Raw genomic sequence first — 53,625 nt, forward strand, 5'->3', positions numbered from 1 at the left:
GAGCTCTAACAAAAGAAGATGGAAGTTGGACGTATTTTGCTGGTGATATAGCGTATCATTTTGATAAGATATCCCGTGGATTTTGCCGCATGATATTAGAATTAGGATCTGATCATGCAGGGTATGTTACAAGATTAAAATCTGCAGTCAAAGCTTTAAGTGATGATAAAGCTATACTAGATGTAAAGTTGCATAATATAGTTAACTTTCTTGAGAATGGAGAACCAGTTAAAATGTCAAAAAGGAAAGGCGAATTTTTAACTGTTAAAGATGTAGTAAAAAAAGTAGGCAAAGATATTACAAGATTTATTATGCTGACGCGAAGAAATGATATGGTATTAGATTTTGATTTTGCAAAGGTAATAGAAAAATCAAGGGAAAATCCTATATTTTATGTACAATATGCTTATGCAAGAGTGTGTTCATTGATGCGTCATTGTTCTGATTTATTAACACTAAATGATGTTGATTTTACTATTCTTTCGTCTGATGAAGAATTGTTGTTAATTAAACTACTTGCAAAATGGCCAGAAATTGTGGAGTTATCTGCAAAAACTTTTGAGCCGCACCGTATTGCTTTTTATTTAATAGAAGTTGCAGAAGCATTTCATGTACTTTGGGGTTATGGTAATAATAACGCTAATATGAGATTTATTATTGATGATGATATTAATATTACTTCTGTAAGAATGTATTTAGCTAAAGCCGTATCTTATGTTATAGCTTCAGGATTAGCAATATTTTCTATTTCTCCATTAGAGGAAATGTCATAAATTGTAATTATAGTTTTAAAATTCTTCAAATATATTGGAGTAATAAATATGGTTGATAAAAACAAAGTATATATGAAAGTAGTATTGATTTCATTTATATGAAATATGCAATTTTACAAAATTGCTCTATGGACATGTTGTCTGGACGTAAATCTCCATTGATATTAGCTAATTTTAGAATTGTTTCCACGTTATTAGTAATATGTTTTAAGCTTGTATGGATCATCTTGCGTCTATAGTTAAATGTAGCATTTACTACTTTAGTAACTTTATGATAATCAACTTTAAATTTAGGGGTTTTGAATGGTATTATATGAAGAATTGAAGAATGTACTTTTGGTGATGGATAAAATGCGTCAGGCATTAGATCTTCCATTTTCTCAACTTTACATAATAGCTGTACTAATATTGATAAAGTGCCATAAGATTTACTATTAGGTTGTGCTAATATACGATCTGCAACTTCTTTTTGAAACATTAATGTTAAGCTATCGAAATGGTTTATATCATTTAATAATTTTAGTAGTAAAGTAGTAGATATATTATATGGTAAATTTGCTATAATTTTAATTGGTGGATTGGCTAGTGTTTTATAGTTTATGTTAAGAGCATCAGCAATTTTAAACTCATATTTACCATGATAATCCTTTGCTAATTTAGTATATATATCGGTAAAACGATGATCTTTTTCTATAGAAATAAGTTTTTTTGGATTATTCTTTAATATAGATTTTGTTAAAATTCCCAATCCTGGACCAATTTCAATAATGGAATCACTTGTAATATTTTGTGAATATGATACGATTTTATCAGTAATTTCATCTGAAATAATAAAATTTTGGCCAAGTGACTTATTTGCTTTTATTTTGTAAAATTGTTTGTTTTGCATAAAATATTGCTAAATATTATATTTTATGCTTAGTATAATAAAAGCAATTTGCAATAATAATCAATAAAAGTATTTACTTAATTAAATAATTAAAAGTTGACTTTTATATTATGATATATTACATGTTAGTTAACATCTAGGGTTATATGTTTATTTTATTCAGTGAGCCGACTTAGCTCAATTTGGTAGAGCAATTGACTTGTAATCAGTAGGTTGTCAGTTCGATTCTGACAGTCGGCACGTGCAATTTTGAGTGTTATTAATAATGTCATTTATTGTTATTGCTAATTGGAAGATGAATGGATTTCCGTTGGCATTTATGGAATTTTGTAAAAGCTTAAATTCCTTTTTAATAGCTGATTATTTGAATAAGAAAGATTTAACAATAGTTTTATGTCCTCCATTTATTTCTATGTCTGGCTTTATTGAATTTAGTTCTATGGTGAAGCTTGGAGCACAAAATTGTTATTATAAAGAAAGTGGGCAGTATACAGGTGAGATTAGTGCAAGTATGTTAAAAAAATGTAATTGCAAATATGTTATTGTAGGACATTCTGAAAGACGTCAGCTTTTTTATGAATCTGATAATGAAGTTAAACTTAAAGCTCAAAGTGTAATAGATGCAGGGTTAATTCCTATTGTTTGTATAGGAGAAACTTTAGCTGACAGAAATAATGGTATAACTCGTGATGTACTGTTAAGTCAATGTGAAAAATGCTTGCCTAATAATGGTGAGTTTATAATAGCTTATGAGCCAATATGGGCTATAGGTAATAGTACTTTGCCATCTATTGAGTTAATAAATAAATCTTTTGATATTATTAAATCATATATTAACTCTTGTAAGTTAATATATGGTGGGTCTGTTAATTATCATAATATACACGATATACAAAAAATTCAGAGATTAGATGGTGTTATAGTTGGTAATGCAAGCTTGAATGTAGATAGTTTTTATAAAATAATATGTAATATTGATTGTTAAGGATATCTTTATGAAAAAATTTATTATAATATTTACTATTTTTTTATTTTTTAATGCTAATGCTGCAGATTTAAAAAAAGAATTTGTTTCAATTGGAACTGGATCCATGACAGGTGTATACTATCCTGTTGGTAGTAATATTTGTAAGTTTGCATCATATAATAATAAAAAATCTTTAACAAAGATAATTTGTTCAATTTCTTCAACTACTGGTAGTATTTATAACTTAAACTCTATGCGTATGGGTAATATGGATATTGGTATTGCACAATCAGATTTAGAATATTATGCATACAATGGGTTAAATATTTATAATAAAATGCTTCCTATGTATAATTTAAGGTTATTGGCGTCTTTACATAAAGAATATTTTACTTTGATAACTCGTAGAGATTTAGGTATACGTTCATTTGATGATATAAAAGGGAAAAGGGTGAATATTGGTGCCCCTGGTAGTGGAGTTAAGGTTATGATGTTAAAGTTGTTTAAAGAAAAAGGGTGGTCAAATAAAGATTTTGCTGTAATTTCAGAATTAAAAGCATCAGAACAAATACAAGCATTATGTGATGGAAAGGTTGATGTAGTTGCAGATTTAGTTGGACATCCTAATGCTGCGATGCAAGAAGCAGTTGTCACTTGTGATGCTGTTTTTATTCATTTAAATGATGAGATAATATCTGCGCTTCGTGCTAAGTATCCTTATTATCAAAAAAGTATTATATCTGGTGAAATATATAAAAATAATCAACAAGATGTTAAAACACTAGCAGTTAAAGCTTCTTTATTGGCAACAACAAATTTGAGTAATGATATAGCATATTCAATTGTAAAGTATATAGCTTTACATTTATCTGATTTTCACAGAATAAGTGGAGCATTAAAAAATTTAACAGCTAGTGATTTATCGCAAGAAAGTACTGCACCTATGCATGAAGGTGCAAGACAATATTATAAGGAAATAGGTATTATTAAGTAGCTTGACGATGCATTTTTTACATAAATCAGAAGCGATAGTACTAGGGATAGAATCAAGTTGTGATGAAAGTGCTGTTGCAGTTGTAAGTAGTCATGGAAAAGTGTTATCACATAAAATAATATCTCAAAAAGAACATCAGGATTATGGAGGTGTAGTTCCTGAAATTGCATCACGTGCTCATCTAAAATTTTTAAGTAATTTAATTTATCAAGCTGTATCTAATGTAGTAAATTTTGAAGATATTGATGCTATTGCTGTCACTTCAGGTCCTGGGTTGATTGGTGGATTGATAGTGGGAGTTATGATGGCAAAAGCAATTGCAAGTGTAATGCAAAAGCCTATTATTGCTATTAATCACTTAGAAGCACATGCTTTAGTTATTAGGATGTTTCATAAAATTAGTTTTCCTTTTTTATTATTAATAATTTCAGGAGGTCATTGTCAATTTTTAATAGCTTATAATGTGGGAAAATATAAGAAATTAGGCTCTTCTATTGATGATTCATTGGGGGAGGCATTTGATAAGATAGCTAAGATGTTAAATTTAGGATATCCAGGAGGATTATTGATTGAAGAAAAATCTATTAATGGTAATGATAGGTTTTTTTTACCTAGAGCATTATTACATCGTGCAGGATGTGATTTTTCATTTTCTGGTATTAAGACAGCTGTCAAGAATATTATAAATAAGGAAAAGATCATTGATAATCAAATGGTATGTGATATATCAGCATCTTTTCAAAAGTGTGTTAGTGATATTTTAGTTAATCGTATTTGTAATGCCATTAAAATGACTCGTGTTATTGATTCAAATATAAAACAAATGGTAGTTACTGGGGGTGTAGCTGCAAATAATTTTTTACGTAATAATATTTTGGTATGTGCAAAAGATTATAAATTTGAAGTGTTATTTCCTCCTAAAAATTTATGTACAGATAATGCGGTTATGGTAGGATGGGCTGGTGTTGAAAATTTATTTAATGGAAATGTAAGTGACTTGAGTTTTACACCAAAATCTCAATGGAGATTAGAAGATATGTAAATATATATTTATAATTTTGTATGTTATTTGGGAATTCAATATTTATTTTTAAAATATGATATTTAAATTTTTTTTTATTTATGTAGTACTTTTATTAAGTGGATGTTACCTTAATCCCTATCATAAGTTTTATTTTGCTGGTAAGTCTCAAATTGGGCATTATAAGATAGGTAATAGTTATATGATTGATGGGATTTCTTATAAGCCACAATATTATGATTATTACGAAGAAGTAGGTATTGCTTCTTGGTATGGCGCTGAATCTCATAATAAAACTACTGCAAATGGTGATAAGTTTAATAGATTTTTATTAACTGCAGCACATAAAACTTTGCCATTACCTAGTTTTGTAGAGGTTACTAATTTAGAAAATGGGAAAAAGGTTATTGTAAAAGTTAACGATCGAGGACCATTTGTCAGTAATAGAATTATTGACCTTTCGGAAAAAGCTGCTATAGTATTGGGTTTTCGTGATAAAGGTATAGCTAAAGTTAAAATTACTTATTTAAAAAAAATGTCACAAGAATTAGTTCACAATGTTCCATCTTATAGAAAATATTATGAAAAAATTATAGAAAATTATAGAAAAAATAAATCTAATACTAATGCTGGATATCTTTCTAAAATTAAAGACGTAAATTATGCTAAGTATATAATTTCAAAATTGAGAAGTCAAGGACTACGTAATGTTAGATTACTTTTTAAAAATGATACATATTATGTATATGTGAATTAATAGTTATTAGATTTTTTAATAAATTTTATTAAAATAGTGTTTCTTAATTTTTTATAATACTTAGGAAAAGTAATATCCTTTTTAATTATTTTATTATAAATTGAATCTATGTTAAAAAACAATATAATATACATTGCTAGTAATATTATTTATGTTAAGAGAATATATTTCTATGAAAATAATCAAAATTATGTGTTTTTAATAGTTATTATCTTAGCATAATCTACAAAGTTAAATTTTTTATAAAATTTTATAGAAAATTACATTTGTATTTGCAATGATTATTATCATATGTTATTAAATTATACTGTCATGGCTAGATAGCTCAGTTGGTCAGAGTCGAAGAATCATAATCTTTTGGTCGTGGGTTCGAATCCCTCTCTAGCCACTTTTTTAAATTAATAATGAAGTTTAATACAAAATAGAAATATTAGGTTGTGGTTGTCGAATAGCTTGTTGGATTATAAGCTGTTGTTGTTTTTTTTGTGTTGCTATATTCTTTTCTGTAACATAAGTCATTGAAACTATAGCTATACTGGCAATTATGCAGATTATTCTAATAATTGGACCGAAAGGAAAAATATTAGAGCTATTATTTGTAGGACTTGGTAATTTAAATAAGTAAAAATGTTCAGTTTGTTCCAATACGTTGATTACTTTACCAACAATTCCCATTATACTTACAATAAACATTGCTATACGTAATTGCAATAGCATTTTAAATTGGTTGTTTTGTGTATTATTTAAGCGGTTATTTTGTACTTGAGAATAAGAATCATAAATTAATAAAGGTAAAATAATTGTTACTTTTGTTAATAAGCATATTAAATCTACAGTCCCTTTTAAATGTATTGCTACAGCATTATCATTTACTATTTTAAAATTATTATTTATTATTTGAACGATAGCTAATATTTGTATTGCTATTGCTGTAGTAGTAACTATTACATCCATAGTATATGCTACTTTTTTCGATTTAATTGATTTACTATTTTTTTTTGATTCATTATCAGCAAGTTTATTATATAAAAACAGCTGAATATATGAATGTAGTGCAATTACAGCACGTGCACACAATACAGTACAAACATTTAATAATAGCAAAGATTTTATATTAGGAAATAAGCTTATTGTAGAACATTGTACTAGTATTGTTAAAAGAAAAGATATAGCATATATGAGATAAGAAATTAAGGAAAAAGCAAACAAGAGATCATAATACTTAATACTAGAGAATCGTGAATGTAAAGCTATATTCAATCTTTGAAGCATATAAAGCATGATTTTATACATTAATAAAGCAAATTTATTAGTTATTTATATCATTAAGTCATGCCTCCATTAACATGAATTGTTTGACCTGTAATATATTGACTTGCATCACTTGCCAGAAATAATGCTACTGAAGCTACTTCTTTAGGAGTACCCATCCTTTTCATTGGAATTTTTTCAAGAATATAGTTTTTTTGCTTTTCTGATAATACTTTTGTCATAGGTGTATCAATAAAACCTGGTGCAATACAATTGACAGTAATATTACGACCTGCAAGTTCTAATGCTATAGACTTACTCATTCCGATAATTCCTGCTTTAGAAGCAGCATAATTTACTTGACCAACATTACCAGTTATTCCAACAACTGATGAAATATTAATAATTCTACCACTATTTTTTTTTAGCATTGCCTTGCATGCATTGCGATTTAACTTAAATGTTGTGGTTAGATTAAAATTAATTACTTTATTCCAATCCTCATTAGACATACGTATAGTTAATTTATCTAATGCAATACCCGCATTGCATACAACACCATCTAATCCATCCATTACACATAAAGCATTATCAACTAAGTTTTCAATTTCTTCATTAACTGATAAATCACATGCTATGATGTGTGTTTTATTTTTGCATTCTTTAGCTAAGTCTTGTAAAATACCTACTTTTGTTCCCGATAGGCAAATTTCTGCACCTGAATCAGAAAATAATGTTGCAATAGCTTTTCCAATTCCACCGGAAGCTCCAGTAATTAAAAATTTTTTTCCTAATAAATTAAACATTAAATTAGACTAAATTGAATTAATTTAATACTCTGCTATGCTATATTAATTTATATTTAATTACAATAATTTTTTTAATTACAGTGTAAATGTAGAAATCTTGATATAAGAATATTGTGTGGTATGTTAATGAGTATAAATATAATATTTAAATTATTGATATAGTGAATTCATATTTTTTAGTGTTAATAGCTATGTTATAATGAAATATTCGAGGATAAATTTATATGATAAGTTCTTTACAAGAGCCTGATGAACTACGTAAGCGTTTGCAGGGGTTATATCGCATTGATGAAAAAAGTTATGCTAGGTTTCTTACAGAGAAAACAGAAATTTTACAGGATTCTAAAATACGTATTTATAATACTGCTAAACAAATTATTGAGAAAATAAAATTAAATAAAAATTCAAGTGTAGTAGATGCATTTATACAAGAATATGGATTATCTAATGATGAAGGTATTGCTTTGATGTGTTTAGCAGAATCTTTATTAAGAATTCCTGACAATTGTACTATTAATGATTTGATAAAAGATACATTAGTCAATAGTGCTTGGAGCAAACATATAGGGAGATCTTCTTCTGTATTTATTAATGCATCAACATGGGGATTGTTGATAAGTGGACGTGTTTTAAAAGATAAGGGAGATAACTCTAAATGGTATAATACTATTAGTAACTTAATTAAAAATATGGGAGAACCTATAATTAGAAAGGCAGTTATTCAAGCAATGTATACTTTGGGTAAAAATTTTATTATGGGTACAAACATAGAAGAAGCTTTAGATAATAAAGGTATTAATGAGCTTTATTCATTTAATGTGCTTGGTGAGTCTGTTATAACTATGGAAAGTGCTGAAAAATATTTTCAATCTTATATGCATGTTATTAAGGCAATAGGTTCTTGTAAAAACTCTCAAAATTTATTAGATTCGCATGGAATATCAGTAAAACTTTCTACATTACATCCAAGGTATGAGTTTTCTCAAATAAGCCTTATTATAGATGATTTAATGTTTAGATTATTAGAAATATGTAAATTAGCAAAGCATTATAATATTAGTGTATATATAGCTGCGGAAGAAGCAAGTAGATTGGAAATATCATTAATTGTTTTTGAAAAATTATGTCTTAATAAATCACTAGAGGGATGGGATGGATTAGGATTTACAGTTCAAGCGTATCAAAAAAGAGCTTTAGCTGTTATAGATTTTTTAGAGGACATAGCTATAAGATCAAATCGTAAAATATTACTACAACTTGTTAAGGGAGCTTATTGGGATTATGAAATAAAAAATACTCAAGAACTTGGATTGATTGATTATCCTGTATTTACAAGGAAAGTATATACAGATGTTTCTTATTTAGCATGTGCTCAAAGAATTTTAAATAAGCCAAATAATTTTTACCCATGCTTTGCAACTCATAATGCTTATACATTGGCTACTATTTTGGAAATAGCAAATAAAGATCATCCAGGATTTGAATTTCAACGATTATATGGTGTTGCTCAAAATCTACATGATTATATTACTCAAGAATTAGCTGATAACATAAAATGCAGAATTTTTGCTCCAATAGGAGATTATCAAGATTTATTATCATATTTTGTGAGAATGTTATTAGAGCAGGGAGCTAATAATTCATTTATTAATAGAGTTAATGATAGTAATATTTCAATTGATAAGTTACTGGAGGATCCACTAGAAAAAGCAAAATTTTTAGAATATTTACCTCATCCTAGTATTCCTTTGCCAAGGGATTTGTTTGGCTCTGATAGAATTAATTCTGCTGGTACTGATATTACTGATTCAGTGGTAGTTTCATCTATAAAATCAAAAATAGAAAATTATAAAGATACATTGTGGAAATCATGTCCTATTATTAATGGTCAAGAAATTTCTAATGATTTTCAGCAAGTATTTTCACCTTCAAATTTGGATATTATAGGAGAAGTATCTTTTACAACTTCTGAGCAAGCGATACAAGCTCTTGATATAGCTCATCAATCTGTTGCGATGTGGAAAAGTATTCCTGTTATAGAACGTGCTGCAATGTTAGATAAAGCAGCTGATGAATTAGAAAATGATAAATTAAAATTTATTAATTTGTTAATTAAAGAAGGTGGTAAAGTTTTATATGATGCGATTTTAGAAGTTAGAGAAGCCATAGATTTTTTGCGTTATTATGCAATGCAAGCTAGAAAAGAACTAAGAGAATGGCAAAAATTACCTAGTCCTGTAGGGGAAGAAAATTATATTTATTTTGATGGGAGAGGTGTGTTTTTATGTATATCTCCATTTAATTTTCCATTGTCAATATTTTTAGGTCCTATTGCAGCTGCTCTTGTTGCTGGTAATACTGTATTAGCTAAACCTGCTGAACAAACTTCTATAATAGCTTATGAAGTAGTAAAATTATTATATAATTCTGGAATACCAAAAAATGTATTACATTTTATTCCTGGAAAGGGTAAAATTTTGGGAGAAGTTTTGTTAAGTAATAGTAAAATATCAGGAGTTGCATTTACTGGGTCTATTGAAACAGCTAATATTATTAATAAAAATATTGCTAAAAGAAGTAGTGGAATAATACCCTTTATTGCAGAAACTGGTGGATTAAATACAATGATAGTTGATAGTTCAGCATTAATTGAGCAAGTGACTAATGATGTAATTGTATCTGCATTTAAAAGTACTGGACAAAGGTGCTCTGCGTTAAGAATTTTGTTTATTCAAGAAGAAATTGCTGATAAACAAATTAAAATGATATGTGGAGCAATGAAAGAATTACGAATAGGCGATCCTATGCTTTTGGAGACAGATTTAGGTCCAGTTATTGATAAATCGTTATATGAAGCATTAATTGATCATACACAAAAAATGTCATCAACTGTTAAATTACTTTACAAATGTGAAATTGGTAATAATAAAGGGTATTTTTTTCCACCGCACATTTATGAAATAGAGTCACTTTCACAGCTAGAAAAAGAGGTATTTGGACCTGTATTACATGTTATTAGATATAAAAAATCAGATTTGCCTAAAATCTTAAATGATATTAATGATACTAAATATGGATTAACTTTTGCTGTTCAAAGTAGGATACAAAGTAATATTGATGATATTACTGATAAAATTAATGCTGGTAATATTTATGTTAATAGACGTCAAATAGGAGCAGTAGTAGGAGTACAACCTTTTGGTGGACAAGGGTTATCTGGTACTGGACCTAAAGCAGGTGGTCCATATTATTTACATAGATTTTTAACGGAAAAAGTTGTAACTATTAATACTACTATCTTAGGAGGTAACATCCCTCTTATGTGTTTAGATGATGATGTATAATCTAGTCCTTCAGAAGCTGCTGTGTTAATAGATATATCTGCAGTTTTATCAATATTGGGTATTTTTTTTAGTAAATTTTTTTATGATTGATTACTTAATTTTAACAATGTGATGTTTATGTATAATTATTAATAAATAAAGAAAATATATATTTATTCTAATTAATTATCAATTTCTAAATTATGAATAGTATGGTTGTAAAGAGAATTCTTGTTATATTTTTTATAAAATCAAATATAATTATAACTTATATTTGATAAGTTAATATACTATAAAATTATAAAATGCTTCCCATAAATAAATCTATCTTTTAATATAATAATATTGATATTGTATTATTGTTATGTTTAATGATTTGAAGAATAACACGTTCACTTATGATAATAAATCTGAAGATTTTATAAATAGTATTGATGAATTAATTAATATTAAAAAATTGGAATTTGAAAATTTTCTTGAAAATTCTATATCTCATTTTTCTAATTATTTTCAACATGTTCTCATAAAAGAACTAGCAATGTTGTTACAAATGGAGTTACTGAAGTTTCAGAATACTGTTTCTAGTAGTAATGTGAAAATATTTGATAATATAAATCAAGAAATTATTAATAAAATATTATTTGCAGTTTCACGCAGAGCTTTTGATAATTCATAATATTTGTATATTATTATAAATGTTATAATGGACGCATATCTAATTCTATTTTAGTTTTTCATGTTTTTATTGCAGATATAGATATATTAAATTTAATATAAAATATATTTTATTATTAATAATTGGGAATTATATGTTACAAAATTCAATATTTCATATAATAAGAAAAACTTTACCAAAAATTTTTCCTGTAACATTATTAGAAGCAAAATCTTTTTTGCGTGTTAAACATAATATGGATGATGATTTAATCATGTGTTTAATTGCTATGTCTTCTGAATATGCGCAATGGTATATGGAAAAATCATTAATGAAGCAGCAATGGCAAATATCTTGTTATGACAATATTCCTAGAAAAATACAATTACCTTTTAGTCCTATTGTGCATATAGTATCGGTGAAAATTATCAGTTATAATAAAGATGAATTTATAGTTCCTATAGAAAATTATTATGCAGATCTTTTTCAGTCTTCTATTACATTTTACAATATAATGTGTATTAATAGAATGGATATTATTTATGAAGCAGGTTATTATGATGCTAATATAATACCAATGCAAATTAAACATGGAATATTACATCATGTTGCCATATCGTATAAAAATAGAGAAGCAGAAGCTGTTGATAATTTGAATTTTGTTAAAGATATGTATTCTCCATTTCGAGAGTTAAAATTAGTACTGTGATTGTAATAAGTGAAGCATATAAATTAATTTTAAGTTTATTAAAATCTGATAAAGCTATAAGTAGTATTGTAACTGAAATTTATAGTCAATTACCAAAAAAAGCTTCTTTTCCTTGTATGTGTTTATATATAAATTCTTGTAAAGTTATTAACACTTTTAGTAATACATTTTTAGAAGTTTATTTAACTTGTAATATTTATAGTTATTCTGTGTATGATACGTTGGAAATCATAGATTGTGTAAAGAAATTGCTTGATGGGTATGTCTTTAGTAAATTTTCTATTATATATCGACTAATTTTTAAGCGTTATCATAATATATATCATAATGATACTTTATACTCTTCTATAGAATTTTTACTTTTAATTCAATAATTATATGACAGTTTTTTTTAAATTTAAAGATTTGGAAGGGAATTTTATTTTACTAAAAAATATAAAAAGTGTGAGATTGACATTACGAAATAAAGGCGATGATATAAAAAATATATATTCTATAGGGTGGAAAAATATTTTGGAAAATTCAGGTGACAAATATATTGTTATAAAAATAAGTGGTATACTAGATTATTCATTTGCAGATCAACTTTTAAGACAATATTCTTTTGCTAATAGTATAGTAGAATCTGAATTAATATTTTATGATAAGGAAAAAATATTAATAAAATGTATTATTGAATTATATGAAAGATATTACGAAGTAAATAAATTTGATAATTTTAATGTAACTCTTATCAGTACTAGTAAAGTAATTTATATATAGATAATATTAGTTTATAATTTTATATTTTTTAATTTTTCTATAATAGAATTTAAGTTCTTTAATATATTATTCAAATAAATATGCTATTTTCTAGTAAATTGGCTGCAAAGTTAATTTTTAAATGTATTAATAGATGTTATAATATTAATGCATTAAGAGATATTCAAAAGGCGGTCAATCAAGCTGTTAAGTGTGTTAATAGTATTTTATATAAAAAGAATCATTTTTTATTTCCTATTAAGAAAGATTATGTATTACAAGCAAAACACTGTGAACGTAAGAATAAAATTTTAAAAAAAGTACATTTATATCATATAGTAAAGCAATTACCTTATAATAAGGGTTATACAAAAAAAGTTATACAAAGTATTAAAAAAAATAAAGCAATAAATTTACAACATAATATTAAAGAATTAATGTTTAGATTTATAAAAGTTAGTATTGCTCATGCTATGGATCCAATACAAAGATCAGGAGAAACTGTATCATCAAATATAGTTTCAGCAAAAAAATATAATAGAGATAATAGATTGGGAAAAAAATCTCATTCAAAAAAGTCTGCATCATTTTTTAAAGTATTAATGAATATGATTTTTTTTTCAATGCTACCTATTATGCTTAAGCATAATATTGATGTTATAGGTATGCTAAGCGATAAAAAACCTAGAAAAGAAGAGGATATAAAGAAATCTCATCAAAGATTATTTTAATCTCATTCAAAAAAATCTGCATCATTTTTTAAAGTATTAATGAATATGATTTTTTTTCAATGCTACCTATTATGCTTAAGCATAATATTGATGTTATAGGTATGCTAAGCGATAAAAAACCTAGAAAAGAAGAGGATATAAAGAAATCTCATCAAAGATTATTTTTATGTAATAAGGCATTGTTTTTTACATTATAATGTAAATTATTATATTAAATTGTGACAGTAATATCTTATTAGACCTAAAAAATATTGTTATATAATTAATGTATTTTTTCAGAGATAGGTACATTACTAATATTATATTTTATAGAAGAATTTATTATTTTTGATATTTAAAAAAATTTTAAATACCTTGTATAATTGAGAATATTTTCTATATCGATTGTTATTTCTAGAAATAGTAAAGTCCTTTATTAAGTTATTGCGAATATTTTATAGTATGAAATTTTTAGAATTTTTAAAGTTGTGTTTTAATACGATATCTCCTGATAATAAATTTATGAATAATTGGCATATTAAGGTACTTGCTGATAGGTTAGATGCAACACTTCAAGGAAAGATTAATTATTTATTAATTAATATGCCACCAAGATCAATGAAATCAATTTGTATTAGTGTTGCATGGCCGGCTTGGATATTAGGACTTAATCCTTCATCAAAGATTATAGTTGCAAGTTATTCACAGATTTTAAGCGAAAAATTATCTTTAGATACGCGATATATATTACAATCTAAGTGGTATCAACAGTTATTTCCAAATGTTATTTTATCAAAAGATCAAAATACTAAATCAAAATTTCAAACAACGCAACATGGATATAGGTTTGCAACGTCAATAGGTGGATCAATTACAGGAGAAGGGGGTAATATTTTAATATTAGATGATCCTATGAATTTAATACAATCAGCCAGCAAAGTATATAGGCAAAAAGTATGTTATTGGTTTGATCAAAGTTTTATTACAAGAATGAATAATCGAAAGAATGGTATTGTTATTATTGTTATGCATAGATTACATAGCGAAGATTTAAGTTATCATGTTTTATCAAAGCCAAATTATGGAAAGTGGCATCATTTATCTATACCAATGTTATCAGAAAAAAAAACTGTAATTTATTCTTTAGTGCTGCCATATATAATAAAAGCTAATAAAAAAAAGAGAAATATTTTATATATTAGGGAAGAAGGGGAATTTCTTTATAAAAAGAAAAGTCAAAAATACATTAAGGATCTTAAGTTTGATTTGGGAACGTATGCTTTTTCTGCGCAATATCAACAATCTCCAGTTAATATATCAAATGGAGTAATAAAACGTAAATGGATAAAGAGATATAAATACGATTGTAAATGTGAATCCTTTATTACTCAAAGCTGGGATACTGCAAATTCATCGAATAAAGGTAGTAATTTTAGTGTTTGTACAACATGGTCACAAGTTAAAGGATCTTTTTTTTTATTAGAAGTATATAGAGCAAGAATTGAATATCCTTTATTAAAAAAACAAGTTATTACATTAGCTCAATATTGGCATCCTAATGCAATTCTTATAGAAGTAAAAGCAAGTGGAATACAGTTAATACAAGAATTAAGTGATGCAGCATTATCAATTATAAAAATTAACCCTGTTAATAGTAAAATGGCAAGATTATATCAGGTTATTCCTATTATAGAATCTGGACGTGTTTTTTTACCATATAATTCAGTATGGTTAGATGATTTTGAACAGGAAATTTTATCATTCCCAAATACACAATATGACGATCAATTAGATAGCATGACTCAATATTTATATTGGGCCTCTAATGTTATAAATAATACACATCCTTATTTACAGATGAGACAATTGTAGGAATATTTCTTAATATTTATTAATTAAAAAATACTATAAATTTTAATATTATAAATTGCATTTTTGTAAACATACATTACCTCATAGATTTATCATAAAATATCATTTTTTAAAATTTACCATAATTTTATTCCTAATTATATAAATCACTTACCTTTATTATTATTTTTAATATAGTATATTATTATATATAATAATCGTTATTTATTAAAAAAATAACATGCATATAGTATTTAGCTAAAATAAATATTATTTATTGAGTATAACAAAATGATTTATTAATCTAATTATATAGATTATATATCTGATTATCTGTAATTAATTGTATAAAAATTATACATACTCTAAGTAATTCATGTATAGAATTACAAGGATAATAATCGTTATTTATTAAAAAATAACATGCATATAGTATTTAGCTAAAATAAATATTATTTATTGAGTATAACAAAATGATTTATTAATCTAATTATATAGATTATATATCTGATTATCTGTAATTAATTGTATAAAAATTATACATACTCTAAGTAATTCATGTATAGAATTACAAGGATAATAATCGTTATTTATTAAAAAATAACATGCATATAGTATTTAGCTAAAATAAGTATTATTTATTGAAAATAGAAATATGTAATATATTTAATTATTTTTTGCAATATAAAATGTGTTAATAAAAAACTACTTGTTAGTATATATTACTTTAACTAATATTATTATAAAATGAGTTAAAGTATCAATGAATAGTAAATTACAATGGTTTGCCGAAGGAGAGCCTAATATATGGCTGCCATATACTAAAAATTTTATGCAACTACCAGTAAAATCTGCTAATGGTTGTTATATTTTCTTAGAAAATGGTCATCTATTATTAGATGGTATATCAAGTTGGTGGAGTGTGTGTCATGGGTACTCTCATCCATATATTGTTCATAAAATACAAGAACAGGTTGAGACATTATCTCACATTATGTTATCTGGATTTGCTCATGAGCAGGGATATAGGCTAGCTTCACAACTTGTGAAGATTGCACCTGTTGGATTGGAAAAAGTATTTTTTTCAGATTCTGGTTCAACTGCTATAGAAGTAGCAATAAAAATGGCAGTGCAGTATTTTTGCAACATAGGTAAATGCAACAAGTATAAATTGATATCTTTTTATAATGGATACCATGGTGATACTATGGGTTGTATGTCAGTTTCTGATCCAAAAGTATTACACGGATCTGTATTGAATAAATACTATCCTAATCAGTATATATTAAAATTACCTCACACTGAAGAAGACATGTATGATTTTACTGCGCAATTAGAATTGTTGCATAATGATGTTGCTGCAGTTATTATAGAGCCAATTTTACAGGCTGCAGGGGGAATGAAAATTTATTCTCCTGTAATACTACAACAGATTTATAATATTACTCGTGAATATGATATATTATTTATTGCAGATGAAGTTGCAACTGGTTTTGGCCGTACTGGCATGATGTTTGCATGTAATCATGCAAATATTACTCCTGATATTATGGTAGTGGGTAAAGCTTTAACAGGGGGTTTTTGTACATTAGCAGCAACTTTAACAACTCAAAATATTTATGATACTTTTACATTAAATACAGACACAGCTTTTAGGCATGGTCCGACATTTATGGCAAATCCTTTAGCATGTGCTGCTGCTAATGCATCTATTGATCTTTTTATAAACCAGAAGATTATGGAAAATATTAAGAATATTGAATTGCAACTCACAAAAGAATTAAAAATATTTGAGAAACTGCATTTTGTTAGTTCTGTGAGGGTTATTGGGGCTGTAGGTGTCATCGAACTTAATAGTGGCTATATAAATATAATTAATCAAGACTTAACTCAAAAATTACTTCAGCTAAAAATATGGATAAAACCTATAGGAGATGTTATCTACATAATGCCCCCATTTATTATTACTTCTAAAGAATTAACTACACTTATTGAATCAATTAATGAGTTACTCAAAACTATTGATTAATTATAATCAGATGTTTATCTTAAATATAATGTAACTGAAAAAAGCAGTAAACATTATTATATACTGCTTTTTATTTATTAAATTAAACCTATATTTTGTTAATTTAATATGTTAACAATACTGATTATTGATTTAAAAATTTATTAGGATATGTTGGATAGAATGGAGATTCAATTGACATATGTTCAATTAATGTACAAGCTTCTTTCACAGAAAGATTATTAGATTCATCTATTGTAATCATAGTAGCAGCATCAGCAGCCTGTTTTGAAATTATATGGAAGCATGATTTATAAAGCTGCTGATGAGCAAATGTTAATAACGTATTATAAACATGTTTAACGTCTTTATCAGAAATACGACAATTATCATAAATACAATCTATGTGACCGGCTATACCTAATGATAACATAGTAGCATACTTTTTACATTGAGAAAGTATTTGTTTAGCATCATGAATAATTGCAGTGTGTATTAAAAATAATTCTATATCAAGCTTTATAATTTGACGCATGTAAGCAATAAAAGTAGTATTTATCATGTTATTAGTGAATTTTTGAACATGTAAATTCTTAGCAATAGTATTCATGAAATGATTGGTATGACTTTTGCTATAAAAGCTTCTTAAAGTTTCTTCTACTTTGTTAAATTGGGAAGGAGTAATAGCAAGAGAAGGATTTTTTAAATACAAAGCAGCTAAAATTGAGTGTTTAATATAGTTAAATGTTGTTTGCTGTAAAGTTAATATCATATGTAAAACATTAGTTAATTAAATTGTAATTATAGTATAAATTAAAATTATTTTCCATACCTTAATATATAATTTAATATATATTATTACTTAATAAATAGAAGAAACGTGATAATTGTCATCATAATTTTATTGTTTTAGTAGAGTTATATAGGTATTACAAATCTTTCTAATTAGTTTATCAGATCCAATATCATCAATATTAGAGTAAAAAAAATTATATCATGTCTTAAATATAATGTAACTGAAAAAAGCAGTAAACATTATTACATACTGCTTTTTATTTATTAAATTAAACCTATATTTTGTTAATTTAATATGTTAACAATACTGATTATTGATTTAAAAATTTATCAGGATATGTTGGATAGAATGGAGATTCAATTGACATATGTTCAATTAATGTACAAGCTTCTTTCACAGAAAGATTATTAGATTTATCTATTGTAATCATAGTAGCAGCATCAGCAGCCTGTTTTGAAATTATATGGAAGCATGATTTATAAAGCTGTTGATGAGCAAATGTTAATAACGTATTAGAAATATGTTTAATTTCTTTATCAGAAAGACAACAATCAACAAGAACATCACTTGTTTTATTGGCTATGTATAAGGGTAACATAGTAGCATACTTTTTACATTGAGAAAGTATTTGTTTAGCATCATTAATAGTTGAAATGTTTGTTAAAAATATATAAATATCAAGCTTTATAACTTTACGCATTACAGCAATAAAATTAGTATTTATCATGTTATTAGTGAATTTTTTAACATGTAAATTCTTGGCAATAGTATTCATGAAATGATTGGTATGACTTTTGCTATAAAAGCTTCTTAAAGTTTCTTCTACTTTGTTAAATTGGTAAGGAGTAATAGCAAGAGAAGGATTTTTTAAATACAAAGCAGCTAAAATTGATTGTATAATATAGTTAAATGTTATTTGCTGTAAAGTTAATATCATATGTAAAACATTAGTTAATTAAATTATAATTATAATATAAATTGAAATTATTTTCCATACCTTAATATATAATTTAATATATATTATTACTTAATAAATAGAAGAAACGTGATAATTGTCATCATAATTTTATTGTTTTAGTAGAGTTATATAGGTATTACAAATCTTTCTAATTAGTTTATCAGATCCAATATCATCAATATTAGAGTAAAAAAAATTATATCATGAATATTTATTCTACTATTTTATAGATTGTTGTATAATTGATATTATTTAATGTATACAATATTTTTAATATCATTTTATATTAATGTTATATTTAAAGTAATTTTTTAGTTTTCTGTTTTTTTTAAATTATTTTTGATTACTTAATGATCGTTTAACATATTAACTTATATAGTTAATTTGGTTGTTTTTTGATAAAAAATTAAAATAAGTTATATTTTTTATAATTCGTCATAGTAGCAATAAAGAAACTGAGTATAAAAAAATTTTTTATCTATATTATATTATCTTCATTTTAAATAGGGCTTTATTACCGTATATACCAATAATTAATATCTTTTTTAGTCTGTTGTATAAATTATAGTAAAAATTCTATTGTTAGGATATTTTATTAAATTATCATTTGATTTTTTTTATTAAAATAACTAATATATCTTCAAATTTTGATTTCATTAATATTATATAATTCTTAGCATCAAAAATTTTTATGAAACCTTTTATGGGTAATATTTAAAAAAAGTTTAAGCAATGAAAAGGTATGTAATGTTGAGATTTATATTGAAGTTTTATATAGAATAGAACATACTTTAAAGTATTACTGTTCTTATAATTGGTATACAGAAATGGAGAGGTGGCCGAGAGGCTGAAGGCGGCGGTTTGCTAAACCGTTATACGAATAAAATCGTATCGAGGGTTCGAATCCCTCTCTCTCCGCCAAAAATAAGCATCTTTTTTGATAATGATGGTTATTTTACTTGACGATATAAATCAAATATATAAACATATAAGTGCAACATACGAGGAAAAAAATGAAAGTTATAGGCTCTTTAAAATCTGCTAAAATGCGTGATAAGGATTGTAAGATAGTACGCAGAAAAGGACGTATATACGTGATAAACAAAAAAAAACCTAGGTTTAAAGCACGTCAAGGGTATTGATTGTTATAGTTGTGTTAAGTTTATATTAATTAAAAAATATTAATAATTATATATTGAAATGACGGCAGGGGTGCTTTATTAGAAATTTTTCTTTTATTACTATAAGAAATAGCAAAAATAATAAGCTTACTTATTATACTGCTTTATTACTTATATTAGTTTTAATTTTTTATTTTAATATTCATATGCTAATTGGTAATAGAGGTGTTATTACTTTAATTAAATTATATAAAGATGTTGATTATCATTATTCTGTTTTAAAAAAAGCAGTGGATCTAAAAAAACAGTTAGAGCATAAAAATAAACTTTTACAGGAGAAGTCGTTAAATTTAGATTTATTAGATGAACAAACACGTAATGTATTAGGTTATGTTGATAAAAATGAAATTGTTATAATATTAAACCCTCAATAATTACAAATTTGTTGCATTTTTTTATATGATTTTTTAAAACCTAATAAAGAATAGGAGTTTTCTATTTTTTTATTAGATGTAGATACTCCTTTGACAACTAATAACAATCCTTTTTGCATGGCATCTATAATTTTTGCATCGGTATTAATACTTTCTGTCCAAGCTATGTCATTCTCAATTATTGATAAATAGTATGTTTTTTTATGATCTATTATTAATCTTAAAGGTTTTTGCTTATACTTCACACCTGAAGATACGCTAACTTCATTAAATACTTTACTAATATAAGTTACCATAAACAGAGCATTGCTTTTGTTATTATTAGTAGGAGAGGAAAGTAAGTAACATAGTTTTTGTTCGCCTTGTGTAGCTGTATAAACATTCCAACTTTTATTTTTTTCAATTAGCTTTATATCACTAATACCTTGTAATACAGAGGCAAAGCAATGCACATTAAAAACAAGTAATAATAATATTATTATTATAAATTTATTAACTAACACATTAGTTCTTCTTTGTTAGCTTGAATAAAGGATTTTACTTTATTAAATGAATGTAGCTCAATTTGTCTAATTCTTTCTTTTGATACATTATATTTTATACTTAGTGATTCTAAAGTTTCTGGTTGATCAATTAATCTTCTTTTAATAAAAATATCACGATGTCTATCTTTTAATGATAATAAAGCTTTCTGTATTAATGATTCTTTAATATAATTTTCTTCATTAGTGTGATACATCACTTCTTGATTTGGTGTATTAGATGGTATTATGTCTTGGAGTTCAACTTTATTATCATCATTATTATTAGTAAAAACTAATCCGTTTAAAGATACATCTCTATTATTGAAGAATTTATTCATGTACTCAACTTCTTGTTCTGAAGTAGAGCATTCGTTAGCTATAGCTTTGACTTCATCTAAAGTTATATTATTACAGCATAATAATTTTTTCTTTATTTTTCTTAAGCTAAAAAATAACTTTCTTTGTGCTTGAGTAGTTCCTATTTTAACATGCGACCATGATTTCAAAATATAATCTTTTATAGAAGCTTTGATCCACCACATTGCATAAGTTGATAATCTAAATCCAAGATTAGGATTAAATTTTTTTACAGCTTGCATTAAACCTATATTACCTTCCATAATTAACTCTATTAATGGTAGTCCATAATTTTTAAATCCCATTGCAATTTTTATAACTAACCTTAGATGACTGGTAACTAATTTATGCGCATCAGCTATGATCCCGTTATCATACCAGCTTTTTGCTAATTTTTCTTCTTCTTCAGCAGAAAGAACAGGAAAGGACTGAACTTGACGAATATATGATAGAACATTATCAGAATTAAGAGAAGAGAATACAGATGATGTTAGCATAAATTTACCATTTTAAACTTTATCATTAATATTAGCATATCCCAGCCATTATAACACTATAATAAGTATATAAAAGATTTTCAAGAGGTGAAAAGAATAAAATCAGGAAAATTAATTATGCTATAGATTGAAATATAGGGTTAAAATACACTAAGAGATTTTAAGTAATTAATAAATTTTAAAAATTATAGGTATATTATTAAATCCTGTCAACTAATCAGTGTTAGGTAATAAATTATGAATATTACAATCACGTGTAGAGGGTTTAATATTACTGATAGTATAAAAGCGTATGTGGAAAAGGCTATTAAAGATCACATTATAAAATATTTTCAAGATGAAGTTATAATTAAGGTTATTTTATCAAAAGAAGCTTATTTTTTTAGTGCTAGTATAAGCATTTATGATAACATTAATGAATTTATAAAATTATTAAAAAATGCAGAAACGGCTTATAAGGCTATTGATAATGCTGTTACGCACTTAAATAGTAAATTAACTAAGTATAAGAGTGAAAAAATAAATAAATATCGTAAAAATAGACAATTGATCCGTAATCAACAGAAATATAAAAGCTATTTATTTGATAATATTCAAGATGTTACGAGTGAAAATATAGAGGATTCTCCTTTAATTATTGAAGAAGATACAAATTTGAAAATTATGTCTGTAAGTGAAGCAGTAATGGAAATGGAGATGACATCTATTCCAGCATTGTTATTTATTAATGCGAGAACTAATATGGTAAATATGATTTATATGAGGAATGATGGTAATATAACTTGGGTCAATACGTTAAAAATGCATTAGATTTCAAAATGCAATAATTGCTTATATTTAATAAGTGTGTATAATATGTTCATTATTTAATTATTTTTTGACTTTTTAATATTAGTTAATATTGTGGGATATTTTTTTAATAAAATATTAATATATTAAATATTATAACTATCTTAATAAAGAAAATAAATTTTTATGGATATTTAAAATGACAAATCAATTTTTGAACGAGTTACATGAAGCAATTAGAAAGAATGATGCTGAAGGAGTAGATAATTTTTTTAAGAATGCAAGCAACGAAGAAAAAAGTATAGCTCTTTTTTCTCCTATAGATAATGTAAGCTTATTAAATTATGTGATTTTTCACAACTATGATGTAAAAATATTTAGTACTCTTGTTCAACTTTATGATAATTTAGACATTGCTCATTATGAAGGTGAATTTCCAATACTTTTTTCAGTACTATTTTGTGATATTAAATACTTAAAAATATTGGATCACCCAGAAATATCACAAAAACTGACTTGGGATATTATATATGAAGATAAAAAAAATTATGAAAATGTATTAAATAGAAGCAATTTACTGTCCATGACAAGTAATATAGTTACCGATAACGATGCTGATGAAGTTATTAATGCTCTTGATATATTATATAAGCATAACCCATCAATTATAACTTATGTTAATAGTGAACAAAATAGTTTGTTTGCTAATGTGTTTGCATGTAAAAATAAGAAAGTTATGCAATGGTATCTCAATAAGATAAATACATGTGTAAATTCACAATATGAGTTTAATCTTCTTCTATCAGGTATCGGCATTCTTATACAGGATGCAATAATAGCTAATGAACTTGTTCTAAATTTAGAAGAGATCTTAGGGATTATTGATAAGAAATATCATGAGGATATTTTATTAGCAAAATCTGATGATAGGAGAGATATTTCTGTTCTAAGTGTAGCAATAGCCAAAAATGATTTTTCTTTTTTAAAGGCTATTGATGTTTGTGATAGTAAGGAAATTCAAAATGAAATTATTGTATCTTTAATTAAATATAATGCTATTGATAAATTTAAATGCTATGATCATCCTTTTGCAAAATCTATTGATAAAAATATTCAAGATTTTTTTAAGGAGAATTGTTCAGATTGTGTTGATGATAGATACAGGGTATTATTTACAGATGATACTCTAAACAAAAATAATTATTTATTTGAAAAAAACTTTACTGAAGAGAATATATCAAGAGAAGCTTTATTATATTATTTATCTTTGAATAAAGATTACAAGAAAATTAGAGAACTTCTGGATCATAGCTCTATATGGCATGATGATTATTTAAAAGATTTAATAATACAAGGAGATGTGGCATTTTTTCAAGAAGTAATTGGACAAGATTATTCTTTTAGTGAAGAAGATCTATCACTTTTTGTGAAATCATATCCTGAATTTTTATTACATATTATGTGTAATATTGCTAGAAAAAAAGCACAAGATTGTCTCTCTCCACAAGAAGAAGTTTATCTCCCTATGATTAAAAAATTACTTAATGTATGTGATGATATACCAGTTCTTGAAAATATGATGACTTGTAATTCAAAAGATGTTAAAGAATTTATATCATACGGTAGTAATGTTTTTAAAGATATATTTGATAGTAGATTAAATGAAATTGACAATGTTGCATGTCAAATAGTGTCACAAGGTGATGAAAATATATTTAAAGCTTTAATAGATTATAATATTAACTTGATTTATGCAGATAATTTAGTAAATCTTGCATTAGATGCGGGACATATAAAGTTAGCTCAGTATATCATATCTTTACATAAGGATAATATTAATAATATTTTGAAAGACCTGCCTTTAGATTCTAGTGTTTCTTATGAAAATTGTCTTTCTTCTCAGCAATATCATTGTTTAATGAAATCTCTTTTTGTTTTAGCTTCTTGTGAAGGTAATGAAGCACTAAAAAAGTTAACTAAAGACTTTTCTCTTAATAAAGTTTTATCAAGTAAAGATATAAATAAATTATCACAATATGCAAAGAGTAATTCAAAAACAATGAAACAAAAATTAAAGATGCTCAATGCTAAAATTGATAATGTTGTTCATTCTTTAGATGAAATTCAAGATAATCAGTCTGTAGAAACATTAGATGAAATTCAAGATAATCAGTCTGTAGAAACATTAGATGAAGTTCAAGATAATCAGTCTGTAGAAACATTAGATGAAGTTCAAGGTAATAATCAGTCTGTAAAAGCATTTCAAGAGCTTATGAAAAAATTTCATGCATCTAATAATCAATATAAAGAATTCTCTAATCTTTGTGATATGTCTGTACAAGAATTTAAAGATATATGTAAAAAAAAGTTTCGCAATGTAAATGAATATTTAAAATGTAATGAGGATGGATGGAATATATTTACTCATATTGCTGCTAATGGAAGTGGAATACATTTACAAGCTTTACAAAAATTATATAAATCTAGTAATAGTCATAACTTACTATTAAATAATCAATCTCGTTTAGGAAGTACTTTTCAATGTGCAATTATGGCTAACAACAATTCTGTTATGAAATATATGTTATCAATGCATGATCATAAGTTTACTAAAGATGGAGAGATGAAAAATAATATTCTTCATACAACTCTTTTATCTCAAAAATATAATCTTTTTATTGAGATAGTGAAAATATATGATGAATTATCAAGTAAAAATTCACAACACAGATTAAATATTTTTAGTGCATCTTCAAAACAAAAAAATATTAATAATTTTATCGATGCTTTATTAGCGAATAATATTTATAATGATAGCCCATTAACTCTATTAATAGATAGTAAAGAATATGCTTTATCTAGTTATTTATTTTCTTATTTCAAAAAATTGGATACAAAGAATTTAATGAAAATTCTACTAAATGATCATTTTGTGGATAAGGTGATAAATTCAAAAGATCGATATTTTATTAATCAATTATTTGCTTTACAGGAATTACATAATAAATCTTCAGAAAACAAGAAAATAGATTTACTAGGAAAATTAGAGTTATTTATAAAATTATTTAAAGAAGATGATAAAACCTTTCATTCTATTATTTCTCAAATTGAGCGTTATGAAGGAAAAGATAGTGAAAAGTATCAAAATTTATTATTGAAATTTTCAATAGAATTAGCAAAGGAAAATTCTCATGATAGTTTTTTTCAACGATATATTAGCAAATTAGATGACCAACACTTGCTTAAACTTGCACAAGAATGCATAAAAACTGATAACATAAGAATATTGAAAAGTATACACATAGTTAGTAAGAAAAAGTTTAATTTTATGTGTCAGAACATAAGATTAAGAACATTAATTGAGAATAATAGTATCAATTGTATTAATTTTTTGGCAGAATATGACTTTTCTGAAGTAGCAAAAAGACTAAATGCAGAAATTATTAATGATACTATTAATGCTTGTCAAATAGATATTATTGAGAGTGATACAATAGATGTTGATGCATTAATTAAAAATAAACAATCAAGAGTATTAGAGTTTTTGATACGCAAAGGATTATCAATAAGTGATTTGCAGCTTATAAGGATGGCTGAAGCAAAAATGGATAGTGCATGTATCGCTGCATTAAAAAATAAAAATCTTTCTAAAGATACTTTATTATATGATTTAGCATTATCAAATAATTTTAAATTTATAAAAAATGCCATTAATTATAATAATGATCTTCTTACTAAACATGATTATTCTAACATTTCGCGTAAAGAATTATTAAAGAAATTAAAGAAAATTAATCCTAAAGTTGTTTTGAAACAAGGTAATACTTTATCCCAATTTGCAATGTATAACAAACTTGATACTTCTATATTAAAGTTACTACATGACTGCGAGAACGAACATGAGTTTCTGAATTCACAAGACGAACATAATTCTGTTGATGCTAACAAAGCGGGTGGTAGACCTGAAACATCTGCTGTTGATGCTAAATCTAAAGAAGGTGAAGCATCTGCTGTTGATGCTAACAAAGCGGGTGGTAGACCTGAAACATTTGCTGTATATAGTACAATAAATAAACATACAACATCTAAAAAAAATAATTCATATGATAAATTTGATGGTAATATACCTATAAATTTAAATGCAGTTATGGAAAGTGGTGGTACACCACAGAAAGATATGTCATCTAATGATGATTTTAATGTGTACGATATTATACATTATAATCCTTTTGCTATATTAAAAAAATCTGATAATTCATTTAATACATCTAATGTAGCATATGAATTTACTAGACAGGAAGGATCTGCACAAAGAGAAGATAATCCTGTAACAGATTCTACTAGACAGGGATCCGCGCAAATAGAAGATAATCCTGCAACAGGTTCTACTAAACAGGGATCTGCGCAAATAGAAGATAATCCTGCATCTATGAAACATCCTGTAATAAAATATTCAGAGTTATTATATAATCGTTTAGGCTCATATGCTGCGGAGTTATCTTCCGAGCAATTTAATAATGCGATGGACATATCAGAACGATTTATGCGTTTAAGGAGAGCAGAAACTTATAATAAAGAAAAGTTTAATTTGATATTCTCAGAAATTCATCAAAAGATGATTTTTCTTAATAAGAGTCTTAAGATTTTGAAGAGTCCTGAGATTTTGAGAATATTAAATAATTTTATCGTAGAGTGTTTGATTAGTGATAAATTTAAATCCCCAACCATTATGGATATGATTTTAGAAGCCAAAGATTATGATTTATACAACAGTAATTGTCGGTTTATGTATTCTAGTAAACAGGAAGTACCTGCGCAAGACAAAGATAATCCTGCAACAGATTCTACTAAACAGGGATCTGCGCAAATAGAAGATAATCATGCAACAGGTTCTACTAAACAGGGATTTGCGCAAAGAGAAGATAATCCTGCAGTAGATTTATTACGTAATAATTTTATGCGATATGTTGAGAAGTTATCTTACGAGCAATTTAATAATGCGATGGACATATTAGAAATAGTTATGAGTTTAAGGGAAGTAGAAACTTATAATAAAGAAAAGTTTAATTTGATATTCTCAAAAATTGATCAAAAGATGATTTCTTTTAATAAGGATCCTGAGGTTTCTAGAATATTAAATAATTTTATCGTAGAGTGTTTGATTAGTCATGAATTTAAATCCCCAACCATTAGGGATATGATTTTAAAAGCCAAAGATTATGATTTATACAATCGGTACAAAGATGATCCTGCAACAGGTTCTACTAAACAGGGATCTGCGCGAATTTTATTATTAGATCGTTTTAATAATAAATTACGCCCATATGTTGCGGAGTTATCTCGCGAGAAATTGAATAATGTGGTGGACATATTAAAACTAGTTATGAGTTTAAGGGAAGTAGAAACTTATAATAAAGAAAAGTTTAATTTGATATTCTCAGAAATCGATCAAAAGATGATTTCTTTTAATAAGAGTCCTGAGATTTTGAGAGTATTCAATAATTTTATCGCAGAGTGTTTGATTAGTGATGAATTTAAATCTCCAACCATTATTGAGATGATTGTCAAAGCCAAAGATTATGATTTATACAGTAATTGTGTCAAATATGGAGTATTTGACAAAGATTTAAAGTACATGGCAAATTTATGTTCTTCTCATTTGTTAAGAGATAATGAAGGTAATTATGAATGTATAAAATTGCTTGCAGGATTACAAAAAAATCCAGTTTCTAATGTAAAAGCAATGGATTATGTAAAAAAAGATCAGCTACAAAAATTAAAAATGACCGATATAATTTATAATATATTTAACTCTTCTGATAATGAAAATATAGTTAGAGTATTACAAATTATTAATGAAGAAAATTTATCTAATGATTTAAATAAATTATCGAAGGAAGAAAGAATTAAATTTTTTGCAAGTATTATTGAAAATTCATTATTTAAAGGAGAAAAAGATCGTTTTAAAAGTAGGAAATATATATATAATATCTTAATGGATAATTATGTAAAAGATCCAATTGAATGCAATATGATATTGAATTATGTTTTCAAAAATTGCAAAAATATTTCATATAGAGATGCATTATTGCATGATTTGTTATTTTCTTTTAAATTTAATCATATTTATGATAGTAGTGATGACCTTTATACATCAAAAGATGAGTTAATAATTTTTAAATTATTAAATGAGTTCGATGACGGTTCTATAAATGTCAAAAAACTTTTACGTGAATGTGAAGACAATTATCAAATTTTAGAAAGGAAAGTTATATTTAGAAATAGAGAATATATTTCTATTATTGATTATTTGATGAGAGGAAATCAAATGGATTGTCTTTCTAATATTAAAGATATTTTAAATTGTGAAAAAATAAATCCAAGTATAGTTAATACTATGTTGGTGTATTTAGCAAATAATTTTGCTGATTATAAGGAATACAGTAACATAATATATGAAATATTTTATTCTTCCTTAGAGCGACATCCTATATCAACAGAGAAATTTAAGTGTACTGCAACATCTAGTGTTCTATCATTATGTGATATTGTAAACTCCATAGAATCTGATGATAAAAATATACAAAAATTAAAAGAATTAGTTACAATTAAATATTCTCATGAAATCGGTATCGAAGAATACATCGTTAAGAATATATTTAATTTAGATAATTTATTAATGCTAGATAATAAGAAGATATTAAATTCTACTAAAATCTTTGATGCTATTTTTATGGAAATTATTTTTGCTCAACGTAAAACTGGATTAGATGTTTTAACTGAGATAATGCGTAATAATGATTATGAAATTATTGCAAGATCTTTATTAGCTACTGATCAAAATGGAAACAATGGATTGCAAATACTTTTTAATAAAATGGTATTAGAAGGAAGTAGTGGTCCTCAAGTATTAGAAATATTAAATAATATTTTTGATATTATAATTAAACATTTAGATGAAGACTTATTAAATAAAATTTTGTATCAACACAAAAATAATTATGGAGAAAATGCTATAGAAGTTCTTGCTAAAGTACCTGGTTGTGATAGGATTTTTTCTAGTTTAGAGAAATACTTAACGCCCGACACTATATCTAAAGAATGTAACTTAGGTACAATATTTGTAAATGCCTCAAGTTGTAATGATAAATTACAAAGTTATATTTTAAGAAACTATTATTTTAGTCTTCATGAGTATAAAGGAGCTGATGCTCTGCATAATGCTATTATGTCTGGAAATATTCAATGTGTTATTAATGTACTTAATTCAGGATTAAATATTAATAATAATAATTATTATAGTGATAGTGGGCCAGTTTACAAATTATTGAAGAATATGAATGAAAATCCTGTATATCAAGATCAGAAATACTTTGATATATTAAGGTTATTAATATCTCGTGGCGCTTTGATTAATTATGATCAGCAGTTACTTGATGATATACTAAATGATATGAAAAATATTACTATTAAAAATAGTATTAAAAAAAGTTTAAATATTGAAAATAAAGAAGTAAATAATTTATTAGATTTTATTTTTCTGTGTAGAAGTGATTATCATAGTATAAAAGTAGGAGTTATCGATGTAGTACAAAAAAATATAAAAATTAAAAATCATGATAAATCAGTATGTAAGACTGATTTTTGTGGTACTACAGTGGATACATCAATAACAGATGGTAAATTTATACCTACTAGGGCACTGAGAGATAAAGTTTTTAAAGATAATAATCTTAATATTATTAAATTTGATTTTAATGAAGGAATTAATAAAGGTTATATACATAAAATTGGTAATATAAGGAAATATATTGTTACTGATGGAATAGTAAATTTAAAATTATTATGGCAACCAAAAAATGCAAATGTTCAGAAAATTAAAGTTATTATCAGAAAAGATGGAACTATATCTATAGATGAAAAATATTTAAATAACTGTGGATTAAAGGGAGAAAAGTTAAATTTTGATAATTGTAGAGTATATATTGGTAATCTTAGTTTAAAAGAAGCTTTACGTAATGGTAAATGGCATATACATGGAAAAGATGGTATAGATCAATTAAAACAGTGTAGTGTTGTAGGTGATGATCAATCTTTATCTTCTGAAGATGCAATGTATGATCAATTTCCACCTTCCATGTTGCCTATACCTAGATTTACAGGTGATGATCAATTTCCACCTTCCATATTACCTAACGCTGATGCAAGTACTAAACCTAATGATGCAGGATTACCTGAAGCTGATGCAAATGCTCAATCTTTATCTTCTGAAGTTGCAAGTAGTAATAAATCTCTAACTGTAGTATTATCTGAAACTGATGCAAGTACTAAACCTAATTTGTCTAGAGATTTTGATAATGTAGTAGATATTGTTAGTAACTTATCTTCAGCAAAGGTAATATTAAAATCACAAAAGCATACAAGGACAAAAACAATACTAATAGATAATGGACAAAGTAAAGAAATATACAATATTTATGGCAAGTTTTTTGACGCATTAGATCAAGCTAATAAAGCACTATTTGTAAAGTATAATGACATTTTAAATGAACTTTTTAAAGATATTGTACTTGTAGTTAAGCGTAATGCTAAGCGTAAAATTGCAATAGATCCACAACTCTTTGAAGAAGCTATTAAGGATATGAAATTAGATACATGTGATATAAGTAAAATACATGGCAATACAAAATTACAAATGTGTAAGCTATTAATACAACGAAGTGCTAATTATGATTCAATGACAATGTATAATTTAGCATTATATAAAGAAATTATGGAGCGTTACATAGGAAATATTGCTCAGATCCATCAATATGATGTTAATCTTAATACAGATGCTGATAACATGAAGCTATACTTGCAATATGCACAAGCAATTGATAAAGATATACATTTGAAAAGTATTGCTTCTCATTATGCTTTAGAAAGTGCTGGTTATTTAGAATGTACTAAATATGTTGAAAAATTTTTAGAAGATTTAAAGATAAATTATAAGTTGATAAAGGATTTTACCAGAACAGAGAATATAATAGTGAGTCAAAATGCTAATGGTAAATTAGTGATAGAAATGAGTGATGCATTAAAAAAACATGATGTTAGTATATTGCAATGCTTAAGTGAATGTATAGATAAAGTACATAATATTTCTGGTGATCTGATGTTTTCTGAACTAAAAACAATAAATGTGCATCCATATTTATTTCAGTCTGTTGTTAATTCAGTGTTGAAAGATGAACAAAATGAAATTAATGCTGATGATCGTAGTAAATTAATTAAGAATATGATTAACATGATGAGTATAAGAGAAGGTAATGATATTACTAATTTATTAAGAAACTCATTACATTCAACAACATTACATTATATATTAACAGCAAGTCAGCAATTAAAAATGAATGATGTACATGATTGTATAAAATTAATGAAATTCATATCTAGTCATTGTGATATAGATATTAAGCTTGATTTATCTAAACAGGAATCATACAATGATGTATTACAGCATATTGATAAATCATCATTTTTAAAAGAGTTAAATAGTAGTGAAAATAAAGGTTCTTCTAAACTCAAGATAAATTATCTTGCTATGCAATTATTAAATGAGATCAAGAATAATTATGGTATTATAAAGGATATACAAAGCAAAGAAAATATGTTGCTTATGAATGCTGCTAATCTTACTGATGGAATTGCTATTATTCATTCACAGTTTAATGATAAAAACATATTATACAGTAAAAAAATTATGAAGCAACTTTTAGAAAAAGCTAATATAAAATTTAAGCATAATTCTATAGAAGTTCACCCGTATTTATTATGCAAGGCAATTAAAAATGTAATAAAAAGATATGATGTTAATTTAGAAAATATTACCCCGCAATATGCTAAGAAGTTATTACAAAATATCTTACGATTATGTAAAGTATATGATACAGAATTTACTGTGTATCCTAAAGAAATACAGGATGCAATTCTTAATGTTCGTAAATCTATTGACATTCAAGAATCATTAGATGAGAAAGATCTAATGTTTAGTAGTAGTATAAGTAGTGTAAGTAGTATAGATAGTGTAAGTAGTAGTAATAGCATAAGTAGTAGAAAACTACGACGATACAGTAGTAGTGATAGCGTAAGTAGTAGTGATAGCGTAAGTAGTAGTGATAGCGTAAGTAGTAGAAAACGACACAGTAATAGTATCAGTTTGTTACAAGAAATTACTGCTTCATGTAATAATCGGTAAATGTGTGATTTTTATAAAAAATGTTAAGTGACTTTTATAGGTAAGATCTAAATAAATATAAAAAGTTTTTTATATTACATATAACTTATAAAAGTCATTGCATTTTGTTAGAATTCAGCTATAACCATATAAGTATAAGTGGGAACACTATAAGTAGTGTTTGCTTTAGCAAAAGTTTGTAATTGATATATAGTTTATGGCTAATTTAAAAGCTCTTGCATTACGTATTAAAAGTATAAAATCTATACAAAAAACTACTAAAATAATGCAGGCAATATCTGCATCAAAATTTCATCATGCTCAACAAAAGCTTAATATTATTAAAAATTATAATAATTTGCTATTAAAGTTAATGGCTATTAAATGCGATGACAATGTTCAAAATTATAATATGAAAGCAAAAACTTTAATTATAATATTGTCTTCTGATAGAGGATTATGCGGAAGTTTTAATTATGCAATTGCAAAATTTGCTAATAACCATATTGCTGATTTACTTGAAAAAGATCAAGATGTATTATTGATTTTCTTTGGAAAAAAAGCATATGAAATTATGAAAAAAACTTATGCTAATAAAACATTAAAAGTTTTACCTCAAGTTAAAAATATATCAGATTTTTATTCTTTTAAAAATTTTTTATATGGTATAAGGATAAACATATTACAATATAATAATGTTGAACTAATCTATAGTAAGTTTTATAATGTAAGATTGCAAAGACCTGTTTTACAAAAAGTATTACCTTTGATGTATGATAAATCTAATAGGTTTTATGATGAATTTAGTTATGATCCTGATCATACAGCAGTAATTAATCAAATACAAAAGAATTATGTTTTAAATTTATTTTATATGGCTTTTTACGAAAATATTACCAGTGAGAATTGTGCCCGTATGATAGGGATGGAATCAGCAAATTCAAATACAAAAAGTATGTTAGATAAGTTAGTTTTACAATATAATTGCTTACGACAAACTTCTATTACAACTGATTTAATAGAGATTATTAGTGGGTCTGAAGCTTTATGATAAATAAACCTTCTGATGATGATGCAGAAATGGCTATAAAAGTTTTAATCTCATGGATGGGAGATGATCCAAATAGAGAAGGGTTGTTGAATACTCCTAAAAGAGTATTAAATTTTTATAGGAAAATGTTTGAAGGTTACCAGTATAATCCTCAAGATATAAGTATTGCTGATGAATTATCTAATTTTTGTAATTATACTGATCTTATCATATTAAAGAATATAAGTTTTACGTCCTATTGTGAGCATCATATTGTTCCTATGAAAGGAAATATAAATATAGGTTATCTACCAAATGAGTCTATATGTGGTGTAGGCAAGATGATAAAATTACTCAATATTTTTGTCAAAAGATTACAAATGCAAGAAAAATTAACTGTGCAAATAGCTGAATTTTTGAATAACTTTTTACTTCCTAAAGGTGTAGCAGTACTTATTAAAGCAACACATGAATGTATTGCTTGTTATGGAGAATATTATAATAATAACTTAATATTACAAACACATTGCATGCTAGGTATATTTCAACATGATGTTAATATACGAAAGGAATTTTTTGATCAAGTGATAAAATAGAGGAATACAATATTGAATAACTACTTAAACATTGCGGAAGATACTATAAAGATTATCAAAAATAAAGGAGTTGAAGGTGATGTTATTATATATGATAGTAATTCATTAAATATATCACAGAGAATGTTAAAGCTTGAAGAAATTTCTTATTCTAATAGTGTGCAAATTGGCATTAGAGTTATTGATAAAAAAAAAGTATCATGTATATCATCAAATGATTTGAGTAAAATTAGTGAATTAATAGATATGGCTATTACAATGGCTAATGCTGCTCCAGAGGATTCTAATATCCTTATTCCTCCTTCAGATAATTACAACGAATTTATCACAGAAGATTTAATGTTATTTGACAATATAGATATAAGTGTTGAGCAAATAAGTACTTTACTACAAGATATGGAAGGTGCTGCATTATCTTACGATAATAAGATTGTTAACTCTGAAGGAGCATCTTGTTCAAGAGTTAATACGAATATTATATTAGCTACTTCAGGTGGTTTTATAAGATCTTATAAGAAATCTTATACTTCTGCTTATTTGTCTATAATTGCTGCGGAAAACAATAAAATGGAAGTAGATTATAGTTATTTAATAAAATGTCATTTTAATGATATTCAAGATCCATGTAATTTGGGAAGAGAATCTGCAATAAGAGCATTAAGAAAATTAAATGCTAGAAAAATAAAAACCTGTATATTGCCTGTTGTTATTGAAAATAGAGTAGCAAGTACATTATTGCAAAATTTTGCTTGTGCAATTACAGGAGATTCTATAGCAAATAAAACATCCTTTTTATCAAATAGTCTACATACTCAAGTTTTTTCTCGTGATATCAACATTATTGATGATCCATTAATAAAAAAAGGAATTGCTTCATATCCATTTGATGGAGAAGGAATACGTGGTTATAAGAAAGAAATAGTAAAGAATGGAGTAATTACTAGTTGGATTTTAGATATATATACAGCAAATCAATTAAATTTAGTCACTACAGGAAATGCCATTAAGCGTAGTAACGCTGCGGTTGTTCCAGGAGTAAGTAATTTTTATATTCAAAATGGAAGTATTTCTGTTAATGATTTAATATCAGATATTAATCAAGGTATTTATGTTACTGATCTTTTTGGATTTGGTATTAATTTAACAACAGGAGATTATAGTCAAGGTGCTTTTGGATTTATGATAGAAGATGGTAAAATTACATATCCAGTAAATGAGATTACTATTGCTGGGAATTTAATTGATATGTTTAAAAACATATCAATAGCAAACGATTTAGTATTTTTAAAATCTGTTAATTCTCCTACATTAAAGATACATCAAATGACAGTTGCTGGAAGATAATAAAATATAGGTATAGTTTTGATATCAAAAAGTATTATTAATATAGTATAATAATAATATGTATTTAAATTATTTATATAAAAATGATAATTAAAGAGACAAGAACTTATAGTGTTGATATAGCAATAATTGGTGCAGGTCCTATAGGGATATTTACTATTTTTCAAGCAGGCATGCTAAAGATGAGTTGTTGTGTAATTGATTCGTTAAAAGAGGCAGGAGGACAATGTAAAGCTTTATATGCAGAAAAGCCAATATATGATATACCAGCATATTCTGTTATTACAGCACAAGAATTAATTGATAATTTAATTAAACAATCTGACCCATTTAACCCTATATATTTATTGGGAGAAATTGCAGAAAATATAATTGAGAATACTGATCATTTTATAGTAGTGACTCATAATAAAATTGAAGTTAAATGTAAAGTTATTATTATTGCTGCTGGATCTGGAAGATTTGGACCAAATCGTCCTCCCTTAGATGATATTATAAAATATGAAAATAAATCTGTATTTTATCATATAGACAAATTATCAAATTTTTATGATAAAAGTATTGTAATTGCAGGAGGAGGAGATTCAGCTGCAGATTGGGCTATAGAGTTAGCGAAAGTTGCTAAAAAATTATATATAATACATAGAAGGAAAGTATTTCGTTGTGCTCCAAAAACCATTTCATGTTTAGAACATTTATCAAAAACTAAGAAATTAGAAATAATTACTCCTTATCAACTTAGTGGTATACACGGAAATAATGGAATATTAAGTCATATCGTGATAAAGAATATTAGTGTAAATGAGGAAAAAGTTATTCAAGCAGATATATTACTACCATTTTTTGGTATATCTGCTAATCTTGGGCCTATACTTAATTGGGGTATTAATATTAAAAATTTTCATATACCAGTAGATTATTCTACATGTAGAACAAATCGCGATAAAATATATGCAATAGGTGATATAGCATCATATCCAGGAAAGTTAAAGTTAATACTGACAGGATTTGCAGAATCTGCTATTGCATGTCATGATATATATCGTGTTATATTTAATACTCCATTAAATTTTCAGTATTCTACATCTAAGGGAATTCCTAATAATAGTTAATATCAATGAATTATATAAACCAGTCAGTATTTTAGAACAAACATAATCAATTAGATTAGAATTTGAAAATAGATATTTTCCATAATATATATTATGTATTTTATATTATTTAATAATATAACTATTCTGTTGTTTTTATTATGAACTACCTTGTGCTATATAATTTTTTGTGCAGTTAAAATATAATTTACTGATATATCTCTTGATAAAGACCACTTATTTTTTATTACATTAAAACTAATTCCTGTTATATCTTGTACTATAACATTTTGCTGTAATAACATGTTTACTATTTGTGAAGGTTTAACAAATTTTTGCCATTTGTGTGTACCTTGGGGTAACCAATGTAGAATATATTCTGCAGCAATGATAGCAAATATCATTGATTTAATAGTTTTATTTAACGTAGATAAAAATAAAACACCATTATTTTTTAATAATTGACAGACGTTTTGTATAAAAATAGGTAAATTGTTTACATGCTCAATTACTTCCATGACAACAATTATATCATAACATTCATTGGTATTTATTAAGTCATAAATGTCAATACATCGATAATTTATTTGTAAATTATTTTTTAAAGCATGATTTTTTGCAATATTAATATTACTTTGACTTGGATCTATACCACAAACATCAATACCTAATCTTGACATTGACTCTGAAAAAATACCACCACCACAACCAATATCTAATAAAGAAAGTGATGATAATTGAGTAAAAATATTATTAAGATAATTTGCTACATAGCATACTCTTAGAGGATTTATCTTATGTAACAATGAAAAACTACCTTTTTTATTCCACCATTGATCAGAAATTTTAGTAAATTTTATTATTTCAGATTCATTAATTGTTGTTGTCATAATTTTCTAATTTTTTTATTCTTTCAGCATGTCTTCCTGAAGAAAACTCGGTTATTAAGAATTGATAAGTAATTGCTTTTGCATCATTATTACTAATATATCTAGATCCTAAACAAAGTATATTTGCATTATTGTGCTCTCTTGCTAATTTTGCAAATATTATATTATGACATAAAGCTGCCCTTATCTTTTTATAACGATTTGCAGCAATACTCATACCTATACCTGTTCCGCAAATTAATATACCACAACTTTGTTCATCACGAGAAACATCATATATTACATCTTTAACATAATCTGGATAATCAACTACAACATCATTAACAATACATCCATAATCTTTAACTGTGCACCCTAAACTTTCTAAATAAGAGTTTATTATTAATCTTAATTTAATTCCTGCATGGTCAGAAGAAATAAAAACTTTTTTCAAAATTAGCACTTATGATCCTTATATAAAAATCAAGCATACTAATATACATACTTTTTTTATCTTTTTTAGTCAATGAATAGAATATATGTTTTTAAAATGATGTATATAATGGTTTATTCAATTTAAACGATAAAATTTTCTCTTTACAACTAAATTTTAAAGTGTAATATTTTGCATAATTACTTATAATGAATTGTATTATAATAATCAATGAAAAGTGCAAAAAATATTATACGTTATACATTAAGTTATCTAAATAATAATAAGGCTTATGTTGTGGCTTTTAAAAAAAATGTTATAAAAGCTTTCGAATTAAATCTTATTCAAGAGGATCAATTTAAGTATATGAATAATTACGCAAATAAATTAATTAATAAAATAGAGCTATATGAAAATTTATTTTCAAATATAAAAAAGAGTTATCATTTAAATTAATTTTTATATTTTATTAAAGGTTTATTTTTCATATTCAAATTTAATTTTTCAGAATTAGTAGATATACTAACAGCTATATAATTTCCTCTTTTTATATGTGTATACATAGTAGTACAATATAGTGATAATATAACTATATTGAGTTGCTAACAATAGATATGCACCACAGCAGCCTGATATTGTAAAACTATTACAAAATGGTATTTCTTTATCAAATTAATTTAATAGCTGTATAAGATCTTTTATTAATTTTATAGAATTATTAAAAATTTCTTTTTCATTTTGCAATAAATCTAGCTCTATAATTTTCTCAATGCCATTTTTACCTATAATAACAGGTACTCCCGCAAACAAATCATAAACTCCGTATTCCCCGTTCAAATATGCAGCACATGGTAATATACGCTTTTGATCATATAAAAATGATTCAAGCATATATATAGCTGAAGTTGCAGGCGCATAATAAGCTGAACCATTTTGTAATAATTTTACAATTTCTTCCCCACCTTTACGGGTTCTTTGAATTATATTATCAATATCGGATTGCGTAATCATGTTAAGCTTGATTAAATCAGTAATAGGTATTCCCCCTACTGTAGTATATCTAATTAAAGGCAACATAAGATCTCCATGCCCTCCTAATACTAAAGATGATATATTTTCTACAGAAATATTTAAGTGTTGAGCAATAAAATAAGAAAATCTAGCAGAGTCTAATACACCTGCCATACCAGAAATCATATTAGAAGGTAAATTCGATTTTTTATATAAATGCCATACCATAGCATCAAGAGGATTTGTGATTATTATAACAAAAGCATTAGGAGAATATTTTTGAATATTCTTTGCTATATTTTCGATAATTTTTGCATTAGTGTTCAATAAATCATCACGACTCATACCAGGTTTTCTAGTAATTCCGGCAGTTACAATAATTGCATCAGAGTCTTTAATGTCTTGATAATCACTTGTACCTAGTATATTAACGTAGCATTCATTTATTGCAGAAGATTCAGATATATCTAAAGATTTTCCTTTTGATAATCCTTCATTTATATCCAACATTACTATATTACCTAATTTTTTTTGATTTATTAGATAAGCAATAGTTCCCCCAATATTACCTGACCCTATAAGAGAGATTTTTTTTTGATGCATCATACTAAATACCTAATAATTAAAATTAATAATAAACTTATTATTTAATGGTTGATAATACATATACTTTAGCTCCTAAATTAGATACTAAAAGAGGCTTATGAATTTTTATACAACATGTAATAACATTAAACTTTTTTTTAAGAAAATCCTTTAAGCATTGTATCATGTCTTCTAAAAAATCATAGTGCTTTACATTAATAAAATTCGTAATTTCATCAATAAGAGCTTTATAATCTATAAAATTTATATTATTAATAGGTAATTTAATATCTATAATTACCTTTTGCTTAATAACTTTCTCCCATGCATAAACTCCTATTCGTGCATAAATTATGAAGTTTCGTATGTGCATTATATTAGCCATTATAAAATAACCTATGAAACATAAATAATATACTTATAAAATATATTGTTTATATTATCTATAAAATATATATAATTAATTTTATCAAAGGTTTGTAAAAATGAAATTTATTTTAAAATTACTTTCTTTTTTTAATCCTAAAAAACAAAAAGAAACTGATGGTATTTGCTATGTAGGAGGTCTAAGAAGATGTTTAAGTATTATATTAGATTTAATAATAATATTATTAATGCTTCAAATCATACATATTGTGTTTGTATATGCTATATATCCTAAAAACAAAATGTATGTTAAAGCTATTGAAAAATATAAAATAGAAGCTATATTGAGTAATGAAGAAAAAAGTTTAAAAAACATATATTTACTTATTATTATTAGTGAACAAATAATACAATTAGGTGTTTTATTACTATATCAAGTATATATGTGGGTAAAATTTGCAACTACTATTGGAAAATTTATCATGGGATTAAAAGTTGTAGATGAAAGGACTTTTAAAAATATGACAATAACACAAGCTATTAAGAGATTTATTGCTTTCCCATTATCAGGAATACCTTTCTGTTTAGGAATAGTATGGGCTAATTTTGATAAACGTAAACAAACTTGGCATGATAAAATCGCAAAAACAGTTGTAGTAACTAATAATAGTTTTAAAAAATATGCTCAAAGTTCTAATACACATAATACTGGAGCATGATCAGATGGAGATTCCAAACTTCTAGTTTGTTCATTAATATCACAATGTAACAACTTGTCAGCTGCTTGTGGAGATAAAAGTAAATGATCTATTCTCATGCCTTTATTATCATTCCATGCATTATTTTTATAGTTCCACCAGCTAAATTTTTGATTATCATTTATTACGCGGAATGCATCAAAAAATCCTAAGTTAAGTATTGAACGAAATTTAGCTCTTTCATCTTTATGAAAACATAATTTACCATCTAGTAATGTACAATAAACATCTATTATTTCAGGTGCTACATTATAATCTCCACCAATTATTGTAATTTCTTCTTTATTTAGCAAGCTTAACATATGAAATCGTAACTGATCAAAAAAATTCAGTTTATATGTAAACATTTCAGAATTAACATCTTGTCCATTAGGAACATATATACTTGCTACCCTAATTTTCATATCATTGTAAATAATAACAGCTTCTATATAACGAGCCTCATCACAATTATATGAACCACTACTTTCTATAAATATATTATTGATCATAAAGATATTATGCCTTACATTAGAGGCTTTATATTTTGTAATAATAGCAACCCCATTTCTTGCTTTTTGTCCATGTACATAACATTGATACCCTAAAGATTCTAAATCCATATAAGGAAATAATTCATTTGTACATTTTAATTCTTGTAGTAAAATTATATCTATATCATTTGCAATTAAATAATCACATAAATGACAGAGCCTTTTTCTAATAGAATTAACATTCCATGTTGCTATTTTTAGCATTATGTTGAATATAAAGAATTTATATCAATAAATTTATGAGTTAAATCGCAAGTCCACACAACTGCCTTTTTATTTCCATAATCCATATCAATTGTAATTTTAATTTCACTGCCCTGCATATGATTATTAATGCGCTCCATATTACAATTTGTATATAATGTACCTTTTTTAAATATAAATTCATCCCCTATTTTAACAGATATTTTATTTTGATCAAACGCTTCTTCTGCTTTACCTAAAGCCATAATTATTCTTCCCCAATTAGGATTTTCTCCTGCTATAGCAGTTTTCACCAAAGGAGAATTTGCTACTGAGAGTGCTAATTTTTTAGCTACTTTCTCTGATACAACATTTTCAATACTTATTGTTATAAATTTTTGTGCACCTTCTCCATCTTTTACAATTAAATGTGCCATTTCTATCATTAAATTTTTAAGTGCTACCTTAAAATCGCTTATTATATTATCATTATGAGAAATTACTTTAGGATGTTTAACAACATTAGTTGCAAACATTAATACTGTATCACTTGTTGACATATCTCCTTCAACAGTAATGCTATTAAATGATATTTCTGTATATTCATTTAGCAATTTTTGCATAATGTTTGAGTTAATACTTGCATCAGTAAATATATAAGCAAGCATAGTAGCCATATTTGGGGCAATCATACCAGATCCTTTACAAATACCATTAATTGTAACATTCACACCACCAATATTTGTTTGCTTAGTTACCATTTTAGGATAAGTATCTGTTGTAGTAATTGCCATTGCAGCTTCCCTCCAACCTGTAGAATTCATTTTTCTTTCTGAATCTATAATAACAGATATAATATTTTTAGTTGGCAGAACCTGACCTATAATTCCAGTTGAAGAAAAATATACTTCTTCTGAGGGGCAAGAAAACTCTTTTGAACAGGTGTTTACAATTTCTTGTATTGCTTTATCTCCTTCCTCTCCTACTGCTACATTAGCGTTGCCAGAATTTACTATAAGAACACTAGCGTATCCATGAGATAGTATGCTCCTACAGTATTTAATATTACTACCTGCAGTATAAGAAGTTGTGAACACACCAGCAACGCTACTTCCAGGTTTAAATTTTATAATTAACACATCATTTTTACCAGAAGGCTTGATTTTTGCACTAGTAGATAGCATTTTTATGCCATTAATTTCAGGCAGTTGTGGAAAAATCTTTGGCGCAAGTGGAGAAATAAATGCCATAATTTCACTTAATGATTTATATGTATTGTGAATAATGTCATATTTTTATTGCTTAATCAAATATAATTTACCTAATTTATATATATCAAAAAGTTTTTATTTCTTCTCATAAGATTCTATGTTTTATCAAAATTTTTTGTAGAAAGGAATTTATCTGTTCATCTGATTTATGATGCACTCATGTATACCACTAAGTTGATAAGGAGTAATTATTTCTAATTTCTTAGTTTTTGATAAATGTTCTAAACATGAAATGGTTTTTGGAGCACAACGAAATACTTTCCTTCTATGTATTATATATAATTTTTTAGCAACTTTCGCTAACTCTATAGCCCAATCTGCAGCTGAATCTCCTCCTCCTGCAATTACAATACTTTTATCATAAAAATTTGATAATTTGTCTATATGATAAAATACAGATTTATTTTCATATTTTATAATATCATCTAAGGGAGGACGATTTGGTCCAAATCTTCCAGACCCAGCAGCAATAATAATAACTTTACATTTAACTTCAATTTTATTATGAGTCACTACTATAAAATGATCAGTATTCTCAATTATATTTTCTGCAATTTCTCCCAATAAATATATAGGGTTAAATGGGTCAGATTGTTTAATTAAATTATCAAGGAGAAGATGTTAATGTTCTTTATAGAAAAAGATACGCAAAAAATTTATTGAATAAAAAAATAATAAAGTTAATGATAATATAGGCTGTTATATTACGTGTCTATAGAATTAACAGAAAGATGTTTCTTTTACTTAAAAAATAAATACTCTGAATAAGAATATACCATCTTTTTAATCAAAATGATATTAAAAATATTGTATACGTTAAATAATATCAATTATACGATAATCTATAAAATAGTAGAATTAAATATTTCATGAAATGCACTTTTATGTATTTCTTTCATTTTACTTCCATTATTACTTTCTTTTGCAATTTTATATAACTGTGAATATTTTGTATCTATCTAGGTATTTATAAGACTTATTATTTACTTAAAAATGTACCATATACTGTAATTTTGATATAATGGGTTATATCAATAATTAAAATTTAAAGCATAAACATTAACCCCATATCTACTCCATATGATTTTAATTCGAAATTTAAAAAGTGATATAATACACTATTACCATCTTCATCATATATAGGATTTGTTTGATATTTCCAATAATTCTTAGAAAAATTATATCCTATATAAGCTTTAAGCTTTTTATTTAAAAGATATAATATACCTATATTATATTGAATAGCAATGCCGTAATGATTATTAGGTTGGCTTTTGAGACCATAATATTTAATAACCTTGATAAACCCAATACCATATCCTAAATAAAGATTTATTTTATTATTTATATTATATAAATTGTATATTTTATACATTAAAGAAGTTTTATTAATTGCTAACATATCTTTAATTTGAAAAAGAGAAAGTTTTTTATTATTAATATTGCTCATAATACGTATGATACTATTTCTTGCTTCATGAGATATTAAATGTAATTCTGGCAAAGTACTTGTATAACGTAACTCTAACTCATGATAGAAGTTACTTTTAAAATTATTTCCAACTGCTATATAAAAATCTTTGCCACCTTTTTTATAATGAAAATATTCTGATTCTAATGAATCTTGTTGATTAAAATTATATATATATCCTAATTTATAGTATCTATTTGATAATAAGTGAGCAAAAACTTTATAATTATACATAGTAGTAAAGCAGAGAAAATATATAAAAAAATACATAAATTAAATTAATAAATTAAATAATTTTAAGTAATTATCATAAATTAAATATATGATCAAAGAAAATAAAAAATTATTTTCTGATTAATAATTACTTTTTTAGGATTAAGTGTATTTTATTGTATAAATAATAGGATTACAAAACAAATTATACTTCCATTATGATGATAAAGGCTTGCGAAAATTATGTGCTAACCTTCTAAATTTTCTAAGGTGAATATATATTCCATAAATATTGAATATTATTAGTTCTTTTATAATTAATATCATGTAGTAAGATATGATGTTTTGTGTATCCTTTTTTCTATAAATGACATTAACATCTTCTTCTTAGTGTATAAATTTTTACATTATATAAGATTGCATCTATAATCTTATTAAGATAATTTCCTTCCATAATATAAATATATAGGTCTTATATATGAAACATTGATTTAAAACTTAAATGTAGCATTTTTAATTAATAATATATAAACATCTAATATTAATTTAAAAAAGACTAAAATTCTTTATTCTACATAAATATACTTTATCAAAATATATTTTGTTTATATGTAAACATTTTAGAATTAACATCTAACGATCATCATCTATATGAACCACACAATTACTTTTCATAAATATATTCTTTACTACTTGATTACGCATCTTTTTCTAAAGAAGATGCTTAATATTAAGTATCTTTTTAAAATGAACAGATAAATTTCTTTCTACAATAAAAATTTTATTCATTTGAAGACAACTCTTATATACACAATACTATATATTATTAAATGTATTATTACTTCGTTTATTATTGTGTACATTCTATTTTGCTTATGATCATAATTATTATCATCAAAACTTGCTAAATTTTGAAAATATAAGCTATTATTTTCTGATCGTCTTTTTATAATTAAAACAGAACCTTTATATAATTTCAGACATATAGTACCATTAACTTTTTCTTGAGATTTATCAATTAATGCTTGAAGCATTTTACGCTTAATTGTCCACTAGTAAATAGTATATATTAATTTGGCATATTGATAATATAATTCAAGGAATTCGTAAAGGTGGAAAAGAAATTGTAAAATTATTTACAAAATGGTTCAGCTTATTATATGCTTTCAATAATAAGAATATATGTATATATACTTAAATTATTATTATTCTTGTTTATATAATCAAAAGCGTATATTACCATGTGCTGCATATTTAACGGGGGAATGTGGAGTTTATGATTTATTTACAGAAATACCTGTTGTTATAGGCAAAATAACATTGAAAAAGAGCTAGATTTATAAATCTAGGCATAGTTTATCATTTTAAATGAACTACCCCTTCATCTAATATAATACTTTCTATTGCACGATGTGTATGAGTAATATTGTTCCTCTTGTGCTTCACATATACCACGTGATTTTATTCCTATATAACGATTTTTGCTATATCAATAATTCTAAAATACCTTATGCTAATGATATACAACTTAACATTATTGTAAAATTATGAATATTTTGAAACATAGTGCACTATCAACAATATAATTACCCTTTTAATTCTTATTATGCTGGTATATCATATATTGGCTTTTCTGCATATAAAGCTTTACATTGTCCTCCTGCCTCTTTTAACGAATCAATTACACAACAACTCATCTTTAGCATGCCTGCTTGAAAAATAGTAAATATCCCTATAGGACCTGCACCAATTATTGCTATATCAACACTATAAGTTCTTGTCTCTTTAATTATCATTTTTATATAAATAATTTAAATACATATTATTATTATACTATATTAATAATACTTTTTGATATCAAAACTATACCTATATTTTATTATCTTCCAGCAACTGTCATTTGATGTATCTTTAATGTAGGAGAATTAACAGATTTTAAAAATACTAAATCGTTTGCTATTGATATGTTTTTAAACATATCAATTAAATTCCCAGCAATAGTAATCTCATTTACTGGATATGTAATTTTACCATCTTCTATTTATGAATATATTTTAAATTACTTAATGCTTGTGGTAATATAAAATATATTATAAATAATACAAACATCATTTATGTAAAATATTTATGAAAAAAATAGTATTAGCATATTCTGGAGGATTAGATACTTCAGTTGCTTTAAAATGGTTGCAGGAAACTTATAAATGCGAAGTTGTAGTTTTTACAGCAGATATAGGACAAAATGAAGATCTATCCTATGTGTATAAAAAAGCATCTTCTTTAAATGTTAAGGAAATTTTTATAGAAGACTTAAAAGAAGAATTTGTACAGGATTTTGTATTTCCAATGTTTAGAGCAAATACTATATATGAAGGATATTACTTATTAGGTACAGCAATTGCAAGGCCTCTTATTGCAAAACGTCAGATTGAAATAGCTAATTTAATAGGTGCAGACGCCGTTGCCCATGGCGCCACAGGAAAAGGAAATGATCAAATAAGATTTGAATTAGGATATTATTGTTGCAACCCATCAATAAAGGTTATTTCACCATGGAGAGAATGGAGTTTATTATCAAGAACAGATTTAATACAATATGCAAAAAAATATAATATAGAAGTTCCTTTAGGTAAAATAGATGAACCTCCATATTCTATTGATGCAAATTTATTACACACTTCGTATGAAGGAAAATTATTAGAAGATCCAAATGCTCTAGCAGATTATAGTATGTTAACTCGTTCAGTAATTCCAGAACTAGCACCAGATGTACCAGAATATATAGATATTACTTTTGAAAAAGGTGATCCAATAGCTATAAATAATGTTTCTTTATCTCCAGCAACTTTATTAGACCAATTAAATAAAATAGGTGGAAAACATGGTATTGGAATTATTGATATAGTAGAAAATCGTTATACAGGAATAAAGTCACGTGGTATATATGAGACACCTGGAGGAACAATATTACTTCATGCACATCGTGCAATAGAAAGTATTACATTAGATAGAGAAGCAGTTCATTTAAAAGATGAAATTATGCCTAAATATGCTAAATTAATATATAATGGTTACTGGTGGACAATTGAGCGTAAAATGCTTCAAGCATTAATTGATAAATCTCAAGAAAAAGTTAATGGTACTATATGTCTGAAATTATATAAAGGTTCTGTTTTAATTATAAAAAGACGATCAGAAAATAATAGCTTATATTTTCAAAATTTAGCAAGTTTTGATGATAATAATTATGATCATAAGCAAACAGAAGGATTTATAAAAATAAATGCCTTAAGATTTATATCAAATTCTAATAATAAATAAATAATTATTTTTTAATAAAATTCTTGATTATTGTTAATATAATTATTAATATTAAATTATTAATTTTTTTTTAATAATATTTTACAAGTGAGAATTTATGTTAGTACCACAAGAAAATCAACAGCCTACTAGTACAAAAAATCAACCTATAAGCATAAAACGTTTTGTTACTTCAGAAGAATATAGCAGTATTGCTGCTTCGCTTAGTGAGATACTAGGATTAATATGTAGTGCATGTCACGTAAAATGTAAAACTATTAAATTAGTACCATTTGTTAATTATAATGATTATGTTGAACTTTTTCAATATCTACCCAAACTACTAGTAGAGGTTAAGGAAAAGAAAGAAAAATTAGACTCTTTAAGTGAGGATTTTATTCACTCATCTCCCTCTCTTAACAAGATAAATGAATTTTTTACTCTAAGAAAGAGTTTGTTGTTTACATTAAAAAATATCATTAATAGCACGGGTGCTAGTGGATTAGTATCCATTGATCATGAGCGGGAATTTTATAACAGTTGTAATATAGCGCAGATGCATAATATAGAAGATTACATACAAATATTTACAGAAAATTTTAATAATTTTAAACAGTTAAATTTAATTAATACACAACACGATGTATATCTTCCAAGGTTGTATGGTGATCTTTATAATTCTTGTTATATTGGTGAAAGTTTTAATTGTAGCTCTATAATAAATAATATGAAATTTTTTTTTAATGAACTTGCTTTGATAGATACAAAATATTCACAGTTATATAAAATCGCAAAAGAAAATAATGATTATAATGAAATTAAGGAAATAAATAAAAGCTCATTTGATATTATGTATGATACATCAAAATTATGTGATATCAATGTTTGTTTTAATTATGAAAAGGATCAAAGACTACTAGGAACTATGCTGATTTTTTTAGCATCTTTTGTAGTAAGTGGTTTTTTTACAGCTATTTATTGGAAAGAATTTGGGAAAGGAGTATTTGATAAAAATGTGCTTTATGGATCTGCTGGATTATCTATGTCATTAATATTACTTTTAATAGGATTATCAATATGTTATTGTATAGGACGTAAAGGTCACAATAAATCGTTTAAGAATATGACTGATTATCTTGATGGCATCACTACTAACGAGAGTGATAAGTTCTCTTCAGAAGATGAAGAAAAAAATTGTAGGCCACATTTAGATGATAGTCTTAATGATGATACAGTATTAAGTAGTAAAGTAACCGAAGTAAATGAAGTAGAGAAAGCAAGAGTTACAGTACGGGAGTAGTGTAAAAAATGATTCTCAAAAGGAGAATTTTATAAGGTTAATAATATCTTTATTAAAATAATACAAATGCGAGTTTATAATGATACCTCAAAATCCAAAATATTATGATACGTTATTTGATGAATTGATAGACTTAATATGTGATCTATGTTACATAAAATGTCAAAATTTTAAAGTATTACAAAAAGTTCCTTCTTATGACTATGGTAAATTCACTGAATATAATGCCATGTTTCTAGAAAAGATTAAGAGCTACCAAATAACAATGCTATCTTTAAGTGAGAGTTTTTTACAAGAATCCCCTTGCCTTAGCAAGGTGAATCAATTTTTTAGATTAAGAAGTGATTTTTTGTTATTTTTGAGAAGTATTATTGTAATGCATGTAAAGTCAACATTATCCATTTATCATGATCAGGAATTTTATCAAAAGTGCAATGTAGAATTGGGGTATTATAATGAAATAAATTACAATCAAATATTAACAAAATATTTTAATAATTTAAAACAGTTAAAGTTACTTAATACACAACACGATATATATCTTCCAAATTTTTATAATAAGGGTATTAAAGAAAATGATATGAGTCCTATAAATAATAATATTAAATTTTTATTTTATGAACTTGCTTTGATAGATACAAAATATTCACAGTTATATAAAATCGCAAAAGAAAGTAATAATGAAAGTGAAATGAAAGAAATATATCAAAGTGCATTTCATGTAATATATAATATGTTATCAATATTTGGTGCAGATGTTAAGTTCATTTATAAAAAAGATAAAGCATTAAAAATAATTGTTACAGTTATATTATCAATTTTTATGATTAATAGTATATTCTTACCTTTATTTTTAGATAAACATATCTATAAATTGTTAGGTAAAAACGTGTTTTATGGAAGTATTGGATTATCTATATTATTATTGTTATTTGTAAAAGGATTATCAATATATTATCTTATGGGACGTAAAGGTCACAATAAATCGCTTAATAATTTGACCGATTATATTCATAAAATCAGTAATAGCATGGATAACCCCTCTTTTAGCAATGGTGAGACTGTCAATACTGGTGTAGAATTGAATGATGATTTACTATTACTAAGTAAAGTAACAGAGAGTGGTAAAGTAAAAAGTGCAGATGCTAAATTAGCATTGAATTGATTTTATTTTAAATATAAGCATGTGTGTTTAGAAAAACTTACCCCAATTATATTTAATGTGCCAAACTAACAGAAAATATACAATATTTTTTAATAAGTGGCATTGTATATTATTATATTATTTAATCATGTAACAATACTAAAAGTTTTTTATGATATATGATAATTTCTTAATATTATATGGATATTAAACTATAATATTTATTTTCTACTATAATAATATTATTTGAATACAAAATACATATTTCCATTAAATTTATTCATATAATATTAAACTTATTTACATATTATAAAATAAATTTAATTAAGAATGTTATACCACCGGAAAAAAAATAGCCAAATAATTAGCACTCTAGTAGCAAATTATTTTTAGTAGAAGAAGAATAATATTAATATATAATTAAATTTTTAAGATATTAAATATGATAAAAATTATGAACAAAACTGCACCAGATAATATAGATTATAGTAAGAAGCTAATATTAGTTATTAATAAGATATGTAACTTATGTCAAATAACTTATAAAAATATTAGCATTATTAGAAATCCTGATAATATTCAAAAATATATTGTATTTCTTGATATATTATCTAAAGAAATTGAAAAGCATACACTTATTATGAAGCAATTAATTACTAATATTAATCAAAATAATGCTACAATAGAATTTGTAACAGCAGTATTAGATTATAGGAAATATCTTTTATTATTATTTTATAACGCTCTTACATATAATAAAATAATAGTTAATATAGAAGATATGACTCATAATCAAGTATTAAATGATTTAGAAAATTTTTATATTCATCAAAATATGGAATCACTAAACACAAAGGAATGTATTGAATATTGTGTTAAGCATTTATATAGTCTCAAAGATGCACATATCAACATATTAAATAATTTTACACCTACTGACGATATAATTGATATTCTTAAGTTTAGTAACAATTATTCAATAATATTCTTATTTAATGAAATCATTCTTACTTATGATACATTAATAAAAATGTATAAATCACCTAAATGGAAATATATAAAAAATAAACGCGATATATTCTTGATATTTGCTGAAACAGTAAATGATATACTAATAAATTGGAATACTGATTGTTCAAAAAATAATGCAAATACTTCTAAAATGATAGGTATATTTCATAATATTTTAAATATATATTGTTTATTTGGTATATTAATATCATTGATGTATTTAGATAAGAAAAATCCTATTTTTCTATATATAGGAATAAGCATGTTGTTGGTAGGTGTTTTATCTCATATAATATTATTATTGATAACACTACAACTTAATGAATTAAACACAATAAAAGAATATTTTAAACGCAATGAACCAACAATATTAAATGACTTAATGGAGAAAATAAAAAATGATGTATCACAAGAATTAAAGATACTAGAAAATGTAGAAATTAACACATATCCTACAATATCAACTGGTACCATTAAGTAAAAAATATCACTGAATATATATTTTAGTGTATTATTTTTTTTATATGCTTATATCTTTTAAAAAATTACATAAATGCTTCATACAATATTTAATACATTTATTTGATTTTAGTGATTCTATATTTTAAATTTTTTAAATCATTTAATACTTGATTATGAATCACATTCTCTAGTTAATTATTATATTAGTTATAATAATACAACTTTAAAGTATAGAAAATGCAACAACATATTATATTTGATTTTAATTATTAGTAGTATGTATCATATGCTGTATATTAAGTAACTTTTTTATTTTAATTTATTTATAGTTAACAATGCAAAAATAGTAAAAATAGTAAAAGAAACTCAAAAATATACTTTAATAATAAAGTTATTATTTTAATACTATCTCAATTATCTTATAATCATATTTTTAATTTAATATCGTTTAACATATATATTAAAAAGATTATTTTATAAAATTGAAAGAAATTGTACTACTACATTAATACAGTGTGTTATTAATTTGGTTGATCTTTAATTCTAAATAATTCATCAAAATATAATGTTAGTTAATTATTATAAAAGTATAAAGTACAACATTTTATCATAAAATGATTTGAATAATAAAAATAATATAATTATGTATGTTGTTATTTTATGACTTGTTTAATTATATCTATTATTTAATTACGTTTGATTATTGAAAAAATGTATATTATATTAATAAGTACATACAATATATTAACTTCTGGGTATTTATAATATGAAACCACTATCTCAATTAGTATATGATTATATTTTTGATTCAATATTATTTAATTTATATTTAAAAAGTAATTCTAAAAAGTTATATTCTGCTGAGCTTGATAAGGTATATAGTACTATACGATCATTTATGTGTAAAGATGATGCTGAAAATTTTACCGTTTCCATTGCTAAAAAATTAAATAAACCAAATTTTATTAATAGTGCAAATTTAACTGCTTATATTTGTAAAGCATTCTCTTTAATAAAGCTTATTACTAAGAATTTAGATGATGATGAGCAACATTATTTTATGGCATCTTCCATCGAAGAAAAAAAACGTTTTCATGATTTAGTAAGTATATTTATAACATTACCGTTATCCTGTAATTACAATTACCCTGCTCAATATCATAATGAAGTATACGCAAAAGTATTTACATTTCAATATCAACATATTGCTAAATTTATTTTTCGTCATGCACAACAAGTTGCTGATGTTGCTATGATTTATAATATTGTCAAAAAAATAAATAACAATAACTCATATTTTAGCATAAAGGATGTTACTAACATATATTACAATAAACTGATAAATGATAGAGTGTCAGTTGAAGAAGTACTTGATTCTATATGTCGCACATTATATAAGAAAAAAATGATTTCAATAGCAAAGGATGCTGCTAAAGCTGCAAATCTTTATAATAAAGTAAAAGAACTAAATGATAAAGATACTCAATCCCCTATTCTTGAA

The 53,625-nt window shown here is 25.1% G+C and carries 43 protein-coding genes, 3 tRNA genes and 4 pseudogenes (1 of these 50 only partly in view); 32 read left to right on the forward strand and 18 right to left on the reverse strand.

Going from position 1 to position 53,625, the window contains the following annotated elements; all coding sequences use genetic code 11:
* On the forward strand, positions 1-773 hold the end of the coding sequence (argS, locus tag HL033_RS04265) for an arginine--tRNA ligase (RefSeq protein ID WP_218194041.1). It extends 958 nt beyond the left edge of the window; 773 of the gene's 1,731 nt are visible here — the last part of the coding sequence; its start codon lies off the left edge, out of view; the stop codon is at positions 771-773.
* 94 nt (positions 774-867) lie between these two features.
* On the opposite strand, the gene rsmA is transcribed toward argS, so the two are convergent.
* Positions 868-1,662 (reverse strand): 16S rRNA (adenine(1518)-N(6)/adenine(1519)-N(6))-dimethyltransferase RsmA, encoded by a 795-nt coding sequence (gene rsmA / locus HL033_RS04270; protein WP_218194042.1) that lies wholly within the window; start codon positions 1,660-1,662, stop codon positions 868-870.
* Between the two features lie 166 nt (positions 1,663-1,828).
* On the opposite strand from rsmA, the gene HL033_RS04275 reads away from it, so the two are divergent.
* From HL033_RS04275 to HL033_RS04300, 6 genes are all read left to right on the forward strand, one after another.
* Positions 1,829-1,902: transfer RNA gene (locus HL033_RS04275), tRNA-Thr, on the forward strand.
* 25 nt (positions 1,903-1,927) lie between these two features.
* Positions 1,928-2,647 (forward strand): triosephosphate isomerase, encoded by a 720-nt coding sequence (locus HL033_RS04280; protein ID WP_218194043.1) that lies wholly within the window; start codon positions 1,928-1,930, stop codon positions 2,645-2,647.
* Between the two features lie 10 nt (positions 2,648-2,657).
* Positions 2,658-3,623, forward strand: a complete 966-nt coding sequence (locus HL033_RS04285) for a TAXI family TRAP transporter solute-binding subunit (protein ID WP_218194044.1) — start codon at positions 2,658-2,660, stop codon at positions 3,621-3,623.
* Positions 3,624-3,630: 7 nt separating this feature from the next.
* The gene (gene tsaD / locus HL033_RS04290; protein WP_218194045.1) at positions 3,631-4,665 is read left to right on the forward strand and encodes a tRNA (adenosine(37)-N6)-threonylcarbamoyltransferase complex transferase subunit TsaD; all 1,035 of its coding nucleotides are present in this window, start codon (positions 3,631-3,633) and stop codon (positions 4,663-4,665) included.
* A 55-nt stretch (positions 4,666-4,720) separates the two neighbouring features.
* Positions 4,721-5,401 carry a septal ring lytic transglycosylase RlpA family protein gene (locus HL033_RS04295; protein ID WP_218194046.1) on the forward strand — a complete coding sequence of 227 codons (681 nt, stop codon included), beginning with the start codon at positions 4,721-4,723 and terminating at the stop codon, positions 5,399-5,401.
* A gap of 314 nt (positions 5,402-5,715) precedes the next feature.
* Positions 5,716-5,789, forward strand: a tRNA-Met gene (locus HL033_RS04300).
* A gap of 23 nt (positions 5,790-5,812) precedes the next feature.
* On the opposite strand, the gene HL033_RS04305 is transcribed toward HL033_RS04300, so the two are convergent.
* Both HL033_RS04305 and fabG read right to left on the reverse strand, forming a co-directional pair.
* Positions 5,813-6,694 (reverse strand): hypothetical protein, encoded by an 882-nt coding sequence (locus tag HL033_RS04305; RefSeq protein ID WP_218194047.1) that lies wholly within the window; start codon positions 6,692-6,694, stop codon positions 5,813-5,815.
* A 32-nt stretch (positions 6,695-6,726) separates the two neighbouring features.
* On the reverse strand, positions 6,727-7,458 hold the full coding sequence (gene fabG / locus HL033_RS04310) for a 3-oxoacyl-[acyl-carrier-protein] reductase (protein ID WP_218194048.1): 732 nt from the start codon (positions 7,456-7,458) through the stop codon (positions 6,727-6,729).
* A gap of 227 nt (positions 7,459-7,685) precedes the next feature.
* Between fabG and putA the strand changes: the two genes are divergently transcribed.
* The 9 genes from putA (at position 7,686) to HL033_RS04350 (ending at position 17,479) form a co-directional block, all read left to right on the forward strand.
* Positions 7,686-10,805 carry a bifunctional proline dehydrogenase/L-glutamate gamma-semialdehyde dehydrogenase PutA gene (putA, locus tag HL033_RS04315; RefSeq protein ID WP_218194049.1) on the forward strand — a complete coding sequence of 1,040 codons (3,120 nt, stop codon included), beginning with the start codon at positions 7,686-7,688 and terminating at the stop codon, positions 10,803-10,805.
* Between the two features lie 343 nt (positions 10,806-11,148).
* Positions 11,149-11,460, forward strand: a complete 312-nt coding sequence (locus HL033_RS04320; protein ID WP_218194050.1) for a hypothetical protein — start codon at positions 11,149-11,151, stop codon at positions 11,458-11,460.
* A 133-nt stretch (positions 11,461-11,593) separates the two neighbouring features.
* A complete protein-coding gene (locus tag HL033_RS04325; protein WP_218194051.1) occupies positions 11,594-12,148 on the forward strand; it encodes a head-tail connector protein in 555 nt (184 codons plus the stop codon).
* Complete coding sequence (locus HL033_RS04330; protein WP_218194052.1) at positions 12,145-12,522, forward strand: hypothetical protein; 378 nt, start codon at positions 12,145-12,147, stop codon at positions 12,520-12,522. Before HL033_RS04325 ends, HL033_RS04330 begins: the two co-directional genes overlap by 4 nt.
* Before the next feature lie 4 nt (positions 12,523-12,526).
* The gene (locus HL033_RS04335) at positions 12,527-12,910 is read left to right on the forward strand and encodes a phage tail tube protein (protein ID WP_218194053.1); all 384 of its coding nucleotides are present in this window, start codon (positions 12,527-12,529) and stop codon (positions 12,908-12,910) included.
* 80 nt (positions 12,911-12,990) lie between these two features.
* A complete protein-coding gene (locus HL033_RS04340; RefSeq protein WP_218194054.1) occupies positions 12,991-13,620 on the forward strand; it encodes a hypothetical protein in 630 nt (209 codons plus the stop codon).
* A gap of 71 nt (positions 13,621-13,691) precedes the next feature.
* Positions 13,692-13,817: a hypothetical protein gene (locus HL033_RS04540; protein ID WP_255323773.1), complete on the forward strand. Its 126-nt coding sequence runs from the start codon at positions 13,692-13,694 to the stop codon at positions 13,815-13,817.
* Between the two features lie 244 nt (positions 13,818-14,061).
* The gene (terL, locus tag HL033_RS04345) at positions 14,062-15,471 is read left to right on the forward strand and encodes a phage terminase large subunit (protein WP_218194055.1); all 1,410 of its coding nucleotides are present in this window, start codon (positions 14,062-14,064) and stop codon (positions 15,469-15,471) included.
* A gap of 742 nt (positions 15,472-16,213) precedes the next feature.
* Positions 16,214-17,479, forward strand: a complete 1,266-nt coding sequence (locus tag HL033_RS04350; RefSeq protein ID WP_218194056.1) for an adenosylmethionine--8-amino-7-oxononanoate transaminase — start codon at positions 16,214-16,216, stop codon at positions 17,477-17,479.
* 124 nt (positions 17,480-17,603) lie between these two features.
* On the opposite strand, the gene HL033_RS04355 is transcribed toward HL033_RS04350, so the two are convergent.
* Both HL033_RS04355 and HL033_RS04360 read right to left on the reverse strand, forming a co-directional pair.
* On the reverse strand, positions 17,604-18,230 hold the full coding sequence (locus HL033_RS04355; protein ID WP_218194057.1) for a hypothetical protein: 627 nt from the start codon (positions 18,228-18,230) through the stop codon (positions 17,604-17,606).
* Between the two features lie 334 nt (positions 18,231-18,564).
* Complete coding sequence (locus HL033_RS04360; RefSeq protein ID WP_218194058.1) at positions 18,565-19,191, reverse strand: hypothetical protein; 627 nt, start codon at positions 19,189-19,191, stop codon at positions 18,565-18,567.
* Positions 19,192-20,041: 850 nt separating this feature from the next.
* On the opposite strand from HL033_RS04360, the gene HL033_RS04365 reads away from it, so the two are divergent.
* The 3 genes from HL033_RS04365 (at position 20,042) to HL033_RS04375 (ending at position 20,767) form a co-directional block, all read left to right on the forward strand.
* Positions 20,042-20,133: transfer RNA gene (locus HL033_RS04365), tRNA-Ser, on the forward strand.
* A gap of 92 nt (positions 20,134-20,225) precedes the next feature.
* Positions 20,226-20,354, forward strand: coding sequence for a type B 50S ribosomal protein L36 (gene ykgO, locus HL033_RS04370; RefSeq protein ID WP_218194059.1), 129 nt, complete (start codon positions 20,226-20,228; stop codon positions 20,352-20,354).
* A 185-nt stretch (positions 20,355-20,539) separates the two neighbouring features.
* A complete protein-coding gene (locus HL033_RS04375; protein WP_218194060.1) occupies positions 20,540-20,767 on the forward strand; it encodes a septum formation initiator in 228 nt (75 codons plus the stop codon).
* Here the strand turns inward: HL033_RS04375 and HL033_RS04380 are convergent.
* Complete coding sequence (locus HL033_RS04380; RefSeq protein WP_218194061.1) at positions 20,761-21,270, reverse strand: invasion associated locus B family protein; 510 nt, start codon at positions 21,268-21,270, stop codon at positions 20,761-20,763. The genes HL033_RS04375 and HL033_RS04380 overlap by 7 nt on opposite strands.
* Positions 21,264-22,145, reverse strand: a complete 882-nt coding sequence (locus HL033_RS04385; RefSeq protein WP_218194062.1) for an RNA polymerase factor sigma-32 — start codon at positions 22,143-22,145, stop codon at positions 21,264-21,266. Before HL033_RS04385 ends, HL033_RS04380 begins: the two co-directional genes overlap by 7 nt.
* Positions 22,146-22,382: 237 nt before the next feature.
* Here HL033_RS04385 and hpf point away from each other — a divergent pair, with 237 nt between their 5' ends.
* The 6 genes from hpf (at position 22,383) to HL033_RS04415 (ending at position 37,235) form a co-directional block, all read left to right on the forward strand.
* Entirely contained in the window at positions 22,383-22,955 is a 573-nt protein-coding gene (hpf, locus tag HL033_RS04390) for a ribosome hibernation-promoting factor, HPF/YfiA family (RefSeq protein WP_218194063.1), read from the forward strand.
* 178 nt (positions 22,956-23,133) lie between these two features.
* Complete coding sequence (locus HL033_RS04395) at positions 23,134-33,174, forward strand: hypothetical protein (RefSeq protein ID WP_218194064.1); 10,041 nt, start codon at positions 23,134-23,136, stop codon at positions 33,172-33,174.
* Between the two features lie 196 nt (positions 33,175-33,370).
* Entirely contained in the window at positions 33,371-34,204 is an 834-nt protein-coding gene (atpG, locus tag HL033_RS04400) for an ATP synthase F1 subunit gamma (RefSeq protein ID WP_218194065.1), read from the forward strand.
* Positions 34,201-34,779 (forward strand): GTP cyclohydrolase I, encoded by a 579-nt coding sequence (gene folE / locus HL033_RS04405; protein ID WP_218194066.1) that lies wholly within the window; start codon positions 34,201-34,203, stop codon positions 34,777-34,779. The genes atpG and folE overlap by 4 nt, the downstream gene beginning before the upstream one ends.
* A 12-nt stretch (positions 34,780-34,791) precedes the next feature.
* Positions 34,792-36,123, forward strand: a complete 1,332-nt coding sequence (locus HL033_RS04410; protein WP_218194067.1) for a TldD/PmbA family protein — start codon at positions 34,792-34,794, stop codon at positions 36,121-36,123.
* Positions 36,124-36,206: 83 nt separating this feature from the next.
* Positions 36,207-37,235, forward strand: coding sequence for an NAD(P)/FAD-dependent oxidoreductase (locus HL033_RS04415; protein ID WP_218194068.1), 1,029 nt, complete (start codon positions 36,207-36,209; stop codon positions 37,233-37,235).
* 155 nt (positions 37,236-37,390) lie between these two features.
* On the opposite strand, the gene ubiG is transcribed toward HL033_RS04415, so the two are convergent.
* Both ubiG and rpiB read right to left on the reverse strand, forming a co-directional pair.
* Complete coding sequence (gene ubiG, locus HL033_RS04420) at positions 37,391-38,104, reverse strand: bifunctional 2-polyprenyl-6-hydroxyphenol methylase/3-demethylubiquinol 3-O-methyltransferase UbiG (protein WP_218194069.1); 714 nt, start codon at positions 38,102-38,104, stop codon at positions 37,391-37,393.
* Positions 38,088-38,546 (reverse strand): ribose 5-phosphate isomerase B, encoded by a 459-nt coding sequence (rpiB, locus tag HL033_RS04425; RefSeq protein WP_218213764.1) that lies wholly within the window; start codon positions 38,544-38,546, stop codon positions 38,088-38,090. Before rpiB ends, ubiG begins: the two co-directional genes overlap by 17 nt.
* A 201-nt stretch (positions 38,547-38,747) precedes the next feature.
* Between rpiB and HL033_RS04430 the strand changes: the two genes are divergently transcribed.
* A complete protein-coding gene (locus HL033_RS04430) occupies positions 38,748-38,972 on the forward strand; it encodes a hypothetical protein (RefSeq protein ID WP_218194070.1) in 225 nt (74 codons plus the stop codon).
* Between the two features lie 216 nt (positions 38,973-39,188).
* Here HL033_RS04430 and mdh read toward each other — a convergent pair whose 3' ends face one another.
* Complete coding sequence (gene mdh, locus HL033_RS04435; protein WP_218194071.1) at positions 39,189-40,133, reverse strand: malate dehydrogenase; 945 nt, start codon at positions 40,131-40,133, stop codon at positions 39,189-39,191.
* Positions 40,134-40,170: 37 nt separating this feature from the next.
* Entirely contained in the window at positions 40,171-40,497 is a 327-nt protein-coding gene (locus tag HL033_RS04440) for a dihydroneopterin aldolase (RefSeq protein ID WP_218194072.1), read from the reverse strand.
* Between the two features lie 100 nt (positions 40,498-40,597).
* Here HL033_RS04440 and HL033_RS04445 point away from each other — a divergent pair, with 100 nt between their 5' ends.
* Positions 40,598-41,197: an RDD family protein gene (locus HL033_RS04445; protein ID WP_218194073.1), complete on the forward strand. Its 600-nt coding sequence runs from the start codon at positions 40,598-40,600 to the stop codon at positions 41,195-41,197.
* Here the strand turns inward: HL033_RS04445 and xth are convergent.
* From xth to HL033_RS04470, 5 genes and pseudogenes are all read right to left on the reverse strand, one after another.
* Positions 41,164-41,973: an exodeoxyribonuclease III gene (gene xth / locus HL033_RS04450; protein ID WP_218194074.1), complete on the reverse strand. Its 810-nt coding sequence runs from the start codon at positions 41,971-41,973 to the stop codon at positions 41,164-41,166. The two genes, HL033_RS04445 and xth, sit on opposite strands and share 34 nt — an antisense overlap.
* Positions 41,973-43,202, reverse strand: coding sequence for a bifunctional glutamate N-acetyltransferase/amino-acid acetyltransferase ArgJ (gene argJ, locus HL033_RS04455; RefSeq protein WP_218194075.1), 1,230 nt, complete (start codon positions 43,200-43,202; stop codon positions 41,973-41,975). The genes xth and argJ overlap by 1 nt, the downstream gene beginning before the upstream one ends.
* A gap of 192 nt (positions 43,203-43,394) precedes the next feature.
* Positions 43,395-43,838: pseudogene (locus tag HL033_RS04460) on the reverse strand (NAD(P)/FAD-dependent oxidoreductase); the annotation flags it as partial.
* A 430-nt stretch (positions 43,839-44,268) separates the two neighbouring features.
* A complete protein-coding gene (locus HL033_RS04465; protein WP_218194076.1) occupies positions 44,269-44,928 on the reverse strand; it encodes a hypothetical protein in 660 nt (219 codons plus the stop codon).
* Positions 44,929-45,692: 764 nt separating this feature from the next.
* A pseudogene (locus HL033_RS04470) lies at positions 45,693-46,004 on the reverse strand (hypothetical protein); the annotation flags it as partial.
* Positions 46,005-46,089: 85 nt separating this feature from the next.
* Here HL033_RS04470 and HL033_RS04475 point away from each other — a divergent pair.
* Positions 46,090-46,242: a hypothetical protein gene (locus tag HL033_RS04475; protein ID WP_218194077.1), complete on the forward strand. Its 153-nt coding sequence runs from the start codon at positions 46,090-46,092 to the stop codon at positions 46,240-46,242.
* A 275-nt stretch (positions 46,243-46,517) separates the two neighbouring features.
* Here the strand turns inward: HL033_RS04475 and HL033_RS04480 are convergent.
* Positions 46,518-46,703 (reverse strand): annotated as a pseudogene (locus HL033_RS04480) (hypothetical protein); the annotation flags it as partial.
* Positions 46,704-46,786: 83 nt separating this feature from the next.
* Positions 46,787-46,948: pseudogene (locus HL033_RS04545) on the reverse strand (metallopeptidase TldD-related protein); the annotation flags it as partial.
* Positions 46,949-47,034: 86 nt separating this feature from the next.
* Between HL033_RS04545 and HL033_RS04485 the strand changes: the two are divergent.
* From HL033_RS04485 to HL033_RS04500, 4 genes are all read left to right on the forward strand, one after another.
* The gene (locus tag HL033_RS04485; protein WP_218194078.1) at positions 47,035-48,228 is read left to right on the forward strand and encodes an argininosuccinate synthase; all 1,194 of its coding nucleotides are present in this window, start codon (positions 47,035-47,037) and stop codon (positions 48,226-48,228) included.
* Positions 48,229-48,325: 97 nt separating this feature from the next.
* Positions 48,326-49,507, forward strand: coding sequence for a hypothetical protein (locus tag HL033_RS04490; protein WP_218194079.1), 1,182 nt, complete (start codon positions 48,326-48,328; stop codon positions 49,505-49,507).
* A 79-nt stretch (positions 49,508-49,586) separates the two neighbouring features.
* Positions 49,587-50,672 (forward strand): hypothetical protein, encoded by a 1,086-nt coding sequence (locus tag HL033_RS04495; RefSeq protein WP_218194080.1) that lies wholly within the window; start codon positions 49,587-49,589, stop codon positions 50,670-50,672.
* Between the two features lie 421 nt (positions 50,673-51,093).
* Entirely contained in the window at positions 51,094-52,143 is a 1,050-nt protein-coding gene (locus HL033_RS04500) for a hypothetical protein (protein ID WP_218194081.1), read from the forward strand.
* The last annotated feature ends 1,482 nt before the right edge of the window (positions 52,144-53,625 follow it).

The organism is Neoehrlichia mikurensis (genome assembly GCF_019186785.1).
GTDB classification, from domain to species: Bacteria; Pseudomonadota; Alphaproteobacteria; order Rickettsiales; family Anaplasmataceae; genus Neoehrlichia; species Neoehrlichia mikurensis.

Excerpts from the sequence above, each read along its gene's own strand:
- HL033_RS04305 (WP_218194047.1), bottom strand. The coding sequence starts at position 6,694 with ATGTATAAAATCATGCTTTATATGCTTCAAAGATTGAATATAGCTTTA.
- HL033_RS04430 (WP_218194070.1), top strand. The coding sequence starts at position 38,748 with ATGAAAAGTGCAAAAAATATTATACGTTATACATTAAGTTATCTAAAT.
- atpG (WP_218194065.1), top strand. The coding sequence starts at position 33,371 with ATGGCTAATTTAAAAGCTCTTGCATTACGTATTAAAAGTATAAAATCT.
- HL033_RS04485 (WP_218194078.1), top strand. The coding sequence starts at position 47,035 with ATGAAAAAAATAGTATTAGCATATTCTGGAGGATTAGATACTTCAGTT.
- HL033_RS04465 (WP_218194076.1), bottom strand. The coding sequence starts at position 44,928 with ATGTATAATTATAAAGTTTTTGCTCACTTATTATCAAATAGATACTAT.
- HL033_RS04360 (WP_218194058.1), bottom strand. The coding sequence starts at position 19,191 with ATGATATTAACTTTACAGCAAATAACATTTAACTATATTATACAATCA.
- tsaD (WP_218194045.1), top strand. The coding sequence starts at position 3,631 with ATGCATTTTTTACATAAATCAGAAGCGATAGTACTAGGGATAGAATCA.
- HL033_RS04335 (WP_218194053.1), top strand. The coding sequence starts at position 12,527 with ATGACAGTTTTTTTTAAATTTAAAGATTTGGAAGGGAATTTTATTTTA.
- HL033_RS04490 (WP_218194079.1), top strand. The coding sequence starts at position 48,326 with ATGTTAGTACCACAAGAAAATCAACAGCCTACTAGTACAAAAAATCAA.
- HL033_RS04495 (WP_218194080.1), top strand. The coding sequence starts at position 49,587 with ATGATACCTCAAAATCCAAAATATTATGATACGTTATTTGATGAATTG.
- HL033_RS04385 (WP_218194062.1), bottom strand. The coding sequence starts at position 22,145 with ATGCTAACATCATCTGTATTCTCTTCTCTTAATTCTGATAATGTTCTA.
- HL033_RS04320 (WP_218194050.1), top strand. The coding sequence starts at position 11,149 with ATGTTTAATGATTTGAAGAATAACACGTTCACTTATGATAATAAATCT.
- ykgO (WP_218194059.1), top strand. The coding sequence starts at position 20,226 with ATGAAAGTTATAGGCTCTTTAAAATCTGCTAAAATGCGTGATAAGGAT.
- putA (WP_218194049.1), top strand. The coding sequence starts at position 7,686 with ATGATAAGTTCTTTACAAGAGCCTGATGAACTACGTAAGCGTTTGCAG.
- HL033_RS04285 (WP_218194044.1), top strand. The coding sequence starts at position 2,658 with ATGAAAAAATTTATTATAATATTTACTATTTTTTTATTTTTTAATGCT.
- fabG (WP_218194048.1), bottom strand. The coding sequence starts at position 7,458 with ATGTTTAATTTATTAGGAAAAAAATTTTTAATTACTGGAGCTTCCGGT.
- HL033_RS04350 (WP_218194056.1), top strand. The coding sequence starts at position 16,214 with ATGAATAGTAAATTACAATGGTTTGCCGAAGGAGAGCCTAATATATGG.
- HL033_RS04415 (WP_218194068.1), top strand. The coding sequence starts at position 36,207 with ATGATAATTAAAGAGACAAGAACTTATAGTGTTGATATAGCAATAATT.
- HL033_RS04475 (WP_218194077.1), top strand. The coding sequence starts at position 46,090 with ATGTATATATACTTAAATTATTATTATTCTTGTTTATATAATCAAAAG.
- folE (WP_218194066.1), top strand. The coding sequence starts at position 34,201 with ATGATAAATAAACCTTCTGATGATGATGCAGAAATGGCTATAAAAGTT.
- HL033_RS04540 (WP_255323773.1), top strand. The coding sequence starts at position 13,692 with ATGCTTAAGCATAATATTGATGTTATAGGTATGCTAAGCGATAAAAAA.
- mdh (WP_218194071.1), bottom strand. The coding sequence starts at position 40,133 with ATGATGCATCAAAAAAAAATCTCTCTTATAGGGTCAGGTAATATTGGG.
- HL033_RS04500 (WP_218194081.1), top strand. The coding sequence starts at position 51,094 with ATGATAAAAATTATGAACAAAACTGCACCAGATAATATAGATTATAGT.
- rsmA (WP_218194042.1), bottom strand. The coding sequence starts at position 1,662 with ATGCAAAACAAACAATTTTACAAAATAAAAGCAAATAAGTCACTTGGC.
- argJ (WP_218194075.1), bottom strand. The coding sequence starts at position 43,202 with ATGGCATTTATTTCTCCACTTGCGCCAAAGATTTTTCCACAACTGCCT.
- terL (WP_218194055.1), top strand. The coding sequence starts at position 14,062 with ATGAAATTTTTAGAATTTTTAAAGTTGTGTTTTAATACGATATCTCCT.
- HL033_RS04295 (WP_218194046.1), top strand. The coding sequence starts at position 4,721 with ATGATATTTAAATTTTTTTTTATTTATGTAGTACTTTTATTAAGTGGA.
- HL033_RS04355 (WP_218194057.1), bottom strand. The coding sequence starts at position 18,230 with ATGATATTAACTTTACAGCAAACAACATTTAACTATATTAAACACTCA.
- HL033_RS04280 (WP_218194043.1), top strand. The coding sequence starts at position 1,928 with ATGTCATTTATTGTTATTGCTAATTGGAAGATGAATGGATTTCCGTTG.
- hpf (WP_218194063.1), top strand. The coding sequence starts at position 22,383 with ATGAATATTACAATCACGTGTAGAGGGTTTAATATTACTGATAGTATA.
- HL033_RS04375 (WP_218194060.1), top strand. The coding sequence starts at position 20,540 with ATGCTAATTGGTAATAGAGGTGTTATTACTTTAATTAAATTATATAAA.
- HL033_RS04340 (WP_218194054.1), top strand. The coding sequence starts at position 12,991 with ATGCTATTTTCTAGTAAATTGGCTGCAAAGTTAATTTTTAAATGTATT.
- HL033_RS04440 (WP_218194072.1), bottom strand. The coding sequence starts at position 40,497 with ATGGCTAATATAATGCACATACGAAACTTCATAATTTATGCACGAATA.
- HL033_RS04445 (WP_218194073.1), top strand. The coding sequence starts at position 40,598 with ATGAAATTTATTTTAAAATTACTTTCTTTTTTTAATCCTAAAAAACAA.
- xth (WP_218194074.1), bottom strand. The coding sequence starts at position 41,973 with ATGCTAAAAATAGCAACATGGAATGTTAATTCTATTAGAAAAAGGCTC.
- HL033_RS04395 (WP_218194064.1), top strand. The coding sequence starts at position 23,134 with ATGACAAATCAATTTTTGAACGAGTTACATGAAGCAATTAGAAAGAAT.
- HL033_RS04325 (WP_218194051.1), top strand. The coding sequence starts at position 11,594 with ATGTTACAAAATTCAATATTTCATATAATAAGAAAAACTTTACCAAAA.
- ubiG (WP_218194069.1), bottom strand. The coding sequence starts at position 38,104 with ATGACAACAACAATTAATGAATCTGAAATAATAAAATTTACTAAAATT.